The 56,508-nt window shown below is 68.3% G+C and carries 53 protein-coding genes (2 of these 53 running past the window's edge); 13 read left to right on the forward strand and 40 right to left on the reverse strand.

The window, feature by feature from the left end:
* From paaG to paaA, 7 genes are all read right to left on the reverse strand, one after another.
* Positions 1–657 carry the 5' portion of a 2-(1,2-epoxy-1,2-dihydrophenyl)acetyl-CoA isomerase PaaG gene (gene paaG / locus A6745_RS08920; RefSeq protein WP_066125999.1) on the reverse strand. 132 nt of this gene lie to the left of the window's left edge, so only the first 657 of its 789 coding nucleotides appear in the window; the start codon lies at positions 655–657; the stop codon falls past the left edge of the window.
* Between the two features lie 59 nt (positions 658–716).
* Positions 717–2,381 carry a phenylacetic acid degradation protein PaaN gene (paaN, locus tag A6745_RS08925; RefSeq protein ID WP_066126002.1) on the reverse strand — a complete coding sequence of 555 codons (1,665 nt, stop codon included), beginning with the start codon at positions 2,379–2,381 and terminating at the stop codon, positions 717–719.
* A gap of 60 nt (positions 2,382–2,441) precedes the next feature.
* Positions 2,442–3,530 (reverse strand): 1,2-phenylacetyl-CoA epoxidase subunit PaaE, encoded by a 1,089-nt coding sequence (paaE, locus tag A6745_RS08930; RefSeq protein ID WP_066126005.1) that lies wholly within the window; start codon positions 3,528–3,530, stop codon positions 2,442–2,444.
* A gap of 86 nt (positions 3,531–3,616) precedes the next feature.
* Positions 3,617–4,087 carry a 1,2-phenylacetyl-CoA epoxidase subunit PaaD gene (paaD, locus tag A6745_RS08935; RefSeq protein WP_066126445.1) on the reverse strand — a complete coding sequence of 157 codons (471 nt, stop codon included), beginning with the start codon at positions 4,085–4,087 and terminating at the stop codon, positions 3,617–3,619.
* Between the two features lie 38 nt (positions 4,088–4,125).
* The gene (paaC, locus tag A6745_RS08940; RefSeq protein WP_066126007.1) at positions 4,126–4,890 is read right to left on the reverse strand and encodes a 1,2-phenylacetyl-CoA epoxidase subunit PaaC; all 765 of its coding nucleotides are present in this window, start codon (positions 4,888–4,890) and stop codon (positions 4,126–4,128) included.
* 12 nt (positions 4,891–4,902) lie between these two features.
* Complete coding sequence (gene paaB, locus A6745_RS08945) at positions 4,903–5,187, reverse strand: 1,2-phenylacetyl-CoA epoxidase subunit PaaB (protein ID WP_066126010.1); 285 nt, start codon at positions 5,185–5,187, stop codon at positions 4,903–4,905.
* 87 nt (positions 5,188–5,274) lie between these two features.
* Positions 5,275–6,264 carry a 1,2-phenylacetyl-CoA epoxidase subunit PaaA gene (gene paaA / locus A6745_RS08950; protein WP_066126012.1) on the reverse strand — a complete coding sequence of 330 codons (990 nt, stop codon included), beginning with the start codon at positions 6,262–6,264 and terminating at the stop codon, positions 5,275–5,277.
* Positions 6,265–6,466: 202 nt separating this feature from the next.
* Here paaA and paaX point away from each other — a divergent pair, with 202 nt between their 5' ends.
* Complete coding sequence (paaX, locus tag A6745_RS08955; RefSeq protein WP_066126014.1) at positions 6,467–7,432, forward strand: phenylacetic acid degradation operon negative regulatory protein PaaX; 966 nt, start codon at positions 6,467–6,469, stop codon at positions 7,430–7,432.
* A gap of 336 nt (positions 7,433–7,768) precedes the next feature.
* On the forward strand, positions 7,769–8,188 hold the full coding sequence (locus A6745_RS08960) for a GreA/GreB family elongation factor (RefSeq protein ID WP_066126016.1): 420 nt from the start codon (positions 7,769–7,771) through the stop codon (positions 8,186–8,188).
* 72 nt (positions 8,189–8,260) lie between these two features.
* On the opposite strand, the gene A6745_RS08965 is transcribed toward A6745_RS08960, so the two are convergent.
* Together A6745_RS08965 and orn are read right to left on the reverse strand one after the other, a co-directional pair.
* A complete protein-coding gene (locus tag A6745_RS08965; protein WP_156513332.1) occupies positions 8,261–8,986 on the reverse strand; it encodes an NAD(P)H-hydrate epimerase in 726 nt (241 codons plus the stop codon).
* 20 nt (positions 8,987–9,006) lie between these two features.
* Positions 9,007–9,552: an oligoribonuclease gene (gene orn, locus A6745_RS08970; RefSeq protein ID WP_066126017.1), complete on the reverse strand. Its 546-nt coding sequence runs from the start codon at positions 9,550–9,552 to the stop codon at positions 9,007–9,009.
* 40 nt (positions 9,553–9,592) lie between these two features.
* Here orn and A6745_RS08975 point away from each other — a divergent pair, with 40 nt between their 5' ends.
* The gene (locus tag A6745_RS08975; protein WP_156513333.1) at positions 9,593–10,858 is read left to right on the forward strand and encodes a M48 family metallopeptidase; all 1,266 of its coding nucleotides are present in this window, start codon (positions 9,593–9,595) and stop codon (positions 10,856–10,858) included.
* A gap of 50 nt (positions 10,859–10,908) precedes the next feature.
* The gene (gene rsgA / locus A6745_RS08980) at positions 10,909–11,838 is read left to right on the forward strand and encodes a ribosome small subunit-dependent GTPase A (RefSeq protein WP_066126450.1); all 930 of its coding nucleotides are present in this window, start codon (positions 10,909–10,911) and stop codon (positions 11,836–11,838) included.
* Positions 11,839–11,848: 10 nt separating this feature from the next.
* Here the strand turns inward: rsgA and A6745_RS08985 are convergent, their stop codons facing one another.
* Both A6745_RS08985 and rplS read right to left on the reverse strand, forming a co-directional pair.
* Positions 11,849–12,571, reverse strand: a complete 723-nt coding sequence (locus A6745_RS08985) for a CoA pyrophosphatase (RefSeq protein ID WP_066126018.1) — start codon at positions 12,569–12,571, stop codon at positions 11,849–11,851.
* 191 nt (positions 12,572–12,762) lie between these two features.
* Positions 12,763–13,143, reverse strand: a complete 381-nt coding sequence (gene rplS, locus A6745_RS08990; RefSeq protein ID WP_066126020.1) for a 50S ribosomal protein L19 — start codon at positions 13,141–13,143, stop codon at positions 12,763–12,765.
* 590 nt (positions 13,144–13,733) lie between these two features.
* Here rplS and A6745_RS08995 point away from each other — a divergent pair.
* The gene (locus tag A6745_RS08995) at positions 13,734–14,504 is read left to right on the forward strand and encodes a fumarylacetoacetate hydrolase family protein (protein WP_066126021.1); all 771 of its coding nucleotides are present in this window, start codon (positions 13,734–13,736) and stop codon (positions 14,502–14,504) included.
* Positions 14,505–14,537: 33 nt separating this feature from the next.
* Here the strand turns inward: A6745_RS08995 and A6745_RS09000 are convergent, their stop codons facing one another.
* The 12 genes from A6745_RS09000 to A6745_RS09055 form a co-directional block, all read right to left on the reverse strand.
* Positions 14,538–15,005 carry a hypothetical protein gene (locus A6745_RS09000; RefSeq protein ID WP_066126024.1) on the reverse strand — a complete coding sequence of 156 codons (468 nt, stop codon included), beginning with the start codon at positions 15,003–15,005 and terminating at the stop codon, positions 14,538–14,540.
* A 102-nt stretch (positions 15,006–15,107) separates the two neighbouring features.
* The gene (locus tag A6745_RS09005; RefSeq protein ID WP_066126026.1) at positions 15,108–16,334 is read right to left on the reverse strand and encodes a PA0069 family radical SAM protein; all 1,227 of its coding nucleotides are present in this window, start codon (positions 16,332–16,334) and stop codon (positions 15,108–15,110) included.
* A gap of 190 nt (positions 16,335–16,524) precedes the next feature.
* Positions 16,525–17,823 (reverse strand): sulfate adenylyltransferase subunit 1, encoded by a 1,299-nt coding sequence (locus A6745_RS09010; RefSeq protein WP_066126028.1) that lies wholly within the window; start codon positions 17,821–17,823, stop codon positions 16,525–16,527.
* A gap of 27 nt (positions 17,824–17,850) precedes the next feature.
* Complete coding sequence (gene cysD / locus A6745_RS09015) at positions 17,851–18,759, reverse strand: sulfate adenylyltransferase subunit CysD (RefSeq protein WP_066126030.1); 909 nt, start codon at positions 18,757–18,759, stop codon at positions 17,851–17,853.
* Between the two features lie 58 nt (positions 18,760–18,817).
* On the reverse strand, positions 18,818–19,582 hold the full coding sequence (locus A6745_RS09020; protein ID WP_066126035.1) for a phosphoadenylyl-sulfate reductase: 765 nt from the start codon (positions 19,580–19,582) through the stop codon (positions 18,818–18,820).
* Positions 19,583–19,712: 130 nt separating this feature from the next.
* A complete protein-coding gene (locus tag A6745_RS09025) occupies positions 19,713–20,789 on the reverse strand; it encodes a sulfate/molybdate ABC transporter ATP-binding protein (protein WP_066126037.1) in 1,077 nt (358 codons plus the stop codon).
* Positions 20,786–21,697: a sulfate ABC transporter permease subunit CysW gene (gene cysW / locus A6745_RS09030; RefSeq protein WP_066126040.1), complete on the reverse strand. Its 912-nt coding sequence runs from the start codon at positions 21,695–21,697 to the stop codon at positions 20,786–20,788. The genes A6745_RS09025 and cysW overlap by 4 nt, the downstream gene beginning before the upstream one ends.
* A 34-nt stretch (positions 21,698–21,731) precedes the next feature.
* Entirely contained in the window at positions 21,732–22,613 is an 882-nt protein-coding gene (gene cysT / locus A6745_RS09035) for a sulfate ABC transporter permease subunit CysT (protein ID WP_066126042.1), read from the reverse strand.
* 28 nt (positions 22,614–22,641) lie between these two features.
* Entirely contained in the window at positions 22,642–23,673 is a 1,032-nt protein-coding gene (locus A6745_RS09040) for a sulfate ABC transporter substrate-binding protein (RefSeq protein WP_066126045.1), read from the reverse strand.
* Between the two features lie 253 nt (positions 23,674–23,926).
* A complete protein-coding gene (locus A6745_RS09045) occupies positions 23,927–24,718 on the reverse strand; it encodes a DUF429 domain-containing protein (protein ID WP_066126048.1) in 792 nt (263 codons plus the stop codon).
* Positions 24,719–24,824: 106 nt separating this feature from the next.
* Complete coding sequence (locus tag A6745_RS09050; RefSeq protein ID WP_066126051.1) at positions 24,825–25,466, reverse strand: peroxiredoxin; 642 nt, start codon at positions 25,464–25,466, stop codon at positions 24,825–24,827.
* Positions 25,467–25,562: 96 nt separating this feature from the next.
* Positions 25,563–27,395: an acyl-CoA dehydrogenase gene (locus tag A6745_RS09055; RefSeq protein ID WP_231885954.1), complete on the reverse strand. Its 1,833-nt coding sequence runs from the start codon at positions 27,393–27,395 to the stop codon at positions 25,563–25,565.
* A gap of 180 nt (positions 27,396–27,575) precedes the next feature.
* Here A6745_RS09055 and A6745_RS09060 point away from each other — a divergent pair, with 180 nt between their 5' ends.
* From A6745_RS09060 to A6745_RS09070, 3 genes are all read left to right on the forward strand, one after another.
* Positions 27,576–28,175 (forward strand): sigma-70 family RNA polymerase sigma factor, encoded by a 600-nt coding sequence (locus A6745_RS09060; RefSeq protein ID WP_197488128.1) that lies wholly within the window; start codon positions 27,576–27,578, stop codon positions 28,173–28,175.
* Positions 28,172–29,248 carry a FecR family protein gene (locus tag A6745_RS09065; RefSeq protein ID WP_066126057.1) on the forward strand — a complete coding sequence of 359 codons (1,077 nt, stop codon included), beginning with the start codon at positions 28,172–28,174 and terminating at the stop codon, positions 29,246–29,248. Before A6745_RS09060 ends, A6745_RS09065 begins: the two co-directional genes overlap by 4 nt.
* A 205-nt stretch (positions 29,249–29,453) precedes the next feature.
* Positions 29,454–31,853 (forward strand): TonB-dependent siderophore receptor, encoded by a 2,400-nt coding sequence (locus A6745_RS09070; RefSeq protein WP_066126059.1) that lies wholly within the window; start codon positions 29,454–29,456, stop codon positions 31,851–31,853.
* 129 nt (positions 31,854–31,982) lie between these two features.
* Here A6745_RS09070 and A6745_RS09075 read toward each other — a convergent pair whose 3' ends face one another.
* The 3 genes from A6745_RS09075 to A6745_RS09085 form a co-directional block, all read right to left on the reverse strand.
* Entirely contained in the window at positions 31,983–32,912 is a 930-nt protein-coding gene (locus tag A6745_RS09075) for an electron transfer flavoprotein subunit alpha/FixB family protein (RefSeq protein WP_066126061.1), read from the reverse strand.
* A gap of 2 nt (positions 32,913–32,914) precedes the next feature.
* A complete protein-coding gene (locus A6745_RS09080) occupies positions 32,915–33,664 on the reverse strand; it encodes an electron transfer flavoprotein subunit beta/FixA family protein (RefSeq protein WP_066126066.1) in 750 nt (249 codons plus the stop codon).
* Positions 33,665–33,729: 65 nt separating this feature from the next.
* Positions 33,730–34,644 carry a histone deacetylase family protein gene (locus A6745_RS09085; protein WP_066126457.1) on the reverse strand — a complete coding sequence of 305 codons (915 nt, stop codon included), beginning with the start codon at positions 34,642–34,644 and terminating at the stop codon, positions 33,730–33,732.
* Positions 34,645–35,065: 421 nt separating this feature from the next.
* On the opposite strand from A6745_RS09085, the gene mltB reads away from it, so the two are divergent.
* Positions 35,066–36,214: a lytic murein transglycosylase B gene (gene mltB / locus A6745_RS09090; RefSeq protein ID WP_066126069.1), complete on the forward strand. Its 1,149-nt coding sequence runs from the start codon at positions 35,066–35,068 to the stop codon at positions 36,212–36,214.
* Between the two features lie 9 nt (positions 36,215–36,223).
* Here mltB and cysM read toward each other — a convergent pair whose 3' ends face one another.
* The 5 genes from cysM to A6745_RS09110 form a co-directional block, all read right to left on the reverse strand.
* On the reverse strand, positions 36,224–37,144 hold the full coding sequence (cysM, locus tag A6745_RS09095; protein WP_066126461.1) for a cysteine synthase CysM: 921 nt from the start codon (positions 37,142–37,144) through the stop codon (positions 36,224–36,226).
* Positions 37,145–37,325: 181 nt separating this feature from the next.
* The gene (locus A6745_RS28965) at positions 37,326–37,490 is read right to left on the reverse strand and encodes a hypothetical protein (protein WP_197488129.1); all 165 of its coding nucleotides are present in this window, start codon (positions 37,488–37,490) and stop codon (positions 37,326–37,328) included.
* A 124-nt stretch (positions 37,491–37,614) separates the two neighbouring features.
* Positions 37,615–38,061 (reverse strand): ComEA family DNA-binding protein, encoded by a 447-nt coding sequence (locus tag A6745_RS09100; RefSeq protein ID WP_082852981.1) that lies wholly within the window; start codon positions 38,059–38,061, stop codon positions 37,615–37,617.
* Positions 38,062–38,174: 113 nt separating this feature from the next.
* Positions 38,175–39,686, reverse strand: coding sequence for a M81 family metallopeptidase (locus A6745_RS09105; RefSeq protein ID WP_066126075.1), 1,512 nt, complete (start codon positions 39,684–39,686; stop codon positions 38,175–38,177).
* 7 nt (positions 39,687–39,693) lie between these two features.
* Positions 39,694–41,010, reverse strand: coding sequence for an MFS transporter (locus A6745_RS09110; protein ID WP_407922723.1), 1,317 nt, complete (start codon positions 41,008–41,010; stop codon positions 39,694–39,696).
* Positions 41,011–41,147: 137 nt separating this feature from the next.
* On the opposite strand from A6745_RS09110, the gene A6745_RS09115 reads away from it, so the two are divergent.
* Entirely contained in the window at positions 41,148–42,065 is a 918-nt protein-coding gene (locus A6745_RS09115) for a LysR family transcriptional regulator (RefSeq protein ID WP_066126078.1), read from the forward strand.
* Positions 42,066–42,113: 48 nt separating this feature from the next.
* Here the strand turns inward: A6745_RS09115 and A6745_RS09120 are convergent, their stop codons facing one another.
* The 3 genes from A6745_RS09120 to A6745_RS09130 form a co-directional block, all read right to left on the reverse strand.
* A complete protein-coding gene (locus A6745_RS09120) occupies positions 42,114–43,637 on the reverse strand; it encodes an amidase (RefSeq protein WP_066126082.1) in 1,524 nt (507 codons plus the stop codon).
* A 62-nt stretch (positions 43,638–43,699) separates the two neighbouring features.
* Complete coding sequence (locus A6745_RS09125) at positions 43,700–44,680, reverse strand: Bug family tripartite tricarboxylate transporter substrate binding protein (RefSeq protein ID WP_066126084.1); 981 nt, start codon at positions 44,678–44,680, stop codon at positions 43,700–43,702.
* 42 nt (positions 44,681–44,722) lie between these two features.
* A complete protein-coding gene (locus A6745_RS09130; RefSeq protein ID WP_082852982.1) occupies positions 44,723–46,132 on the reverse strand; it encodes a D-serine ammonia-lyase in 1,410 nt (469 codons plus the stop codon).
* Between the two features lie 192 nt (positions 46,133–46,324).
* On the opposite strand from A6745_RS09130, the gene A6745_RS09135 reads away from it, so the two are divergent.
* The 3 genes from A6745_RS09135 to A6745_RS09145 all read left to right on the forward strand — a co-directional run bounded on the left by A6745_RS09135 (position 46,325) and on the right by A6745_RS09145 (position 50,488).
* A complete protein-coding gene (locus A6745_RS09135; protein ID WP_066126088.1) occupies positions 46,325–47,230 on the forward strand; it encodes a LysR family transcriptional regulator in 906 nt (301 codons plus the stop codon).
* 228 nt (positions 47,231–47,458) lie between these two features.
* Positions 47,459–49,768: a catecholate siderophore receptor Fiu gene (locus A6745_RS09140; RefSeq protein WP_082852983.1), complete on the forward strand. Its 2,310-nt coding sequence runs from the start codon at positions 47,459–47,461 to the stop codon at positions 49,766–49,768.
* 45 nt (positions 49,769–49,813) lie between these two features.
* The gene (locus A6745_RS09145) at positions 49,814–50,488 is read left to right on the forward strand and encodes a Fe2+-dependent dioxygenase (protein ID WP_066126090.1); all 675 of its coding nucleotides are present in this window, start codon (positions 49,814–49,816) and stop codon (positions 50,486–50,488) included.
* A gap of 19 nt (positions 50,489–50,507) precedes the next feature.
* Here the strand turns inward: A6745_RS09145 and A6745_RS09150 are convergent, their stop codons facing one another.
* The 6 genes from A6745_RS09150 to A6745_RS09175 all read right to left on the reverse strand — a co-directional run.
* Positions 50,508–51,500 (reverse strand): ABC transporter ATP-binding protein, encoded by a 993-nt coding sequence (locus A6745_RS09150; RefSeq protein WP_066126093.1) that lies wholly within the window; start codon positions 51,498–51,500, stop codon positions 50,508–50,510.
* On the reverse strand, positions 51,497–52,471 hold the full coding sequence (locus A6745_RS09155; protein ID WP_066126094.1) for an ABC transporter ATP-binding protein: 975 nt from the start codon (positions 52,469–52,471) through the stop codon (positions 51,497–51,499). Before A6745_RS09155 ends, A6745_RS09150 begins: the two co-directional genes overlap by 4 nt.
* Positions 52,472–52,478: 7 nt before the next feature.
* Positions 52,479–53,393 carry an ABC transporter permease gene (locus A6745_RS09160; protein ID WP_066126097.1) on the reverse strand — a complete coding sequence of 305 codons (915 nt, stop codon included), beginning with the start codon at positions 53,391–53,393 and terminating at the stop codon, positions 52,479–52,481.
* Complete coding sequence (locus tag A6745_RS09165) at positions 53,393–54,382, reverse strand: ABC transporter permease (protein ID WP_066126101.1); 990 nt, start codon at positions 54,380–54,382, stop codon at positions 53,393–53,395. Before A6745_RS09165 ends, A6745_RS09160 begins: the two co-directional genes overlap by 1 nt.
* Before the next feature lie 66 nt (positions 54,383–54,448).
* Positions 54,449–56,020, reverse strand: coding sequence for an ABC transporter substrate-binding protein (locus A6745_RS09170; RefSeq protein ID WP_066126105.1), 1,572 nt, complete (start codon positions 56,018–56,020; stop codon positions 54,449–54,451).
* A gap of 250 nt (positions 56,021–56,270) precedes the next feature.
* A protein-coding gene (locus A6745_RS09175) for an NMCC_0638 family (lipo)protein (protein ID WP_066126107.1) crosses the window boundary here: on the reverse strand, positions 56,271–56,508 show its 3' portion. The gene runs 392 nt beyond the window's last position; 238 of the gene's 630 nt are visible here — the last part of the coding sequence; its start codon lies beyond the right edge, outside the window — the gene reads right to left on this strand; it ends in the stop codon at positions 56,271–56,273.

Consider the following 56,508-nt stretch of genomic DNA (forward strand, 5'->3'; position numbering starts at 1 on the left):
GCTTTGCTGCATGGCGCGCTTGGTGAAGGCCAGGCCCTTGGTGGGCGCCTGGGCAAAGTGCGCGGCCAGCCGGTCCAGCGTGGCGTCGAATTCATCGTCGGCCACGCACTGCCAGATCAGGCCCCACTGCTCGGCCTGCCGCCCGCTGAGCTTGTCGCCCAGCAGGGCCAGGCCCAGCGCGCGCGCGCGGCCCACCAGCCGCGGCAGCGCGTAGGTGCCTCCCGTGTCCGGAATCAGGCCCAGCTTGCAGAACGACTGGATGAAACTGGCCGACTCTTTCGCGATGACCAGATCGCCCGCGAACGCCAGGTTGGCGCCGGCGCCGGCCGCCACCCCGTTCACGCCCACCACCACCGGCATGGGCAGCGCCTGCAGGCGCTTGACCAGCGGCGCGTAGTACTTCTCGACCGTCTCGCCCAGGTCGGGCGGCGAGCCGTCGGCCGCCGGCCGGCGCTCGCTCAGGTCCTGTCCCGCGCAGAAGCCGCGGCCCGCGCCGGTCAGCACCAGCACGCGCGCGCCTTCGGTCTCGACGCGCGCCAGCGCGTCGGCCACTTCGCCGTGCATGCGCGCGGTGAAGCTGTTGAGCTTGTCGGGACGATTCAGCGTCAGGCGGGCGATGCCGCCTTCCAGGGAGAACAGGATGTCTTCGTAGGCCATGCGACGATGTCTCTGGTTATTCGTTATCGGGCGGATCGCGTGCGGGTACGTCGGCGTGCCTACACGTGCCAGCGCGTCTGCACGACGCGGAAGCGGTTGGAGACGAAGGCCGCGTCGGACAGCGCGGCATTGGCGGCCGGGTTGGCGCCGGTGCCGTGGAAGTCGCTGAAGGCCGCGGTCTGGTTCACGAACACCGCGCCGGTCAGGTTCAGCGACAGCGACACGCCCGCCACTTCGGCGGCGTCCTGCACCCGCGCGGCGACGGCGTCGTCGCGGGTGTAGGCGGCCAGGGTCAGCGCGCCGTGCTCGCGCACCGACTCGCGCGCCAGCTCGATGCTGTGCTCCGTGGAATCCGTGGCGACCACGAAGGCGATCGGGCCGAACCACTCCTGGCGCAGCGCGTCGTTGCCGGCGTCGGCGCGCAGCACCAGCGGCGTGCGCACGCGTGCCCCCTCGAACTGCGGGTGGGCCAGTTCGCGGCTGTCCGCCACCACGGGCAGGCCCAGCGCGCGCGCGCGGTCGATGCGCGCGGCGGTGGCCTCGCTCTGGATGGCGCCGGTGAACTCAACGGCCTTGGCCGGATCGGCCAGCAGCTTGTCCAGCGCCGTGCCCAGCGCGGCGGCCACGCCGTCGAAGCTGACATGGCCGTCGTCCGTCTCGATGCCGTCACGCGGCACGTAGATGTTCTGCGGCGCCGTGCACATCTGGCCCGAGTACAGCGACAGCGAGAACGCCAGGTTGCGCACCACGCCCTTCAGGTCGGGCGCCGAGTCGATGATGACCTGGTTCACGCCGGCCTTCTCGGTGTAGACCAGGGCCTGGCGGGCGTTGGCTTCCAGCCAGTCGCCGTTGGCGGTGCTGCCCGTGAAATCGACGATCTTCACTTCGGGACGCAGCGCCAGGTCTTGCGCGGTGTCGTCGCCGGCCTCGTGCGCCGCCAGTTGCACCACGTCGGGATCGAAGCCCGCCTCGGCCAGCACGTCGCGCGCCACCCTGACCGTGATGGCCAGCGGCAGGATCGCGCCGGGATGCGGCTTGACGATGACGGTGTTGCCGGTCGCCAGGCTGGCGAACAGGCCCGGATAGCCGTTCCAGGTGGGGAACGTGGAGCAGCCGATGACCAGCGCCACGCCGCGCGGCACGACGGTGAAGCGCTTCTCCATGCGGATGGGCTCGTTCTTGCCCTGCGGCTTCTCCCAGATGACGCTGCCGGGCACGCGGGCCATTTCCTGCCAGGCGTAGGTCACGGCCTCCAGGCCGCGGTCCTGTGCGTGCGGACCGCCGGCCTGGAACGCCATCATGAAGGCCTGTCCCGTGGTGTGCTGCACCGCGTTGGCGATCTCGAAGCTCAGCTTGTTCAGGCGCTGCAGGATCTCCAGCGACACACCCACCCACGCGCGCGGGCCGGCGCGGCGCCACGACTCCAGCGCGCGGCCGGCGGCCTGGATCAGCGCATCGGGCCGCACGCGGGGATAGGTGATGTCCAGCGCGAAGCCGAAGGGCGACACCTCGCCGCCGACGGCGCCGTCGGCCAGCGGCAGGTCGATCGGGAAAGGCTTGCCGCGCAGCGCCTCGAAGGCGGCCTGGCCATCGGCCGCGGCGGTTTCGCCATAGTTGCGCGGGCTGGGCGATTCGGGGTGCGGGCTCCAGTAGCCGCGCTCGGCGGCGGCGCGTTGCGCCTGCTCCAGCACGGCCTGGTGGCGTTCGAAGAAATCCTGCGACACGGGCAATCTCCAGTGGTTGGCGCGGCGCCCTGCACGGCCCGCGCGAGTATTGGGTTGGGGTCAGGTTTCCTGGTCGAAATCGATGACCAGGCGGTCGCTGACGGGGAAACTCTGGCAACTGAGCACGAAGCCGCGCGCCACCTCATAGTCTTCCAGCGCGAAGTTGGCGTCCATGTCCACCTCGCCCTCGATGACCTTGCAGCGGCAGGTGGAACACACGCCGCCCTTGCACGAATACGGCAGTTCGACACCCTGGGCCAGCGCCGAATCGAGCACGCTGTCCTGGTTCTTGTCGATGAAGAAGGTGCGCCGGTGGCCGTCCTGCACCACGGTGACCTCGCACTGGCCCTTGCCGGGCGCGGCCAGGGCCTCGCGGCCGGTGCGCAGCGCGCGCGGCCCCTTGGGCGCGCCGAACAGTTCGAACTTGATGCGGTCCTTCGCGATGCCCTGCGCCTGCAGGTGCTCGACCACGCTTTCGATCATGGTCTGGGGGCCGCACACGAAGGCATGGTCGATCTGCGCCGGCGGCATCCACACGCGCAGCAGCTGGTCGACCTTGTCGCCGTCCAGGCGGCCGTTGAACAGGTCGATGTCCTGCGCCTCGCGGCTCATGATGTAGACCAGCGAGAAGCGCTCCATGTAGCGGTTCTTCAGGTCCTCGATCTCTTCGCGGAACAGCACCGACGACGAGGCGCGGTTGCCGAAGAACAGCGTGAAGCGGCTGCCGGGCTCGGTCGACAGCGCCGTCTTCACCAGGGACAGCACGGGCGTGATGCCGCTGCCCACGGCGAAGGCCACGTAGCGGCGCGCCTGCGAGGGGTCGAATTCGATGGTGAAGTTGCCGGCGGGCGGCATCACTTCCAGCGTCTGGCCGGCCTGCAACTGGTGATTGGCCCAGCTGGAGAACAGGCCCTCGTCGACCTTCTTGATGGCCACGCGCAGCACGCCGTCGCCGGGCGCCGAACAGATGGAATACGAGCGGCGCACTTCCTCGCCGGACAGGTGCGTGCGCAGCGTCAGGTATTGGCCGGGACGGAAGGCGAAGTCGTCGGACAGTTCTTGCGGCAGGTCGAAAGTGACCACCACGGCGTCGCGCGTGTTGCGCGCCACGGAGGCCACTTTCAAGGTATGGAATGCGGTCGAGTTCATTGTTGTGCCCTCTTGGCGGCTGGCGCCCCCTTCACGAGGAAGGAATCAGACGGGACGCGATCCGGCGTGCTCATCGTCGCAGCCGCCTAGTGCGTCTTGAAGTAATCGAACGGTTCGCGGCAGGCGCTGCAGCGGTACAGCGCCTTGCACGACGTCGAGCCGAAATTGCTGACCAGCCGGGTGTTGGACGAGCCGCAGTGCGGGCACGCGATGGCGGGCTGGCTGACGCGCCGGCTGATGCCGGAGATGTCCACGGCCCGCTGCGCGGGCGCGGCGATGCCATATTGCGCCAGCGCCTGGCGGCCTCGCTCGCTCATCCAGTCGGTGGTCCAGGCGGGCGCCAGGCGGGTCTCGATGCGCACGCTGGCCACACCATGGCCGGCCAGCGTGCGCTCGATGTCCTGCGAGATTTCGCGCATGGCCGGACAGCCCGAGTACGTGGGCGTGATCGTGACCACGCACGTATCGCCGTCCCAGCCGACCTGACGCACCACGCCCAGGTCCACCACCGACAGCACCGGGATCTCGGGATCGGGCACGGCCTCGAGCCAATGCATGACCTCGGCCTCGGCGGCGTGCGTGGCGGCGTTCGTGTTCACCACGTCGCTCCGGGGTAGGCGCGATGCAGATGCTGCATCTCGGCCAATACATAACCCAGCTCTTCGGTATGGCGCCCCTGCCGGCCGCCGCGCTGCGCGGCGTGGAACGACTGCGCGTCGTCGGGAACCGTCAGCGTGGCCTCTTCGAGCACCTCGCGCACGTGCGCCAGCCAGGGCTCGCGCAGCGAGGCCAGCGCACAGCCGATGCCGCGCGCGGCCATGTCGCGATCGATGTCGTCGTCGGTGAACAGCTCGCCGGTGAAGCGCCAGGCCTCGTCGACGGCGGCCTGCATGCGGGCGTGGCTCTCGTCCGTGCCGTCGCCCAGGCGCACCACCAGGTCGGCCGAACGGCGCACGTGGTAGGTGACTTCCTTGATGGACTTGGCGGCGATGGCGGCCACGCGCTCGTCCTTCGACTGCTGCAGGTTCCGCAGCAGGAAGTAGTGCCAGACGTCGTAGAAATACTGGCGCGCCATGGTGTCGGCGTAGTTGCCGTTGGGGCGTTCGGCCAGCAGCGGATTGCGGAATTCGGGCGCGTCGCGCAGATAGGCCAGCGCGTCCTCGTCGCGGCCCGCGCCTTCGACCTCGCCCGCCAGCGTCAGCCACAGGCGCGCCTGGCCCAGCAGGTCCAGCGCGGTATTGGTCAGCGCCAGGTCTTCTTCCAGGATGGGACCGTGGCCGGTCCAGGCCACCAGCCGCTGCGACAGCACCAGGTTGCCGTCACCCAGGCGCAGCAGATATTCGAACAGGGATTTGTCCATGTGCCGCCCGCCTTACATGTGCTTGATTTCGTCGGGCATCGGGAAAAACGTGGGATGCCGGTAGACCTTGTTGTTGGCGGGCTCGAACAGCGGCTCTTTATCCGACGGGCTGCTGGCCACGATGTCGGCGGCGCGCACCACCCAGATGCTCAGCCCCTCGTTGCGGCGCGTGTAGACGTCGCGCGCATTGTTGATGGCCATCTCGGCGTCGGGCGCGTGCAGGCTGCCCACGTGCTTGTGCGCCAGCCCGTGCTGGCTGCGGATGAAGACTTCCCACAGGGGCCATTCTTTGCTCATGATGCGTTCCTGGGGCGCGCGGCGCCCACGAATAAGGAGGTCGGAGGCCGGCGGGTGCCCGCCGGCCGTGTCGGAAAGACCCGCGGGTCAGGCTGCCTTGCGGCGGGCCTGCTTGTCGGCGTGGGCGACCAGCGCGTCGCGCACCCAGGCGCCGTCCTCGTGCGCCTTGACGCGCGCGGCCAGGCGCTCGCGGTTGCACGGGCCGTTGCCCTTCAGCACGGCGTGGAACTCGCTCCAGTCGATCTCGCCGAAGTCGTAGTGGCCGCGCTCGGCGTTCCACTTCAGGTCGGGATCGGGCACGGTCAGGCCCAGGTATTCGGCCTGCGGCACGCTCTGGTCGACCATCTTCTGGCGCAGTTCATCGTTGGAGAACAGCTTGATCTTCCATTGCATGGACTGCGCGCTGTTGGGCGAATCGCCATCCGGAGGACCGAACATCATCAGCGCGGGCCACCACCAGCGGTTCAGTGCTTCCTGGCACATGGCCTTCTGCTCGGGCGTGCCGTTGCGGCACATCTCGATCAGCAGGTCATAGCCCTGGCGCTGGTGGAAGGACTCTTCCTTACAGACGCGCACCATGGCCCGCGCATACGGGCCATACGAACAGCGGCACAGCGGGATCTGGTTGATGATGGCCGAGCCGTCGACCAGCCAGCCGATCATGCCGATGTCGGCCCAGGTCAGCGTGGGGTAGTTGAAGATGCTGGAGTACTTGGCGCGGCCCGAGTGCAGGTCGTCGACCAGTTGGTCGCGCGACACGCCCAGCGTTTCGGCGGCGCTGTAGAGGTAAAGGCCGTGGCCGGCCTCGTCCTGCACCTTGGCCAGCAGGATGGCCTTGCGCTTGAGCGACGGCGCGCGGGTGAGCCAGTTGCCTTCGGGCAGCATGCCGACGATCTCGGAATGGGCGTGCTGCGAGATCTGGCGGATGAGGGTCTTGCGGTAGGCCTCGGGCATCCAGTCCTTGGCCTCGATGCGCACGCCGTCGTCGATGCGGCGCTGGAAGGCCTGCTCGGGACCGGTCAGTTCCTCGACGCCGCGGACTTTCTTGACGCCGGTTTCGACCAATTGCGCGTACATGGCTTGTCTCCTGGGAGGGGCGGCTGTGCGGGGTGCAAGGAACACCCGGGGCGGATCGCCGCTCGATGAATCCATTATTTAATACAGAAAAACGATTGTCAAACGAAATTCCGTATCACGTTTGATTTATGTATCATGTCATGGACCGTGCGCCGCCCGCCCGGCGTCCCGTCCCCATCACCCGCCGGCTGCCGGTCGTCTCATGGCTACTGCCCCCCTCCCGCTGGACCGCTTCATCGCCCGCCTGCTCAAGCAGGACCCGCCGCGCGCCAAGTCGCTGTGCGTCAGCCTGCTGGGCGACGCGCTGGGTCCGCACGGCGGCGCCATCTGGCTGGGCGACCTGATCGAACTGCTGGCGCCGGTCGGCATCAACGAGCGCCTGTTGCGCACCAGCGTATTCCGCCTGGTGGCGCAGGACTGGCTGCGCTCCGAGCGCCATGGCCGGCGCAGCCTGTACCTGATGACCGAACGCGGCCTGCGCGACACCGCACGCGCCTCGCAACGCATCTATGAAGGGCCCGCGCGGGAATGGAACGGCGAATGGACGCTGGTGGCCCTGCCCCGGGTCGGCAACAACGGCCTGGCCGAGCGCGCCGAACTGCGCCGCGAATTGCTGTGGGAGGGCTTCGGCATGGTCGCGCCGGGGCTGTTCGCCCATCCGCAGACGGAAGCCAGCGCGGCGCATGCCATCCTGGACAGGCTGGGCATTCCCGACAAGGCGCTGGTGCTGTCGGCCCGCGACCTGGCCGGCGCGGGCGGCCTGCCCATCGCCAGCCTCGCCACTCAATGCTGGAACCTGGACGACGTGGCCGAGCAATACCGCCAGTTCAGCCGCAACTTCGGGCCGTTGGAAAAACTGCTGGACGAGGCCCCGGCCGCGCCCGGGCAGGCCTTCGCGGCACGCGTGCTGCTGCTGCACGGCTGGCGGCGCATCGTGCTGCACGACCCGCAGTTGCCCGGCCCCATGCTGCCGGACAACTGGCCGGGACATCCCGCGCGCGAACTGTGCGCACGGCTGTACTGGAAGCTGTTCGATGCCTCGGAGGCGCACCTGGATGCGCTGGCCGGTCGAGAGAACGAAGGGTATCGGGCGCTGCGCCCGGCGGCCCTGGCCCGGTTTGGCGGACGGCCGGCGCTCGCGGCGCCGCCAACCGGCCAGGCGGCCTGACGCGCCGCCGTCCACGGCCTGCCGTCCGGGCCTGTTGCGGCATCCCGCCGTGCCGGTTGGCGCGGCGCCCGGACATGCCTACAATCGGGCAATGACACCCCATTCGGTCCGACGCCACGCCACCCAGCCCGGCTGCCGCCCTGCGCGGCGCACCGGCCTGCGCGCGCGCCCGCACCGGCCGGGCGCCACCGGACCCGCCGCGGCTCTCGCCGCATATGGCTAGGCCCGGCGACCGCCTCTTTTCACTTTTCCTTCCGCGCATTCCCCTGGTCGTCGGGCCACCCCGCGCAATCGCCGTGGCTTGCCCCCGCGCAAACCCGGCTTCCGGAGTGATTCATGCATAACGCCGATCAGGAACGCACCCTTACCGAACTCGACCACGCCCGCCTCACCGGCCTGCTGGCCCGCATGGTGGCCGATGGCCTGCCGCCCGGCGTGGAGGACATTGCCCAGGAACTGCTGGATGACGTCATCACGGTTCCCGCGCAAGAGATCGACGCCGACGTCGTGACCATGCGTTCACGCGTCAGGCTGGTGACGGCCGACGGCCAGGACATGGCCGTCGTACTGTCCTACCCCTCGGAAAGCAACGCCGCCGAAGGCCAGATTTCGGTGATGTCCCCGCTGGGCCTGAGCCTGCTGGGGCAGAGAGCCGGCCAATCCGTGCAGTGGCAGGGACCCGACAAAGTCCTGCACGAGGCCATTCTGGCCTGCATCGACTACCAGCCCGAGGCGGCGGGCGATTTCGGAACCTGAGCATGCACCGGATGGAAGATGCGCAATCGCCGGGGCGCGGGCGTCAGCCGGACATGCCCAAGGAACTTCCCGTCACGCCAGCCCGAGGCTATCCAGGTGGCGCTCGCCGCACGTCTTCAGTCCATCCGGGCTGCGCAGCCCTGGCGCGCTGGCAATGAAGGACAAGGTCCACGCGGCCTTGATCGCCCGGCCCAGTTCACGTCCGGACGCCGCATCCAGCCCGCTGGGCACGTCCAGGGCCAACACCGGAATGTTCCAGCCGTTGATCGTGTCGACGCGCGCCTGCCAGGTCTCGTCCAGGGGACGGTTCAGGCCGATGCCGAACAGGCCGTCCAGCGCCAGGGCGGGAATATCGGCAGGCAGGTCGGGCAGCGTCGTGCCGCCGGCCTGGCGCCAGCCGTCGTAGGCCAGGCGCGCATCGGCGGGCAGGCGGTCGGGGTCGGCATACAGCACGGCCTGCACGGGATGGCCCCAGGCGCGCAGCCACGTCGCCGCCACCAGGGCGTCACCGCCGTTGTTGCCCGGTCCGGCCAGGGCCAGGACGGGCAACGGGAAGGGGGGAGGCGCCACGTCCGGGACGGACGGCGCGCCATCCGGACAGGCCCAGTGCCGCGTTTCCGGACGCGGCGCGGCGCCCGGCGGGAGAACCCGTCCACTTGCCAGGGGCGCCTGACCCATCCGCGCCAGCCGGGCCGCTGCGAAACGGGCGGCCGCGAGGCCCGCGCGCGGCATCAGGGCAATGCCCCGGGCCAGCGCCTCGCGCTCGATGCGCCGGATTTCCTCGACGGGCAGTTCCATGCGGATACCCTTGCCTGGCCTTACACCTTGAGCATGTGCTCGCGGTAGTACTTCAGTTCGTCGATGGATTCGTAGATGTCGGCCAGCGCCTCGTGCCGGCTCTTTTTCTCGAAACCCTTGTACACGGCCGGCGCCCAGCGGCGCGCCAGCTCCTTCAGGGTGCTGACGTCCAGGTTGCGGTAGTGGAAGAAGCGTTCCAGGTCCGGCATGTACTCGAACATGAAGCGGCGGTCCTGGCTGATGGTGTTGCCGCACAGCGGCGACTTGCCCGCCGGCACGTGCTGCGACAGGAAGGCGATCAGTTCGGTCTCGGCCTGCGCCTCGGTCAGGGTGGATGCCTTGACCTTGTCGATCAGGCCGCTCTTGCCGTGGGTGGACTTGTTCCAGTTGTCCATGGCGTCCAGCAGGCTGTCGGGCTGGTGGATCACCAGCACCGGACCTTCGGCCACGATGGTAAGGTCGGGTTCCGTCACCACGACGGCCACCTCGATGATGCGTTCCTTCTCGGGATCGAGCCCGGTCATTTCCATGTCGAGCCAGACCAGGCGATTTTCGTTCGCAGCCATATAATTTGCCTTTAGAAAACGCGCCATTTTCTCACACGCCGTGCCCAGCCCCCTGCCCCTGTTTACCCAGCTGTTCGTCTTCCTGCTTCTGGCCGACCTGTTCGTGCGCCTGTGGCTGGCCACGCGCCAGACCCGCCACGTGGCCGGCCATCGAGACGAAGTGCCCGCCGTGTTCGCGCAGCGCATCGGGCTGTTCAGCCACCAGCGCGCCGCCGACTACACCGTGGCGCGAGTGCGGCTGGGCATGATCGAGCGGGTCTACGACGCCGCCATCCTGGTCTGCCTGACCCTGCTGGGCGGGCTGCAATGGATAGACATGGGCATCGGACGCCTGACCGGCAACGACATGCTGCGCCAGTTGCTGCTGCTGTTCTCGGTGTTCGGCCTGATGGGCCTGCTGGGACTGCCGTTCACGCTGTATCGGCAGTTCAAGCTCGAGGGGCGTTTCGGCTTCAACCGCATGACGCCCCGGTTGTTCGTCAGCGACGCCCTGAAAGGCATCGCCGTGGCGCTGGTGCTGGGCGTGCCGCTGGCCGCCGCCATCCTCTGGCTGATGGCCGAGGCCGGCACTTACTGGTGGGTCTGGGCCTGGGGCCTGTGGACGGCGTTCAACCTGCTGCTGCTGTTCATCTACCCCACCTTCATCGCGCCGCTGTTCAACAAGTTCACCCCGCTGTCCGACCCCGAGCTGGCCGACCGCATCCACCGCCTGGCGCAGCGCTGCGGGTTCTCGCTCAACGGGCTGTTCGTCATGGACGGCTCGCGCCGCTCGGCGCACGGCAACGCGTATTTCACGGGATTCGGCCGCGCGCGCCGCATCGTGTTCTTCGACACGCTGCTGTCGCGCCTGAACGCCGACGAGATCGAGGCCGTGCTGGCGCACGAACTGGGCCACTTCGTGCGGCGCCACATCGTCAAGCGCATCGCGATGAGCTTCGCCGGCGCCCTGCTCTTTTTCGCCCTGCTGGGCTGGCTGTCCCAACAGCCCTGGTTCTACGTCGGCCTGGGCGTGGTGCCGCGCCTGGACGGCCCCAACCACGCCATGGCGCTGCTGCTGTTCTTCCTGGCCGTGCCCGTGTTCACCTTCATGCTCACCCCCATCGCCAGCTGGTTCTCGCGCCGCGACGAGTTCGAGGCCGACCGCTATGCCGCCGAGCAAAGCTCGTCGAATCAACTGGTCTCGGCCCTGGTCAAACTGTACGATGACAACGCCGCCACCCTGACGCCCGATCCCGTGCATTCCGCCTTCTACGACAGCCACCCGCCCGCCGCCGTGCGCATCCGCCACCTGATGTCGGCGGCCTGACCTTGCAAGGCAAAACCAAGAACAGCAAGGGCGCGTCCGTGGGCGCGAGCATGCCGACACAAGGCGCCATGGCCGCCTCGGCAACCCAACCCGCGGGCAGGGTCATCGCCGCGCACGGCCGTCACTACATGGTGGAACTGGCCGACGGCAGCGTGCGGCAATGCTTCCCCCGTGGCAAGAAAACCGGCCCCGCGGTGGGCGACCGGGTGCGCGTCACGCTGCAGGGCCGCGACGAAGGCGCCATCGACGCCGTGCTGCCGCGCGCCAACCTGCTGTACCGCTCGGACGAGATGCGGTCCAAGCAGTTCGCCGCCAACGTCGACCAACTGCTGGTGGTCATCGCGGTCGAACCCACCTTCTCGGACGACCTGACCGGCCGCGCGCTGGCGGGTGCCTGGAGCGTGGGCATCAGCCCCATCATCGTGCTGAACAAGATCGACCTGACCGACGGCCTGCCGGCCGCGCAGGCCCGGCTGGCGCCGCTACGCGCGCTGGGCGTGCCCATCGTCGAACTGAGCGCGCACGACACGGAAAGTGCGCGCCAGAAGCTGGCGCCCCTGCTGGCCGGCCGCACCAGCCTGCTGCTGGGACAAAGCGGCATGGGCAAGTCCACGCTGCTGAACACGCTGGCCCCGGATGCCCAGGCCGCCACGCGCGAATACTCGGCGGCGCTGGACATGGGCCGCCATACCACCACCAGCACACGCCTCTACCACCTGCCGGCGCCCGGCGGCGACCTGATCGACTCTCCGGGATTCCAGGCCTTCGGCCTGCAGCACCTGACGCGCGAGGACATCGTGCGCGGGTTCCCCGAATTCCTGCCGCACATCGAGAACTGCCGCTTCTACAACTGCAGCCATCGCCACGAGCCGGGCTGCGGCGTGGTGGCGGCGTTGGACCGCGGCGAGATAGACGCGGGACGTTACGCGTTGTACCGCCGCGTGCTGGAAGAGAACGAAGCGGGCCAGCAGCGGTATTGAGCGGACCGGCTCAGCGCAGCGCCGCCCGCAAGGCGTGATACAGATTGCGCAGCATGCCCGCCGTGGCGCCCCAGATGAAATACCCCTCCCAGGGCATCGCATAGTACTGGCGCGTGCGCCCATCCGGCGTCGTGGCCCGGTACAGGCGATGGTTGGCCGGATCCATCAGGAAGGCGAGCGGCACTTCGAAGATCTCGGCGACCTCGAACGCATCGGCCACCAGCGTGAAACCTGGACGCACCAGGGACGCCACGGGCGTCACCGAAAACCCGGTGGACGTCACGTACGCGGGCATGGTGCCCAGGACGTCGACGTATTCCTGGCCCAGGCCGGTCTCTTCCTGCGCCTCGCGCAGCGCGGCCGCCACGGGCGAGGCGTCGTCATCCTCGATACGCCCGCCCGGGAAACTGATCTGTCCGGCATGGTCGTGCAGGTGCGCGGCACGTTGCGTCAGCAGCACGCGCACGCCATCGGCGCGCAACACCATCGGAATCAGCACGGCCGCCAGCACGGGGTTGCCCTCGCGGCCGGGGTAGCGCGCCTCGCTGGCCACGACCTCGTCCAACGCCCACGGCACCTGCGCCTGCCAGCCGCTGCGCAGTGTGTGGGCCGTCAGCAGTTCGCCCGGGATCGCCCGCAACCCCTCGTCGGCCACCCGCCACGGCTGGGCGGCGGGGTCGAAACCAGGGCGGACCAGCGGACGGCGAGGATGGGGTGAAGGAGAATCCGACATATCGGAGGCAGCGGGATCAGAAGCCTGCCGCGCGGGACGATGCCCGGGCAAAGGCGAAAAAGGAAAAGGCACCCCGCGAGGTGCCTCTTGAGCCCGCGCGAGGCGGGATTTGCATGGCGCACTGCACGGGGTGTCGCGTAACGGGCCGGCACGCCAGGCGTGCCGCATCCCGATACGATACCCCAGGCAATTTATGCCGCCTTGGGGGCCTTGATGACCAGCTTTTCCTTGATGCGAGCCGACTTGCCCGAGCGGTTGCGCAGGTAGTACAGCTTGGCACGGCGCACGTCGCCACGGCGCTTCACTTCGATCGAAGCGATTTGCGGCGAGTACAGCTGGAACGTACGCTCGACGGCTTCGCCGGACGAGATCTTGCGCACGATGAAGGACGAATTCAGGCCGCGGTTGCGCTTGGCGATGACCACGCCTTCGTAGGCCTGGACGCGCTTGCGCGTGCCTTCGACCACGTTGACGTTGACCACCACGGTGTCGCCGGGGTTGAAGTCGGGGAAGGCTTTGCCGCCGGTCAGGCGCTGGATTTCTTCCTGTTCCAGGATAGCGATGAGGTTCACGTGAACTCCTAGATCATCATGTCTTTGCGCGCAAGCTTTGCCGTCGATGTATTGCCTGGGTGTTACCGGGCTGGGGTTACCGGGGTAAGGCCAGGATGGCGGCGCGAGACGGACGTTGCTGCCCGCCGGGTGCCCTTTTCCTGGCGCCAGGACTTCTGAGGCGCAAGCAGAGGATGAGATTTGGCAAACCAAGCATTCTACATCAAAAATAGCCGATGATTCAGACAAGGACGCGGATGAGGCCTGCGCGCCACGCCCGGCGCGCCGCGGCGCGGGGTCTCGATTCGCCGAACCGGCCAATCGGGCCGATACGGGCCATCCGGAGGAACATCTGGCCCGAGTGCCCGGGCCTGGCCAGCGGGGCAGGACGGACATCGGCCCGGCCATCGCCGGCCCGCCGGTGGCGGCGGGTTTCCTGACCGGCCGTTTCGGCAATCGGCCCTCGCCTTTCCTGCCCGGCACGGTATTTCGGGCAATCGGCGCGATACTGTTGTTCCGCATGCCTGCCGAACGGCGCTTCGTGCCCGCCCCGGCAGCGGCGGACGCAACGCCCCCCTCTCGCGTACATCGATCACCTGGAGAACCTTACCTTGGATACGGCGCAACACGAATTTGCCCTGGCCCTGGCATCTGCCTATCGAACGGGCGATGCCCTGGATGCCCAGGTATGGCAGGACAGCGTCAGGGACACGCCGGCCGCCTACGCGGTGCAGGACGCCGTGGCGGTGGAGATGGGCTGGTGGCTGGCGGGCGAGCTGCCCCGCCATTGGAAATCCGGCGGCGCCTCGCGATCGGCCACGCTGACGCATGCGGGACTGAGGCCCGATACCGTGCGCGCGGATGGCGCGTCCTATGCGGACCTGCCCCTGCACCAGCCGGGCATCGAGGCCGAAGTGGCGCTGCGGCTGGGCCGCGACGTCACGCCCGAAGAGGCCGCCACCTTGGACGAGGCCTCGGTGGACGGCCTGATCGATGCAATGACCGTGTCCATCGAGCTGGTCGACTCACGGCTGATGCAGGCCAGCCAGGCACCCGCCCTGCTGCGCCTGGCAGACAGCCAATCGCATGCCGGACTCGTACTGGGCGACTGGACGCCCTACCGGCGGCTGGCCTGGCACCAACAGGAGTGCGAAGTCCGCATCGACGGCGGCGCGGCGCAGATCCATGCCGGCACGCACTCGCTGGAAGACCCGGCGTGGCTGCTGCCGACTTGGCTGCGCCATCTGACTCGCCACGGCGCAACCGTGCGCTCGGGTACGGTGGTCACCACCGGCTCGTGGAACGGCGTGCATGCGGTACACGGCGGAATGGCCGTGCAAGTGGCATTTCCCGGCATCGGCGAGGTCAGCTTGCGCGTATGAAGGGGATGGAGCCGTGTGCCTGCGGGCCGCGGATCAGAATCCCGACGCCGCGCCCAGCCACAACACGCCCGGAATCAGCGCGCCCCACACCGCCACCAGCAGCACGTCGATGACCATGCGGCGAACCCCGAGCGCCTGGACGGTGGAGAGGTGACGCACGTCGCCGAGATCGGCGTCGGACGCCGCGCGCTTGGCATCGCGCTTGGCATCGCGCTTGGCGGACGCCTGCGCTTGCACTTGCGTAGCAGCGTCTTGCGCAGCAGCGTCATCACGCGGCGTCGGCGCGGCGGGCTGGACGGGCGGGAACGGCCACTTGCGCGTGGATGGGGTGGCCTGCAACGGTACGGCGCCGAACAACCCCGCCGCCTGGATGGCCTGGGCTTGCGCCTGGACACGTGCCCGCGTACGCATGCCCGACCGGCCCCAACCCGTGAACAGCCGGCGCACGGACGCACCGTTGATAGGTGCAAGAACGGCGGAAGACAGTGTGGCGATGGTCATGGTGAAGCTCCTGGCTAGGCGTGTTGTCGTGTTGTCGGATATCAGGACAGCGTGGCGTGGGGAAAACGGGAAATGCAAAAAAGTCGGGTGGGGCGACGGGCCTCAATCGAACAGCGATAACTGGCCCGCGCCCTGCGCCTGCACGGCCAGCGTGGCCGCCGCCATGCGGCGCACGCCCTCATGGAAACGCACCGGCACGGCCGCGATGCCGCCGCCTGCCTTGCGGGACGGCTTCACGGCGGGCGGCTCGGGCGCCACGAACTGGCTGCAATCGAGCTGGGGACGCACGCCATTCAGGCCGAACTTGCGCACTGCCAGCGTGTAGCGCTGGCGCAGCAGGTCTGCCCAGACACCGGTGCCACGCATGCGGGTGCCGAAATTGGGATCGTTGCGGCGGCCTTCGCGCATGTCTTCGATGCGGTGCAGCACGCGCTCGGCGCGATCAGGGAAATGGGCGTGCAGCCATTGCTCGAACACCTCTTTCACTTCCCAGGGCAGGCGCACCACGGTGTAGCCGCTGAAGCGGGCGCCGGCCTCCGATGCCTGTTCCAGGATGGCTTCGAGGAATTCGTCGTTGATGAAGGGAATGAGCGGCGAGGCCAGCACGCCCACCGGCACGCCGGCCTGCGACAGCGTGCGCACGGCCTGCAGGCGGCGCCACGGCGCGGAAGCGCGGGGTTCGAGCGTGCGGGCCATCTCGGCGTCCAGCGTGGTGACGCTGACGAAGGCCATGACCAGGTTGCGCTCGGCCAGGGCGCGCAGCAGGTCGAGGTCGCGTTCGATCAGGGCGTTCTTGGTGACCAGCGTGACGGGATGACCCGTGTCGAGCATCAGTTGCAGGATGTTGCGCGTGAGGCGCCAGTTGCGCTCGATAGGCTGGTAGATGTCGGTGGCCGACCCCAGGTTGATGGGAGCGACGCGATAGCCCGGCTTGGACAGCTCGCCGCGCAGGACGTCGACCGCGTTGGCCTTGGCGACGAGCTTGGTTTCGAAGTCGAGCCCAGGCGAGTAGCCCAGGTAGGCATGGGTGGGGCGGGCAAAGCAATAGACGCATCCGTGCTCGCAGCCCCGGTAGGGGTTGATGGCGACTTCGAACGGAACGTCGGGGGAGTCGTTGCGCGACAGGATCGAACGGGCCTGCTCGGCCCGGACCTCGGTGCGCAAGGCAGCCGCGTCGGGGAACATGTCGACCGCGTCGTCTGATACAACGCGGTCGGTTTCCTGGAAGCGGTGCCGAACATTAGTAACCGCACCCCGACCGCGCAAGGCGGCGGGGGCGGCTGCCGGGGACCCAGAACCGGCGGAAAAAAGGTGATCGGTGCTTGCCATGAAAGTACTGTACAAAAACACAGTACTTTTGGCAAGCCCCGCAATGCTGTCAGGCGTCGCTTGAATGTACTCCAAGACGGGCGACACGGTACGGAAATGATTTCCGGCCGCCCGCAGCCCTTGGGCCAGCTAAGCGCAACCGGCCGGAAAGCCGCGCCAGCAAAGGGTTTGGAGGAAAAACAACAGTCTTTTACCGCAGCATTCCCGCCGCCGCGGTCTGGTGCGTGGCCTCGTCGATCAGGATGAAGGCGCCGTTGGCCGGCAGCGCGTCGTAGCGGTCCACCGCCAGCATTTCGCGCGTGACCAGCACCACCCTGCCGATATCGTTCATCGACAGCGAACCGTCCGCCTGCGCGACCTCCTGCAGTTCCCGCACGTCGCGCCGCGCGCGCACCTCGCGGATCTTGGCCGAGGTCAGGCGCGTGCCGTGCTTGAGCAGATAACGGCGCGCGGGATTCAGCGGCTGCGCATCGAGCCAGCACAGCTCGGCCTCGAACTCGCGGCCGGTCTGGGCCAACGCATCGGGATGCGCCAGCGTGTCGCCGCGCGACACGTCCACGTCGCGGTCCAGCACCACGGTGATCGAATCGCCCGCCACCGCTTCGTCCACGTCATCGGCGCCGCGCAACAGGCGTGCGACGCACGCCCGCTGCCCCGAGGGCTGCACCGCCACCGCATCGCCCACGCGCAGCGCGCCGCTGGCCAAGCGTCCGGCATAACCGCGGAAATCGTCGGCGCGGTCGCCGCCATCGCGCAGCACCCATTGCACCGGCAGGCGCAGCGGCTGGCCGCGCCCATCGTCGGCCACGGCCAGGTTCTCCAGCAGCGCCAGCAGCGGCGGGCCCTCGTGCCACGGCGTGTGCGGCGAGGCCGTCACCACGTTGTCGCCGTTCAACGCCGACAACGGCAGGATGTGGAACCCGTCGATCGCCAGCCGGCGCGCCAGGTCGGCGTAGGCCTCGCGGATGCGCTCGAACACCGCGCGGTCCCACTGCACCAGGTCCATCTTGTTGACGGCCACGACGATGTGCCGGATGCCCAGCAGCCTGGCGATCATGCTGTGCCGCCTGGTCTGCGGCAGCAACTGGCCGTCGGCGGCGCGCGTGGCGTCGATCAGGACGATGGCCGCGTCGGCGGTCGATGCGCCCGTCACCATGTTGCGGGTGTACTGCTCGTGGCCCGGCGCGTCGGCGATGATGAACTTGCGCAGCGGCGTGGAGAAGTAGCGGTACGCCACGTCGATGGTGATGCCCTGCTCGCGCTCGGCCTCCAGGCCATCGGTCAGCAGCGCGAAATCGATGCCGTCGCCCGCCACGCGCTTGTACTTGGCGCGCGAGATGGCATCCAGTTGGTCGGCGAACACGCCCTTGCTGTCGTACAGCAGGCGGCCGATCAGCGTGGACTTGCCGTCGTCGACCGAGCCGGCGGTGATCAGGCGCAGCACGCCGTGGCCGGCGCCGCCCAGGAAAGCATCGTTGATGGTGTTCATACAGTCTCTCGTTCGGATGGGCGGGGATCAGAAATAGCCTTCGCGCTTGCGGCGCTCCATGGACGCCTCGGATGTCTGGTCGTCCATGCGCGTGGCGCCGCGCTCGGTGATGTCGGTGACCGCGGTCTCGGCGATGATGGCGGCCGGGTCGGCGGCATCGGAGGCCACCGGGCAGGTGCAGGAAATGTCGCCCACCGTGCGAAACCGCACCGGCAGGCGCTCGACCACCTCGCCCTCGGCGGGCGGGGTCAGCGGCGTGACCGGCACCAGCAGGCCCCGGCGGCGCACCACGTCGCGCGCGTGGCTGTAATAGAGGGAAGGCAGCGCCAGATTCTCGCGCTGGATGTATTGCCACACGTCCAGCTCGGTCCAGTTCGAGATCGGAAACACCCGCATGTTCTCGCCCGGATGCACGCGCGTGTTGAACAGGCTCCACAGCTCGGGCCGTTGCGCCTTCGGATCCCACTGGCCGAACGAATCGCGAAAGGAAAAAATGCGCTCTTTCGCGCGGGCTTTCTCCTCGTCGCGGCGCGCGCCGCCGATGCAGGCGTCGAAGCCGAACTCCTCGATGGCTTCCAGCAGCGTCACCGCCTGCGCCGCGTTGCGCGAATCGGCGGCGTGGCGCAGCACCACGCTGCCGCGCCGGATCGAATCCTCGACGCTGCGAACGATCAGGGTTTCGCCCAGCTCAGCCGCGCGCGCATCGCGGAACGCGATCACCTCGCCGAAGTTGTGGCCGGTATCGATGTGCATCAGCGGGAACGGAAAGCGGCCGGGACGGAACGCCTTCTCGGCCAGGCGCAACAGCACCACCGAATCCTTGCCGCCGGAGAACAGCAGCACGGGCTTGGCGCATTCGGCGGCCACTTCGCGCAGGATATGGATCGCCTCCGACTCCAGCCAATCCAGATGGCTGCGATGGGTCACGACGGACATGGTTGTTTCCTCGGTTCGAAGCGAATGCTTGTGTGTTTGATAAGCCCGGGGCGCGCGTTCAGCGCGATACCACCGGAATCACGCGGTTGCCCGCATGCAGGCCGCACTCTTTCGAGTCGGCGTTCTCCCACCACCAGCGCCCTGCCCGCACGTCCTCGCCGGGACGGATGGCGCGCGTGCAGGGATCGCAGCCGATGGACGGATAGCCCAGGTCGTGCAACGGGTTGTAGGGAATGTCCAGCGTGCGGATCAGGTGCCAGATCTCCGCCTCGCTCCAGGCGGCCAGCGGGTTGTACTTGCGCAGCCCGAAGACGGCGTCGTCCTCGGACTCGGGCAATTCGCCGCGCGTGGCGGCCTGGCCGCGGCGCTGGCCGGTCAGCCAGGCGCTTCGGCCGGACAGCGCGCGGCGCAGCGGTTCGACCTTGCGGATCTGGCAACAGGCCTTGCGCAGCGCGACGCTTTCATAGAACGCAAACGCGCCGTGCCCGGCCACGTGCGCGGACACGGCGTCGGCATCGGGCGTCCATACCGCCACGGCGCGGCCATAGCGCGCCTCGATGCGCGGCAGCATGGCCAGCGTTTCGGCATGCAGCCGGCCCGTGTCCAGCGTGAAGACCGCAATCGGCAGGCCGCCCTGGAAAATGGCGTGCGCCAGCACCATGTCCTCGGCCGCCAGCGACGAGGCCAGCGCCGCGTCGGGATGGCGCAGGGCGATGTCTTCCAGGGTGTCCCGCAACGCGGCCCAGCGCGCCGCCACGTCGGCGGCCAGGGTGCCTGGACACTCGCCGATGGCGGCCGAATACAGGTCGGACCTATCCCTCATGTTGCCTCCTCGGCGCCTCGCGCCATCTTCCGTCCAGATATCGCTGCGCCGCCGCGGCGGCCCGGCAGGCTTGGGCCGCGCGCGCCGCCGCCCAAACGGGGACGATCGCCTTTGCGGCGGCTCGCCGGGATCATTTATCCGCTCCCGCCACCCAGGGATAGACCGCCGCCCGGCGCGGCTGCGCCAGCAGGATCTCGCCCTCTTGCAGGTTCATTGCGCGGAACAGGTTCTCGGGCAGCTCGGCCTCGATGACGCTGTCCTGGCCGACGCGGCGCAACTCCAGGCAGGCGCTGGGACCGGCCAGATAGACGTGGGCCAGCTGCACGCGGATGCCCGTGCCGGAGCCGTCGTCGCGCGCCAGGCCAATGTCGTGCGGACGCACATAGGCGATGGCCGGCACGCGCTCGTCCTGTGCCAGCGCGGGCGCGGCCAGCGCGACGCCGTCGGCCTGCCACACGCCGCGCGCGGCATGGCCGTGCAGCGTGTTGACGTCGCCCAGGAAGCCATGCACGAAGGGGGTGGCGGGACGCTCCCACACCTCGCGCGGCGAACCCACCTGTTCGATGTGGCCGCCGTTCATCAGCACCACGCGGTCGGCCACCTCCAGCGCCTCTTCCTGGTCGTGCGTGACGAACACGCTGGCCACGTGCAGCTCGTCGTGCAGGCGCCGCAGCCAGCGGCGCAGCTCCTTGCGCACCTTGGCATCCAGGGCGCCGAACGGTTCATCCAGCAACAGCACGCGCGGCTCGACGGCCAGCGCGCGGGCCAGCGCGATGCGCTGGCGCTGGCCGCCCGACAACTGCGCCGGATAGCGGTCGGCCAGCCAGTCCAGCTGTACCAGACTCAGCAGCTCGTGCACCTTGGCGCGGAGCTTCGCCTCGGGCGGACGCTGCGCGCGCGGCCGCACGCGCAGGCCGAACGCGACGTTCTCGAACACCGTCATGTGCCGGAACAGCGCGTAGTGCTGGAACACGAAACCGACCTGGCGCTGCCGCACGTCCACGCCGGTGGCGTCCTCGCCCGAGAACAGCACGCTGCCCGAGTCGGGCGCTTCCAGGCCGGCAATGATGCGCAGCAGCGTCGTCTTGCCGCAGCCCGACGGGCCCAGCAGCGCCACCAGCTCGCCGGTATCGATGCGCAGCGACACGTCGTCCAGCGCGCGGAAGGCGCCGAACTGCTTGGACAGGTTCCTGACTTCGATGCTCATGGTGCCGCTTCCTCCAGGCGTGCGGGCAGCGCGGCGGCGGGCTGGCCGCGCGGTTGCGGGGCGGGCTCGGCGCGCACGGGGCGCGCGCCCTGCCACTGGACCAGGTTCCTGGCCACCAGCGTGACCAGCGCCAGCAGGGCCAGCAGCGAGGCCACCGCGAACGCCGCCGCGAACTGGTACTCGTTGTAGAGAATTTCCACGTGCAGGGTCATGGTGTTGGTCAGGCCACGGATCTTGCCGGACACCACCGACACCGCGCCGAACTCGCCCATCGCGCGCGCATTGCACAGGATGGCGCCGTACAGCAGGCCCCACTTGATGTTGGGCAGCGTCACCCGCCAGAAGATCTGCCAGCCGCTGGCGCCCAGCGTCAAGGCGGCCTGCTCCTGCTCGCTGCCCTGTGCCTGCATCAGCGGAATCAGCTCGCGCGCCACGAAGGGAAACGTGACGAACAGCGTGGCCAGGATCACCGCCGGCAAGGCATAGACGATCTTCAGGTCGTGATCCTGCAGCCACGGGCCGAACCAGCCCTGCGAGCCGAACAGCAGCACGAACACCAGGCCGGCCACCACGGGCGATACCGAGAACGGCAGGTCGATCAGCGTGATCAGCACCTGCTTGCCGCGAAACTGGAACTTGGTGACGGCCCAGGCCACGGCCACGCCGAACACCAGATTGACCGGCAAGGCGATGGCGGCCACCAGCAGCGTCAGCTTGATGGCTTCCCAGGCATCGGGCTCGGTGACGGCGGCCAGGTAGAGTTCCCAGCCCTTGCGGAAGGCCTCGGTGAAGACGGATGCCAGCGGAATCAGCAGGAACAGCGCCAGGAAACCCAGCGCCAGCGCGATCAGCAGGCCACGCACCCAGGGCGGCTCGGATAGATGCGGGGGACGCGGGGCGGCGCTCATCGCGGCCTCCCGATGACAGGTGAGTGGGAACGCGTCATGCCAGCCTCCCGCCACGGCGCTGCCGCCAGCCTTGCAGCAGGTTGATCAGCAGCAGCAGGACGAACGAGATGACCAGCATCACCGTGGCGAGGGCCGCCGCGCCCGTGTAGTCGAACTGTTCGAGCTTGACGATGATGAGCAGCGGCGTGATCTCGGACACCATCGGCATGTTGCCGGCGATGAACACCACCGAGCCGTACTCGCCCACCGCGCGCGCGAAGGCCAGCGCGAAACCCGTCAGCAGCGCCGGCAGCAGGGCCGGCAGCAGCACGCGCCGCACCGTCTGCCAGCGGCCAGCGCCCAGGCTGGCCGCGGCCTCCTCGATCTCGCGCTCGACGTCCTCCAGCACCGGCTGCACCGTGCGCACCACGAAGGGCAGGCCGATGAAGACCAGCGCGATGACGATGCCCAGCGGCGTGAAGGCCACCTTCAGGCCCAGGCCCTCCATCAAGGGCTTGCCCAGCCAGCCGTTGGGCGCGTACAGCGCGGTCAGCGCGATGCCGGCCACGGCCGTCGGCAAGGCGAACGGCAGGTCGACCAGCGCGTCGATGATCTTCTTGCCCGGGAAGCGGTAGCGCACCAGCACCCAGGCCACGATGGCGCCGAACACCAGATTGACGGACGCGGCCAGCAGCGAGGCGCCGAAGGTCAGTCGATAGGAGGCCACCACGCGCGGCGAGGCCACCGTCTCCCAGAAACCGCCCCAGCCCAGGCCGGCGCTCTTGATCGGCAGCGCGGCCAGCGGGATCAGCACCAGCAGGCACAGATACACCACCGAGTAGCCCATGGAAATACCGAAACCCGGCAATACGCCGGACCGGTTGCGTCGCGGGCGGGCGAGGGCTTGCGCCCCCGCCGCCGGATTGGCTGCCGCCATGGCTGCGTCTCCATCCTGTTCCCGGCGGTCAGCGCCGCGGCTGGTAGACCTGGTCGAAGGTGCCGCCGTCGCTGAAGTGCTTCTTCTGCGCGGCCTGCCAGCCTCCGAAGATCGGGTCGTCGATGGTGACCCGCTTCAACTTGGGAAAGCGGTCGGCGTACTTGGCCGCCACGGTCCTGTCGGTGGGACGGTAGAAGTTGCGGGCGATGATCTCCTGCGCTTGGGGCGTGTACAGGAAGTCCAGATAGGCCTGCGCGGCTGCGCGGGTGCCTTTCCTGTCGACGACCTTGTCCACCACGGCGACAGGCGGCTCGGCCAGGATCGACAGCGGCGGCGCCACGATGTCGAACTTGTCCGGACCGAGTTCCTCGCGCGCCAGGAAGGCCTCGTTCTCCCAGGCCAGCAGCACGTCGCCCACGCCGCGCTCGACGAAAGTGGTGGTGGCGCCGCGCGCGCCGCTGTCGAGCACCGGCACATGCCTGAGCAGGGCGCCGACGAATTCCTTGGCCTTCTCTTCGCTGCCGCCGTTCCGGTCCAGCGCGTAGGCCCAGGCGGCCAGGTAGTTCCAGCGTGCGCCGCCCGAGGTCTTCGGGTTCGGGGTGATGACCTGCACGCCCTCCTTCAGCAGATCGCCCCAGTCGTGGATCTGCTTGGGATTGCCCTTGCGCACCAGGAACACGATGGTCGAGGTGTACGGCGAGCTGTTGTTGGGCAGGCGCTTCTGCCAGTCGGCGGGCAACAGGCCCTTGGCCGAGACGGCGTCGATGTCGTAGGCCAGCGCCAGCGTGACCACGTCCGCCTCCAGGCCGTCGATGACCGAACGCGCCTGGCTGCCCGACCCGCCATGCGACTGGCGGATGGTGAGCGCGACACCCGTCTTTTCCTTGTATTGCCTGATGAAGGCGTCGTCGACGGCGCGATAGAGTTCGCGCGTCGGGTCGTAGGACACGTTCAGCAGGGCCTGCGTCTTCTGCTGAGCCTGCGCCACCGGCGCGCCGGCCATCGAGACGGCGGCCAGGGACAGCGCCGCGGCAAGGAATCCAAGCTTGTTCAGTCGCATACGTCCGTCCGTCTTTTCGCGTTGTGGGTAACCGCGGGAAAGTCTGACGGGACGCGCCTTTGAACGGAACGAATGATTTATTCGTTGCTCATCGCCATTGGGAATATGCCGTTGGCCTGATTATGGAAGGAGGCCACGGCGTATATACGGCGAAGAAATAAGGAAATGAGATTCCTGGCAATCAGGCATTATGAAAAAAGGCATCGAAAAAAGAAGCCTGTGACCTCATGCCGTGGCGCTTGTGGCACCCATTTCAATAATGGATCGCCATCTCGATTCCGTGCTCGTCCCGCGCCAGGGTGTCGCGCAAGGCAATGGCGCTTTGGTCGTGGATGCGCTGCGCGCTCCACAACGCCGCGAACGCGTCGAGCAAGTCGTCACGCGACGCCTGCCTGGAGGTCCTGACCGTTCGGTCGTCCAGGACATGATCCACGTCACCACCGAAAGCCTGTTGAAGCAGCGCCAGACGCACTGCCCGGCCTGGCGGCGCATGCTTGCTCAAGGCAAGGCCGCCGGCCTCCTGCGCTTGATATTGATTGCGCAACGCCATGAAAGACAGCTCGGGGTGTACCTCGAAGATCCGGATCCTGGCATGCGCCACGTCGCGCACGAACGCGTCAACCTCCTTGATCTTCTTGATCAGATGGAATGCCTGCTGCGAAATAGCACGCCCGTTCTCAGGTGCCTGCGCATTGGCCGTCGCCGCACGATTTCGCGCACATGCGTCCGCATAGTCGGACGCCGTCAGCGCCTGCCGATTGGGAGCACTGAAGACCGACACACCCCGCGCGCCCAGCGTCGCGCGCGCTTGCTTGTCGCATCCCCGAGGCTTTTCATCGGAGGACAGCCCGACGGGGATATCCACCGCGATGATCACCGGCATCCACTCGTTCATGATGCCCTCGAACCTGGGGAACAACTTCGCCTGGATGCGCCCCGACGACAGGTCGCGGGATACGGCAAACCATCCGCCCTTGCAGCCGTCCACGCCCACAACGATGGGGCCGGACGAGGAATCGGGCTTGGAGCGGGCACGGGAGACCATGGAAAGGCTCGGCGGGAACAAGAGGAAACCGCATGCTGCCCGTACCCGCCGAAAACGACAATGCCGGCACGCGGCCGGCATTGCCGACAACCGCAAACGCCGTGCCTTACTTGTTCGGCTGCGGCGTGATGCGCAGGTACGGGCGCACGGCCTTGTAGCCCCTGGGAAACTTCTCCTTGATGACCGCTTCGTCCTTCAGCGAAGGAACGATGATGACGTCATCGCCGTCTTCCCAGTTCACCGGCGTCGCCACGCTGTGGCTGTCGGTGAGCTGCAGCGAGTCGATCACGCGCAGGATCTCGTTGAAGTTGCGGCCCGTGCTGGCGGGATAGGTGATGATCAGGCGCACCTTCCTGGCCGGATCGATGATGAACACCGAACGCACCGTCGCGGTGGCGCTGGCGTTCGGGTGGATCATGTCGTACAGCTCGGACACCTTGCGGTCTTCGTCGGCCAGGATGGGGAAGTTGACCGTGGTCGACTGCGTGTCGTTGATGTCGCCGATCCATTGCTTGTGCGACTCGGCGCCGTCGACGGACAGGGCCAGCACCTTCACGTTGCGGCGGGCGAACTCATCGGCCAGCTTCGCGGTGTAGCCCAGTTCGGTGGTGCACACCGGCGTGAAGTCGGCGGGATGCGAGAAGAGCACGCCCCAGCTGCTGCCCAGGTAGTCGTAGAAGCGGATGGTGCCGGTGGAGGATTGCTGTTCGAAATCAGGGGCGGTGTCGCCCAGGCGGAGTTGCGCCATGTTGGTCTCCTGCGATGGGGTTGGGGAGTGCAAACGCGGTCAGCGGAATTCTTTCATCAAACCAGGGCCGGGGGGAAATAGGCAACGCATATAACCTTATGCAATATCGGCCTGCAATCCGCACCGCTCGGCCACCTCGCCGCTGCGCACCGCCGAGGACAGCGCGAATGCGCGCGGCAGGATATGCGCACCGTAGAACAGGGCGGTGGCAAGCTTGTGACGGTAGAACGGGTCGGCGTCGGCCTGCTCCGCCAGCCTGCGCCGGCACACCAGGGCGGCGCGCGCCATCTGCCAGCCGCCGTGCACCACGCCCGCCAGCATCAGGTAGGGCACGCTGCCCGCGAACACCGCGCGCACGTTCGAGGCGGCATGCTCCAGCACGAAGGCCACGGCATCCTGGTAGGCCTGGATGGCCTGGTCCAGGTTGTCGCGCAAGAGGCGCAGGCCCGCGCGGTCGGCCTCGTCGGCGCGGCCCACTTCGGCCTCGACGGCCTTCAGCGTGTCGCGCATCGCCGCGACGATGGCATGCGCGGTGGCGCCGCCATCGCGCAGCGTCTTGCGGCCCACCAGGTCGTTGGCCTGGATGGCCGTGGTGCCTTCGTAGATCGGCAGGATGCGCGCATCGCGGTAATGCTGCGCCGCGCCGGTTTCTTCTATGAAGCCCATGCCGCCGTGCACCTGGATGCCCAGCGACGCGATCTCGACCGACGACTCGGTGGAAAAGCCCTTCACGATGGGCACCAGGTATTCGTAGAACGCGCGGTTGCGCGCGCGCACTTCGGCGTCGGGGTGATGCGTGCCCTTGTCGTGCGCGGCCGCCGCCACGTAGGACACGGCGCGAGCCGCTTCGGTCAGCGCGCGCATCGTCAGCAGCATGCGCTGCACGTCCGGGTGATGCGCGATCGTCACCGGGCCCGGCGAACCTTCCACCGCGCGGCCCTGCACCCGTTCGCGCGCATAGGCCAGCGCCTGCTGCGTGGCGCGCTCGGACACCGCGATGCCCTGCTGCCCCACCGCATAGCGGGCCGCATTCATCATGATGAACATGTACTCCAGCCCGCGATTCTGCTCGCCGACCAGATAGCCGATGGCGCCCTCGCCCACTTCGCCCTTGCCCGAGCCGTACAGCAGCACCGCCGTGGGGCTGCCGTGGATGCCCAGCTTGTGCTCGAGCGTGGCGCACCAGACGTCGTTGCGCTTGCCCAGCGAGCCGTCGTCGTTGACCAGGAACTTGGGCACGATGAACAGCGAGATGCCCTTGACCCCGGGCGGAGCATCCGGCGTGCGCGCCAGCACCAGGTGGATGATGTTCTCGGCCAGGTCGTGCTCGCCGTAGGTGATGAAGATCTTCTGGCCGCTGATGCGGTAGCTGCCGTCGCCCTGGGGCACGGCGCGCGAGGACACCAGCGCCAGGTCCGAACCCGCCTGGGGCTCGGTCAGGTTCATCGTGCCGGTCCACTTGCCGCCGATCAGGTTGGGCACGTACTGGCGGCGCTGCGCGTCGGTGCCCACGGTCAGCAGCGCCTCGATCACGCCATCTGTCAGCAAGGGACACAGCGAGAACGCCAGGCTGGCGGCCTGCAGGTTCTCGCTGGCTGGCGCGGCCACCAGGTGCGGCAGCCCCTGGCCTCCCCACGCCTGGGGATGCAGCAGCCCTTGCCAGCCCCCTTCGGCGTACTGGCGGAACGCCTGCGCATAGCCCGGGGTGGTGGTGACGGCGCCGTCGGTGCAGACAGGCGGCTGGCGGTCGCCCTTGTCGTTCAGCGGCGCCACGACCTCGGCGACGAAACGGGCGTTCTCTTCCAGGACGGCGTCGACCAGGTCCGCGCCGAATTCCTCGAAACCAGGCAGCTTCAACACCTCGGCCAGCCCGGCCAGTTCATTCAGGACGAAACGGATGTCACGCACAGGGGGATTAAACGGGGTCACGCTTGTCTCCATTTGCCGTTGCGCGGTCGGAGGTTCGTGCGGCGGCCGATGCCGCCCGGCGAACCCGCCCGCCGCGCCATTGTTCAGGGGATGACTCCAGCCCCCAATGCTACCCGCAAATTCCACTGTATTCGCGGCACGGCGCCGGCGTCTTGCCAGGCAGGATCGGCATCCTCTAAAATGAAAATAGTTCCCATCCTCAGTACTGCCCGGGCGTACGCCACGGACACCAGAAAGATCTCCGTGGCCTCCAACCCGCTTTCCCATCCCCAGCAGGTCGAAGCGCTGTATGCCGACCATCACGGCTGGCTGCAGCGCTGGCTGCGCCACAAGCTGGGCGACGCCCATCACGCCGCCGACCTGGCGCAGGATACCTTCGTGCGCATCATGGCCTCGCGCGACGCGCTGCTGGGCATCCGCGAACCCCGCGCCTATCTGACCTCCACCGCCAAATGGCTGCTGGTGGACCGCGCCCGCCGCCACGCCATCGAGCAGGCCTACCTGGCTGAACTGGCCCTGGTGGCCGAGACACTGCCCTGCCACCCCTCGCCGGACGAGATCCTGATGGCGGTGCAGGCGCTGGAGCAGATCGGCGCGGCGCTGGATGCGGTGGCCCCCCGCATGCGCGAGGCCTTCCTGCGGCACTATCTGGACGGCCAGACGCACGCGGAAGTCGCCGCCGGCCTGGGCGTGTCCAAGCGCATGGTGCAGAAATACCTGGTGCAGGTGCTGCTGCAATGCCGCGCCCTGTGCCCGGCCCTGGGCGAGCACGCCGCATGACGGGCGCGCTGGGTTCCCGCGCGCTGTCGCCCGCCGACCGGCTGGCCGAGCAGGCCGCGCACTGGATCGTGCTGCTGACCGACGACGATGCGGCCGAGCGCGAACGCGCTCGCCGCGAGTTCGAGGACTGGAAACGGTCCGACCCCCGCCATGCCGCCGCCGCCGCGGACATGGAAGCCCTGGTAGGCCGGATGATGGATCTGCGCGGCTCCGCCTCGGGCAATACCCGCCCCGCCCGCGCCGCGCTGGACGCGGCGCTGGCCCATACCGGCCGGCGGCGCCGTCGCACCCGGCGGCTGGGCGCGGCCCTGGCCGTGGCGCTGGCGCTGGGCACTGTCGGCTGGGCCGTGCTGACCTCCGCCCCCTTCGCCAGCCTGACGGCGGACATGCGCACGTCCGGCGACCAATGGCAGGCGCACACCCTGCCCGACGGCAGCCGCATCACCCTGAACGGCAACAGCGCCGTCAACCTGCATTACGACGGCCAGCGGCGCGAGATCGAGCTGCTGCGTGGCGACATCCTGGTGGAAGTGGCCAAGGATGCCCAGCGGCCTTTCTACGTCGACACCACGCACGGCCGCATCCGCGCGCTGGGCACCCGCTTCGTGGTCGAACGCGAGGCCGACGCGACGCGCCTGAGCATGATCGAGTCCAGCACGGCGGTGCAGAGCGCCGCCCAGCGGGACGCCGCCCGGCGGGATGCCGCCCAGCGGGATGCCCACGAAGAAAGCACGCGGGTCGACGCGGGCCAGCAGGTCAGCATCAGCGCCACCTCCGTCGGCCCGGTGCGCCCCGTGGACGCCGGCGCCCTGGAACAGGCCTGGAACAAACACCAGTTGGTGGTCGACGACCAGCCCCTGGACCGGGTGCTGGACGAGCTGTCACGGCACAGCCGCGCCTTCATCCGCTATGACCGCCAGCAGATCGCGCACATCCGCATCAGCGCCGTGCTGCCGCGCGACGACAACGCGCGTGCGCTGGCCCTGCTGCAGGCCAGCTTCCCGGCGCTGCGCGTGCGCACCTACACGCCGTATCTGGTGATGGTCGACGTGCCGGCGGCGCAAGGGCGCTGACACGTGCGGCCAGGCCGTCCGACGGCATGCCCGTGGCACGGAGCCCCGGCGCCATCACCCGGTACCGCACGGAGCCTTCCTCGACTCGCACGGCGAGTCCCGGGTGGCCGCCCGACCTGAAACAATTTTCTTGCAGCCGCCGGTTCCACTTTTCATTTCTCGTTCGTCAAGGCGTGGGAAACCCACACTCTCGAGGAAACGTTCCATGCCCTGCCTGCCGTCCCATCGACGCCGCCTGTCGCCGACCGTCCTGGCGCTGCGCGCCGCCTTCGCCACCGCCGCGCTCGCCCTGGGCCCCGCCGCCATCACCAGCGTCCAGGCTCAGGCCCTCGCCGTGCAGTACGACATCCCGGCAGGCCCCCTGGCGCCGGCCCTGAACCGCTACGCGCAGCAATCCGGCGTGTCCATCGTCATGGACGCCAGCCAGTTGCGCGGCCTGAACACCGCCGGCCTGAAGGGCAGCTACGCGGTGCAGGAAGGCTTCGACCGCCTGCTCAGCGGCACGGGTTATGCCGCCAGCCGCACCGGATCGGGCTACGTGCTGCGCCCCGCGCCGGCCGCCAGCCAGCAGGCCGTGCCGACGCTGGCGACCGTGACCACCGTGGGCAGCGGGGATCCGGAGCAGGCCGAGGGCTACGTGGCCCAGCGCGGCAGCACCGGCACCAAGACAGACACCGCCCTGATCGAAACGCCGCAGTCGGTCACCGTCACCACACGCCAGGAACTGACGGACCGCAAGGTGCAATCCCTGACCGAAGCCATCGCCTACACGCCCGGCGTGCGCACCGAGCAAAGCGGCTTCGACCCGCGCTTCGACGCCTTCAGCCTGCGCGGCTTCGACGTCACCTACAACGGCATCTACCGCGACGGCCTGCGGCTGCCCGGCGCCAGCATGTCGGTCTTCAAGATCGAACCCTATGGGGTGGAAGACGTCACGGTGCTGCGCGGCCCCAGCTCGGCGCTGTACGGCCTGGGCTCGCCCGGCGGCGTGGTCAACGTCACCTCGAAGCGTCCGGTGGACGAACCCTTCGGCGAAGTCGAGCTGCAGACCGGCAACTACCAGCGCAAGCAGGGCCAGTTCGACATCGGCGGCCGCGCCGACGAAAGCGGCCAGTGGCTGTACCGCCTGACAGGCGTCGTGCGCGACGCCGGCTCGCCCAACGTGCTGGGTGGCGGCACCGACCGCATGACCTCCATCGCCCCCGCGCTGACCTGGCGGCCGGATGCGCGCACCCACGTCACGCTGCTGGCCGAATACCAGAAGTCCAAGACGCCCGCGGCGTTGCCCGCCTATGCCTGGACCGGCTCGAAGCAGAACGCCCTGGGCAGCATCGGCGACTACAACGGCCAGACCCAGGAACAGTACCGGATCGGCTACGAGGCCGAACGCCAGTTGAACGACACGTTCACCGTTCGGCAGAACCTGCGCTACGGCGCCGCCAACACGCACGTGCGCTACAACGACCTGGGCGAGACCGACGACGCCACGCAGACCATCAGCCGCTCCACGGGCTACGTGCACGACCGGCTGCGCTCCTTCGTGGTGGACAACCAGTTGCAGGCCGATTTCGCCGCCGCCGGCATGCGCCACAAGCTGCTGGCGGGCGTCGACTATTCGCAGCTGAAGCTGGACGGCGGCATCGGTTTCGGCGAAGCCTCGCCCGTCGACGCGAACACGCTGGAACCGCTGGGTTCCACCAGCGATCCCGCCTCGACGTACTCGCGCTACAACCGCCTGCAGCGCCAGACCGGCGTGTACCTGCAGGAGCAGGCCAAGTTCGACCGCTGGATCGCCACGCTGACCGGCCGCCACGACTGGGTCACCACCCAGACCGACGACCTGCTGGCCGCCTCCACGCAAAAGGCGCAGGACCGCAAGTTCACCGGCCGCGCGGGCCTGACCTACGTGTTCGACAACGGCCTGGCGCCCTACGCCAGCTATGCCACCTCGTTCTCGCCCAACCTGGGCGCGGGGCTGGACGGCAGCGCCTTCACGCCGACCACCTCCAAGCAGGTCGAGGTGGGCGTGAAGTATTCGCCGGCCGGCCAGAACGGCTACGTGGCCGCCTCGCTGTTCCAGCTGACGCAGGAGAACGGCCTGGTCACCGATCCGGAGGATCCGCTGTTCCAGGTGCAGACGGGCAAGGTCCGGTCGCGCGGCATCGAACTGGAAGGAGCGTACGAACTGCTGCGCGGCCTGAAGCTGCGCGGCGCCTATACGTACCTGGCGGCCGTGACGCGCTCGGGTGACGAAGGCACCGTCGGCCGCACGCTGTCGGGCACGCCGCGCCACACCTTCTCGGTATGGGGCGACTACGCGTTCCAGCACGACACGGCGCTGGCCGGCCTGGGCCTGGGGCTGGGCGTGCGCTACACCGGCAGCAGCTGGGGCGATGCCACCAACACCTTCGGCAACGACCCGCACACACTGGTCGACGCCAAGATCAGCTATGACCTGGAGCGCCTGGGCTCGCAGTTCAAGGGCTGGAGCACGCAGGTCAACGTCCGCAACCTGTTCGACCGCCAGTACACGACCTGCGACGCGGGCTACTGCTACCTGGGTTCGCGCCGCACCGTCATCGCCAGCGTGAAGTACCGCTGGTAGGGCGACCGGCGCGCAAAGGCCAGGCCCCGCCTCGGGGCCCATGACGTAAAGCGAAACGCCCGTCCTGTTTCCAGGACGGGCGTTTCGTTCAGGGCGGGCCGCCCGGCAGGGCCGGCCTTGCCTGCCGGCCTACAGCGCCGAGGTCAGTTCCGGCACCACCGTGAACAGATCGCCCACCAGGCCGTAGTCGGCCACGCCGAAGATCGGCGCTTCCGGGTCCTTGTTGACGGCCACGATGACCTTGGAGTCCTTCATGCCGGCCAGATGCTGGATCGCGCCGGAGATGCCGATGGCCACGTACAGTTGCGGCGCGACGATCTTGCCGGTCTGGCCGACCTGCCAGTCGTTGGGGGCATAGCCCGCGTCGACGGCGGCGCGCGAGGCGCCCAGGGCGGCGCCCAGCTTGTCGGCCAGCGGATCGAGGATCTTGAAGTTCTCGGCGCTGCCCAGGCCACGGCCACCCGACACGACGACGCGTGCGCCAGCCAGCTCGGGGCGGTCGCTCTTGGCGACTTCGCGGCCCACGAACGAGGACTTGCCCGAATCGGCCACGGCGTCGGCGGTCTCGACGGCGGCGGAACCGCCTTCGGCGGCCACGGCATCGAACGCGGTGGTGCGCACGGTGATGACCTTGACCGGGTCGGCCGACTGCACGGTGGCAATGGCGTTGCCGGCGTAGATCGGGCGCTGGAAGGTGTCGGCGGATTCGACCGAGATGATGTCGGAGATCTGCGCCACGTCGAGCTTGGCGGCCACGCGCGGCGCCACGTTCTTGCCCGCGGCGGTGGCCGGGAACAGGATGTGGCTGTACGAGCTGGCCACGGCCAGCACTTGCGCGGCGAGGTTCTCGGCCAGGCCATCGGCCAGTTGCGCGCCATCGGCCAGCAGCACCTTGGACACGCCAGCGATCTTGGCGGCGGCGTCGGCCACGGCGCGCGCGTTGGCGCCGGCCACCAGCACGTGCACGTCGCCGCCGATCCTGGCGGCGGCGGCCACGGTGTTCAGCGTGGCGGCCTTGAGCTGGGCGTTATCGTGTTCGGCAATTACCAGGGTCGTCATGTTCACACCACCTTCGCTTCGTTCTTGAGCTTGTCCACCAGCGCGGCCACGTCGGCCACCTTGATGCCGGCCTTGCGGCCAGGAGGCTCGGAGACCTTCAGGGTCTTCAGGCGCGGAGCCGGGTCGACGCCCAGGTCCTGGGCCGTGACAGTGTCCAGCGGCTTTTTCTTGGCCTTCATGATGTTGGGCAGCGTGACGTAACGCGGCTCGTTCAGGCGCAGGTCGGTGGTGACGATGGCGGGCAGCGTCAGGGCGATGGTTTCGAGACCGCCGTCCACCTCGCGGGTGACGGTGACTTTGCCGTCGGCCAGTTCGACCTTGCTGGCGAAGGTGGCCTGCGGCCAGTCCAGCAGCGCGGCCAGCATCTGGCCGGTCTGGTTGGCGTCGTCGTCGATGGCCTGCTTGCCCAGGATGACCAGTTGAGGCTGTTCCTTGTCGACCACGGCCTTCAGCAGCTTGGCCACGGCCAGCGGCTGGAGTTCAGCGTCGGTCTGCACCAGGATGCCGCGATCGGCGCCGATGGCCATCGCGGTGCGCAGGGTTTCCTGGGCCTGCGCCACGCCGCACGACACGGCGATCACTTCCGCGGCGGCGCCCTTCTCCTTCAGGCGCGTGGCTTCTTCAACGGCGATTTCGTCGAACGGGTTCATCGACATCTTCACGTTGGCGATGTCCACGCCCGTTTGGTCCGACTTCACACGCACCTTGACGTTGTAGTCAACGACGCGCTTGACAGGAACAAGCACCTTCATCCAACAGCCTCCAAGATATGTAATTGCCCAGCGGAGCCAGGCTTGCAGTGCACAATTAATTGATTCTACAACTTTGCCAACGCGCGTATATGGGCAACCACACTTCGGCCAAGGGCGGACAGGTTGTAGCCGCCCTCCAGCGTACTGACGATGCGCCCTTGCGCGTGGCGGTCGGCCACTTCCACCAGCCGTTCGGTGACCCAGGTGTAATCCGCCTCGACCAGGCCCATCTGCGCCATGTCGTCCTCGCGGTGGGCGTCGAAGCCAGCCGAGATCAGGATCAGCTCGGGCCGGTGGGCCTCCAGCCGCGGCAGCCACTGGTCGGTGACGACGTTGCGCACCGCGGTGCCCGTGCTGTAGGCGGCCAGCGGGACGTTCAGCATGTTGGACGCGGGATCGGCGGTGCCGCTGTTCGGAAAGAACGGATGCTGGAAGAAGCTGCACATCAGCACGCGCTCGTCGCCCGCGAAGGCCGCCTCGGTGCCGTTGCCGTGATGCACGTCGAAATCGACGATGGCCAGCCGCTGGATGCCGTGCACGGCCATGGCGTGCGCCGCGGCGATGGCCACGTTGTTCAGGAAGCAGAAGCCCATGGCCTGCGTGGGGCAGGCATGATGCCCGGGCGGGCGCACCGCGCAGAAGGCCGTGGACGCCTCGCCCGCCAGCACCGCGTCGACGGCGGCCACCGCGGCGCCCGCGGCGTGCAGCGCGGCCTCCAGCGTGTGCGGGTTCATCAGCGTGTCGGGATCGATGGGCGCATAGCCCTCGGTGGGCAGCTTCTCGCGCAGCATCTCGAGGTAGGACTCGGGATGCACGCGCAGCACGTCGGCGCGCGCGGCCTCGGGCGCCTGGCGCTCGTTCAGGTAGGGCATCACGCCGCTGGCCAGCAACTGGTCGGAGATCGCGTCCAGGCGCTCGGGGCATTCGGGATGCCAGCTCCCCATCTCATGCAGGCGGCATGAGGGGTGGGTAAGATACAGTGTCTCGTACGTCACGTAAGGGGTTTCCTTGCAGGCCGGACACGCATGTCGTCCAGTCTGGAACCGGGTGCTCTTGCTTTGCTGTTCAGTGAAGGGCCGCGGCACGGGGCCGTCCTGGCCCATGCCGGCCGCGCGGGAATGCGCGGCGCCCTCGGCGGCCCCGTCACGGTCCGTCCGGCCCAAGTATAGCCACCCGACGCGCCGACGGCGTCCGCCTTGCCGAACCTCACGCTGCCATCCCTGAATGAGCCGCCCTGGGTAAAGGGCCCCCTCAAGCATTTGGAAACGATGGCGCGCACGACTGATCCGCGCGGGACTCGACGAACCGGCCTGAATCGCGCACCATTCCCACGCGCCGCATGCAAGGCGCATCGGGCGGCAGGTCCGGCATCCCGCCCCGCCACCCCTCAACAGGAAGATCATGTTCATTTGTAGGCGAGTACTGCAGTTCGGCATGCTGGCGGCCCTGGCGGGTTGCGCGGCATCCAAGCCCCCCGCTACGTCGGCGTCCGCCGCGCCCCTGCCCGCCGTGCAGCCGGCCACGCCGCAGGCCGGCGGCGCCACGCGCATCGGCCCCACGGAGCCGCCGCCCGAGCCCTCGTCCGTGGCCACGCCCTCGGGCCAGTTGCGCCCCGAGGTCGAGGCCTACGCCCGCGAGCTGGCCGCCCGCAACGGCCTGCCGCTGGCGCGCGTCACGGCCAGCCTGAATGGCTCGGCCTACAACGCCACGGTGGCCCGCCTGATCGCCCCCGCTCCGCCGGGCAAGAAGATCTGGCGCAGCTGGAACACCTATCGCGGCCGCTTCGTCGAGCCCAAGCGCATCCGCTGGGGCGTCGAGTTCTACCAGGAAAACCAGGACCTGCTGAACCGCGCGGCGCAGCAATACGGCGTGCCCGCGCCCATCATCGCCGCCATCATCGGCGTCGAAACCCTCTACGGCCGCAACATGGGCAATTTCCGGGTGATGGACGCACTGACCACCCTGGCCTTCGACTACCCGCAGCCCGCCAAGCCCGAGCGCATCCAGCTGTTCCGCGACCAGTTGGGCGACTTCATCGTGCTGGTGCTGGAGGGCAAGCTCGAACTGGAGACGCGCGGCTCGTTCGCGGGCGCCATCGGCATGCCGCAGTTCATGCCGGGCAGCATCCGCAACTACGCCGTGGACGGCGATGGCGACGGCCACATCGACCTGGCCAACAGCCGCGCCGACGCCATCCTGTCGGTGGGCAGCTTCCTGGCCAAGCACGGCTGGCAGCGCGGCGCGCCGGTGTTCGCCCCCGTGGTGCTGCCGGCCGACCCGTCCGGGCTGGCCACGGGCGGGCTCGAACCCACGCAGGACTGGGCCAGGCTGCAGGCGGCTGGCGCCAGGCTCGGCCCGGGCGCGGCTCCCGCCAGTTGGCAGTCCATGCCGCTGGGCGTGGTCGACCTGGTCGAAGAGGCGCGCGGCACGGTGCAGTACCGCACGGGCACGCCGAATTTCTTCGCGCTCACGCAGTACAACCGCAGCTACTTCTACGCCACGGCGGTGTCCGACCTGGCGGACGCCATCGCCAGCCAGGTGCGGTACTGACGGCTGCGCTCAGGCCGGCGCGTCGAACACGCCGGTGGACAGATAGCGGTCGCCGCGGTCACAGACGATGAACACGATGGTGGCGTTCTCGACCCGCTGCGCCACGCGCAGCGCCGCCACCAGCGCGCCGGCCGAGGAAATGCCGCCGAAGATGCCCTCTTCGGCCGCCAGGCGGCGCGCCATGGTCTCGGCCTCGCTCTGCTCGATGGACTCGTAGGCGTCCACGCGGCTGCGGTCGAAGATCTTGGGCAGATAGGCCTCGGGCCACTTGCGGATACCGGGAATCTGCGAGCCTTCGGCCGGCTGGGCGCCCACCACCTGGATGGCCGGGTTCTGCGACTTCAGGTAGGCGGACACGCCCATGATGGTGCCCGTGGTGCCCATGGCGCTGACGAAATGGGTGACCTGTCCGCCGGTCTGGGTCCACAGCTCGGGGCCGGTGCCGTCGATGTGGGCCTGGGGATTGTCGGGGTTGGCGAACTGGTCCAGCACCTTGCCCTTGCCTTCGGACTGCATCTCGGTGGCCAGGTCGCGGGCGTATTCCATGCCGCCCTTGTCGGCGGGCGTCAGGATCAGTTGCGCGCCGTAGGCGGTCATGGCGGCGCGGCGTTCGACCGACAGGTTGTCCGGCATGATGAGGATCATGCGGTAGCCGCGCATGGCGGCCGTCATGGCCAGCGCGATGCCGGTGTTGCCGCTGGTGGCCTCGATGAGCGTGTCGCCCGGGCGGATCTCGCCGCGCTGCTCGGCGCGCAGGATCATCGACAGCGCGGGACGGTCCTTCACCGAACCGGCGGGGTTGTTGCCCTCCAGCTTGGCCAGGATGACGTTGCCACGCGGCTGCCCGGCATCGCCGGGAATGCGTTGCAGACGAACCAGCGGCGTATTGCCGACGGTTTGCTCGATAGTGGGGTAGGTGATCGGGTCCATGCGGGGCATGATAACTCCGCGCCGCGCCATCGGACGAGATGGCCGCGCTGGCGCCAGGGACACGGCGCTGGACGGCGAACACGCGGCAAATACACGGCAAATACACGGCGTCCCGTTGCCGCCCGCCGGCCAGCGAGCGGCGATGACAACGATTCGGCCGCCTCCGCCATTGCAGACGGCGTCAGACGAACAGCTTTGCAAATGCGATGAAAGCCGTTGCCACCGCAGCCCCAGCCACCACCGGATACCACGCACGCTCTCGATTCATCTTGCAGGTTTCCGCGTGCAGTTTCATGCTCTCGGCAATCAGCTTTGCGATGTCCGCTTCAAGTTTGGCGATGTCCAAGGTCTTTTGCCATCTGGCTCCCTCTCGGGCTCAGGACCCGCTTTTACGCCGGTCCTGAGCCGAATTTCTGCGCGCAGGCGCAAATTAAGACCAACTCCCGCAATTCGGCCGGGGCCGGCCCGTGCTACTTGCCCGCCCCCGGCCGCCGTTGCGCGCCCGCATTGCCCGGCGCCGACGCCATCGACGGCCGGGCGGCCGAGCCGACGTCCGGCCCCACCGCCAGCCCCGCCGCCTGCAGGGCTTGCACCCGCTTCGGGCCGATGCCGCGCACGCGGTCCGACAGGTCTTCCAGGGATTCGAAGCGTCCGCCGCGCGTGCGTTCCCGCACGATGGTCTGGGCCATGCGCGGCCCCACCCCGCGCAACGTTTCGAGCTGCTCGGCGTTGGCGGTATTCACGTCCAGCGCACTGGCGGGCCACGCCGCCAGGCCCAGCGAGCCCGCCACGGCCAGCCGGCCCACCGTGCGGACGAGCAGGCGGCGCGTGGGCCGGCCGGCAGCGGGAATCCGCGCGACGAAGCGGCACGCTTGGGTATGGGGTCGCGCGAGGGGTTCTTGGGTAAAGGGGTTCATGCGGTTCTCCTGATGCACGCGGGCGGAAGGAAGCATCCGCCCCGCCTGCATCATGTCCCCTCCCCGCCTGTCCGGGGACGGGCAGTGCATGAATATGCCCCTTCGGTTTCTACCTATGCGACATCCCGATCGAGCGGTGCGAAAGGTTCGCCCATCGGCCGCACGCGCATCCCGGACGCCAGGCGCGTCCAGGGCAGATCGGCGCTGTCGGCACGCATCGGCCCAGGCGCCTTGGCGACCAGCACCGCATGCGCCATGGGCTGGAAATCGGCGCGGAAATGCACCGAACTCTTCACCACCAGAATCTTCATGCGCTCCGGCTGGACATTGCCCGTGCGGAAGAGATTGCGGTCCAGCATCTGCGACTTGCCGGCGCTCACCACCACGCGCACCCCCCCATGGCGCAGGCAGGCGACCGGCCCGACGTCGGCCTGCACGCCGTGCATCATGGGACCGTCGAAACGGCATTTGCCATCTCCCAGGTGCTCGACGACGAATTCGGCCGTCAGCGGTCCGTCTCCCGGCACCCCCGATCGTCCGCCCAACGGCACGGTCAGGCGCTGGCCCACGCCCGCGCGGACGGCCGCCTGCACGGCGTCGGGATCCCAGAGCAGGCCCAACGCCGCATCCTGGGCATCGGCCTCTATCAAGGCCCGCAGCATGCCCGTCGTGTTCGAGTCTGCGCCCGCGCCGGGATTGTCCTGCGTATCGGCGATGACCACCGGCCGGTCCGCATCGCGCGCCAGCGCCTGCGCCTGGCGAACCGCCTCGGCCGGCTCCAGGAACGGCACCATCCAATGCGGTTCGGCCTGGTTGACCAGCGCGGCCAGTTCCTGCGTCACCGCCTCGACCGCCCCGGGATCATCGCCATGCGCCCACACGACCGGCCCGCATCCCGGAAAATCAGCGGCCGGAAACCCCGGCGTGAAGGACACGCAGGCAACGCCCGGCCGTCTCTCCAGCGCCTCCAGCCGGGTATAGACGGATCGCGCGGGCTCGACCATCGTGCACATGCCGTTGATGGGAATCAGGAACGGCAGGCGCACGGAGCGCGAGTCCAGGCGGCCGCCGGCAGCCCGCACCCGCTGCAGCAAGCGCAGGGCGCGTTCGCCCGCGTCGGCCATATCCACATGCGGATACGTGCGATACGCGACCAGTCCACTGGCTTCCTCCAGCATTCGCGGCGTAACGTTGGCGTGCAGGTCCAGACTGGCCACGATCGGCATCCGCGGCCCGACGCACGCGCGCAACCGGGCCAGCAGTTCGCCCTCGCCATCGTCGTGCGCTTCCGTCACCATCGCGCCGTGCAGGTCCAGATAGATGGCGTCGTACGCGAGACGGCGGGCCGCGTCGAGAATCTCGCCGCAGATGCGCTCGAAGGCATCCTGCTCGACGTGCGCGCAGGGACTGGCGGCTGCCCAGATGACGGGCTCGACGGTGTGCCCGGCCGCCTGCGCGGCCCGGATGAAGCCGCCCGCCGGGATGTTGATGCCGGCGAACGCCAGCATGTCGGCGCCGCGCGTCATCGCGGGGAACCCCTCGCCACGCACGAAGTTGGCGTAGGCTGCCCGGCTGGGCGCGAATGTATTGGTTTCGTGCTGGAAACCGGCCACGAGAATCTTCATCGGAACATCATCCTTGTTGCACGCGGGCGTGACGGGTGAACAGAATGGGCAGCACGCCCACGACCAGCAGGCCCGAGATCACGTAAAGCCCGCCATTGAGCGACTGCGTCGCGGTCTTCATCCAGCCGATCAGCGTCGGGCTGGCAAAGCCGCCCAGCAGGCCGATACTGTTGATCAAGGCGATGCCTCCCGCCGCGGCGGGCCCCTTCAGGTGCTGCGACGGCACGGCCCAGAACACGGTGTACGCCGCCCACATCAGTGCGGTCGCCAGCACCAGCAACGCCATGGACAGAACGAAGTACTGCGGCGTGGCCAGGGCCGCGGCCAGCGACATGCCGGCGACGATGGCCGGCGCGGCCACGTGCCAGCGCCGTTCGCGCAGGCGGTCCGAGCGGCGCGACAGCAGGAACATCGCGGCGATGGCGGCGACGTAGGGCACCGCCGACCAGATCCCGATCTGCATGGTGTCGCGTATGCCCGCCGCCTGCAGCAGGGTGGGCAGCCAGAAGCTCACGGCATAGATGCCGCTGATCAGGCAGAAGTACGGAATGGCCAGCGCGTAGATGCCAGTGTCGCGCAACACGTCACGAAACGCATGCGTGCCGTGCGCGTCCCGCTGCTGGCGCAGATCGTCCGCCAGCAGTTCCCGTTCGCGGGCCGACAGCCAGCCCGCCTGTTCGGGCCGGTCCGCCAGGCCGAGGAACGCCGCCACGCCCAGCAGCACGCACGGCAGCCCTTCCAGCAGGAACATCCACTGCCAGCCATCCAGGCCATGCGCGCCGCTGAGACGCGTCATGATCCACGCGGACAGGGGGCCGCCCAGCATGCCGCCCAGCGGCCCCGCGCACATCACGACCGCCATGACCCCCGCCATGCGCCGGCTGGAATACCAGTACGTCAGATAGAAGATCATGCCGGGCGCGAAGCCCGCCTCGAACACACCCAGCAGGAAGCGCAACGCGTAGAAACTGTATTCGTCCCGCACGAACAGCATGCAGGCCGAGGTCAGGCCCCAGAGCACCATGATGCGGCAGAGGGTCCGGCGCGCGCCCACGCGCACCAGCAGCAGGTTGCTCGGAATCTCGAACAGGACGTAGCCCAGGAAGAAGATGCCGGCCCCCAGGCCATAGGCGGCATCGGACAACCCCACGTCGGCCTGCATCTGCAACTTGGCGAAGCCGATGTTGACGCGGTCCAGGTAGGCGAACGAATAGCAGAGCAGCAGCAATGGCAGCAGGCGCCAGCTGATCTTGCGATACAGGCCGGACAGGTCGGCGGCGGTGCGCGCGCCCTGCGTCCCGGACATCGAAATGCCGAGTGTCATCTGAGTTTCCCTTGTGTCGTAGTAATTGCTTGTGGCAAGGCAATGCTCGCAGACCCCTGCGTTGTGGACAACGGCGCGATCTGAACTTATCGTTCGCTTTCAAGCAACGCTCACACCAAGGCACCGGGACGCGCCCCATGCAGGAACTGAATCAAGCGAGGCTGCGCTACATGCACGAAGTCATCGTGTGCGGATCGGTGCGCGGCGCGGCCGAGAAACTGGACATGTCGGCATCGGTGATCAGCCGCCAGATCCAGTTGCTCGAACAGGAGGTCGGCCTGCCCTTGTTCGAGCGCCGCGCGCGCGGGCTGGTGCCCACCGAGGCCGCCGAGATGCTGGAGGAGTTTCTGCGCGGTTATCGCGCGCAGCACGAACACCTGCAGGATCGGCTGCAGGCGCTGCGCGGCATGCGCCGGGGACACGTCGACATCAGCCTGAGCGAAGGCATGATCGAGCCCCTCATGACGCACGTGCTGGGTCCCTATTGCCTCGAATTTCCAAACATCCGCATCGGCATCAATACGGCGTCGGTCGACGAAGTCGTCGAAATGGTGCGTACCGACCGCGCGCACATCGGGCTGGCCTTCAATCCGCCCTCGCATCCCGACGTCCGCATCCGGGCGCGCCGCCATATTCCCGTCGGCGTGCTGGTCCGGGCGGGGCATCCGCTGGCGCGGCGCCGCAAGGGTGTCCCGCCCGCGGAGCTGCTGCGCTATCCGCTGGCGCTGATGACGGCCCCTTACGGGTTACGCCGTATCGTGGACATGCTGGAGTTCAGCGAGAAGATCCACCTGTCGCCCGCGTTGACCACCAACTCGCTCGGCGTGCTGCGCCAATATGCGCTGAGCGGCGCTGGCGTCGTGCTGATGGCGAACCTGGGCGGCGGCCCCGAGCTGGCCAATGGCGATCTGGTGCTCGTACCCATCGACCATCCGCTGATGCGGCAGGCGGAAATGCAACTGATGGCCCGCCTGGGGCGCCCGCTGTCCACGGCCGCCGCGGAGTTGCTGCGGCGGATCGAATCGCGCCTGCCGTTGTTCGCCAAGCCGCAATGACCCGCCCGGCCGCCGCGCGCCGCCCGCGCATCGGCCGGACCGAGCCGATCAGACGGCCGACACCGACTGGCCGCCGCCCGCGCCGTCCAGGATAGGCGGCGTGGTGACGATGGACGTCAACGCGGGTTCGGCATGGGTCAACACGGACAGGTCGGGCCGCGGGCGCGCCAGCACTTCCGAGGCCGCGAACGCCTGCTCCATTGCCTGGGCCGCCGCCAGCAGATCATGGTCGCCACGGAACCGGCCGACCACTTGAAGCCCGAACGGCATTCCCTCGTGGTCGCGTCCGCAGGGCAGCGAGATCGCCGGATGCGTGGTCAGCGTGATGACGTACGTCAGGGCCAGCCAGCGGTAGTAATTCTCCTGCCTGAGCCCGCCGACCGTGTCGGCATACAACTGCGTCCAGGGGAATGGCGACACCGGCGTCGTGGGGGACAGCACCAGGTCGTAATCCGCATAGACGGACTGGAACTGCTTGATCAACCGGGTCTGCGCGGCCTGCGCCCAGGCGCTGTCCTTCAGGCTCATCGCCGCGCCCATCTCGTAATTGGCGCGGGTATTGGGCCCGAGGCTGGCGGGATCCTTCTCGTACGCATCGCGCATGCCCGCCACGAAGGATTCCGCGCGCAGCACGTCGAAGCACGCGTGGGCGTCGGCCATGTCGAACGGCACCGCGTCGCAGGTGCGGAACAGGTGACGCATGGCATCGATCTTGGCGCGGAATGTGGCACGGATGCCATCATCCACGTCGCATACGCCGAAGTCCTCGGTATAGGCCACGCGCAACCGGCCGAGATCGGCCCGGCCCGGCTGCAGGAAAGACAGCGGATCGAGCGGATAGCTCAGGGGATCGCCCGCATCCATCCCCGCGCTGGCGGCCAATTGCAGGCAGGCGTCGGCCACCGTGCGCCCCATGGGGCCCACCACCGAGATCGGCGTCCAGCCCAGCAGCTTGCGCACACTGGGCACCACGCCCGGCGACGGCCGGAATCCGACCACGCCGCACTTCGCGGCCGGGATGCGCAGCGAGCCGCCGGTATCCGAGCCGGTGCACACGGGCAGCATGTCGCTGGCCAAGGCGGCGGCCGACCCGCCGGACGATCCGCCCGCATTCAGGTTGGGATTGAACGGATTGCCCGTGGCGCCCCACACCGTGTTGCGCGAATTCGCGCCCGCGCCCATTTCCGGCACGTTCGTCTTGGCCGTGACGATGGCGCCGGCCTGCCGCAGGCGGGCGACCAGCGTCACGTCCTGCGTGGGCACATTGCCTCGGTGGATCGCCGAACCGTAAGTGGTCAGCAGGCCGGCGGTGGGCTCCAGGTCTTTCACGCCCATCGGCAGGCCGTGCAGCAGCCCCAGCGCATCGCCGCGCATGACGGCCTGCTCGGCCGCCCGCGCCTCGGCGCGCGCGCGCTCGTACGCCGTGGCGGTCACGGCATTGATGTAGGGATTGATCGCCGCGATGCGCTCGATGCAGGCTTCGAGCAGTTCCACGGGCGATACCTGGCGCGTGCCGATCAGGCGCCGCAGTTCGATGGCGTCCAGGCCGACCAGGGATGAGTTCGACGGCATTCGGAGTCTCCTTTCCGTTATCGCGCCATGCCGCGGCAGACGGCATGGCGCGGGACGATGAATCAGTCCAGCTTGATGTTGGCGCGCTGCGCGATCTCACGCATCAGCGGCAATTCCTTGGCAATCAGGGCCGAGCCGGCCGCGGCATCCTGGAAGCCGACCTCGAAGCCCTGCGCCTGAAGGCTGTCGCGCGTCGCGGGATCCGCCACCACCGCGGCCAGGGCCTTTTCCAGGCGGGTCTTCACGTCGGCCGGAATACCGCGCGGCGCGGCCACCATCAGCCAGGTGTCCATGGCGATCTGCGGATAGCCTTGTTCGGCAAAGGTCGGCACATCGGGCAGGAAACTGGAGCGCCGCGGGCTGGAGACCGCCACGGGCTTGATCTTGCCGTTCTTGATCATCGGCAAGGCGGCCGCCACGGTATCCACCGAGAACGGGATCTGCCCGCCGATCAGGTCCGTCATCGCCGGCGCGCTGCCCTTGTAGGGCACATGCGTGAGCTTGAGGCCGGCCGCCGACGAGAAGGCCTCGCCCACGAAGTTCGCGGTGCTGCCGCTGCCGAACGAGCCGTAGGGCGTGGACTCGTGCGACGGCGACTTCACGTACTTCAGGAATGACGCCACGTCGGTCACCGGCACCTGGGCATTGGCGATCAGGATCAGGCCGGTGCGCGCCACGATGCCCAGCGGCTGGAAGCTCTTGATGGGATCGTAGGCCAGGTCGCTGCGCACGACCGGGTTGATCGTGAAGGTCGTGCCGGAGCTGACCAGCAGCGTGTAGCCGTCCGGGGCGGACCGCGCGACATAGGACGCGCCGATCACGGTGCCCGCGCCCGCGCGGTTCTCGACCACCACGCTCTGGCCCAATTGCTTGCTCAGCCCCTGGGCCAGCACGCGGCCCACGACATCGGTCGCGCCGCCGGGCGGGAAAGGCACGACCAGCGTGACGGGACGCACGGGATACGAATCGGCCGCGAAGACGGGAGCGTGGGCCACACAAGCGGCGGCCAATCCAGCCGCGGCGAAGAGAGTTCGAAGGTTCATGGCAGGAAGTGCGAAAGGTACTGGTGGATGAAAGAGGCCCGCTCAGGGCGCTCGGAGGGCGGCCGCGCTTGACTTGCCGCGGCTCAGGAATGCGTCGAATTCATCAGGCGGCACCAGGCTTCCCCCGGTCGTCCACGCCAGGTGGGTGGACTGCGGCATGTGCGCCAGCAGGCCCCGTTCGCGCAGGTACGCCTGCCCCGCCGGCGTGCCGCACAGCATCTGCGGACCGCTGAAGCCCGCGGCGGCCGACGGCTCGATGCGCAGGCCTTCGCTGGCGTACAAGCGGTGCAGGTCGGCGAACAGCCGTTCATCGGTGACGGTATAGACCCCGGCCAGCCGCGTGGCCATTTCCGCCAACGCGAGTTCGGAGGCGCTGGGCACCGCCAGGCCATCGGCCTCGGTACGATTCCGCAGGCCGATGTCATAGACCGACGGCAACGCCGGCAGTCCGGGCAACAAGCCGTCCTGCGCCATCATCCCCACGAAGAAGCACGGCGACTGCACCGGCTCGGCGAAGAAGCAATGCACGTGCTCGCCCAGCCGCTGCTTCAGGCCGTAGGCGATGCCACCCGGCGCGCCGCCCACGCCGCAGGGCAGATAGACGAACAGGGGATGCGCGGCGTCCACCCGCACGCCGGCCTGGCGCAATTGCGCGCACAGGGGGTCCGCGGCCGCGGCGTAACCGGCGAACAGCGACGCGGACCGCTCATCGTCGACGAAATGCGTCAACGGATCGGCCTGGGCCGCCGCGCGTCCGGCCGCCACCGCCTGCGCATAGTCGCCGGCGTGCTCGATGACCTTGACGCCGTGCGCACGCAGCCGTGCCTTCTTCCAGGCCTTGGCATCGGCGGACATGTGCACCTCGGCCTGGAATCCGAGCAGGGCGGCGGCGATGCCGATGGACATGCCCAGGTTGCCCGTAGACCCCACCGCCACGCGGTGACGTGCGGAGCAGGCGCGCACGGCGGGGGTGTTCAGGACACGGTAGTCGTCGCCAGGCCGCAGCCGTTGCTCGCGCAAGGCCAGCGTCTCGGCGAACTCCAGCACCTCGTGGATACCGCCGCGCGCCTTGATGGAGCCGGCCACGGCCAGGCCATGATCGGCCTTGATGTACAGCGTCCCCATCCGCGTGGGCAGGTGCAATGCCGCCTGCATCTGCGCGGCGCGCAGCAGCGGCGATTCGATGATGCCGCCGCTGGCGGCCGTTTCGGGTGCGAGCTCGGCCAGCAAGGGGGCAAAGCGCTGGAAGCGCGCCTGCGCCTGCTCCACCCATGCCGCGCGAAACCCGGTCTGCGCGGACCCGGGATCGCCTCGGTGCCGCGCCGGCCGAATCCAGAGGCAGGGTTGCGCGCTGCGCAATGCTTCGAGCGTCCGGACAGCCTGCTCCGCAACGTCGGTCGGAACGCCGGCATCGGCCGAGCCTTCAGGATAAGCAGCAAAAGTAGCGGTCATGAGCAGGGTGGTGGTCCGAAGAAGTGGCTGAGCGCGGCGGCAGCCTTCCGGTAATCCTAGGCATGCGCGCGTGGCGCAACAACCTCAACGACTACAATCCATCGTTGCCGAATCGGCAATGCTACGAGAGAAGACGCCCCGCCTATCGGGAATACCCTGACGGCTCGGCCCGGCCACGGAATACGACGCCCCATGACGCTTTCCACCCTGCAAAGCCCCGCCCTGCGCTACTTCCTGGAGGTCGTGCGCAGCGGCTCCGTGACCGAAGCCGCCGAACGCCTGGACGTCGCCCCCTCGGCGGTCAGCCGCCAGATCGCCCGGCTCGAAAAAGAGATGAACACGCTGCTGTTCGAGCGCCATGCGCGCGGCATGGTGCCCAACGCGGCGGGAGAACTGCTGGCGGCCCACGCCAAGCGCACCCGGCAGGACATCGACCGCCTCAACGGCGACATCCTGGCGCTGCGGGGCGTGCGCCAGGGCCGCATCCGGCTGGTCTGCACCGAGGGCTACGCCTTCGGCTTCGTCCCCGCGCTGATCGCCTCGTTCCGCCGCGAATACACGGGAATACGCTTCGAGCTGCAGGCGGTCTCCCAGCACGACATTCCCCTGCGCATCCGCGACGGCGAAGCCGACATCGGGCTGACCCTGAGCCTGACCTCGCATAGCGACATCCGCGTCGAACTGCGCACGCCCGCCCCCGTCATGGCCGTCGTGGCGCCCGACCATTCCATGGCCAGGAAACGCACGCTGTCGCTGGCCCAGCTCGCCCCCTATCCGATGGCCCTGCCAGACCGGGCGTCCACGCTGCGCCAGTTGCTGGAAATCAGTTGCAGCCGTCAGCAACTGGTCTATGACCCCGTCTTCACCAGCAGCCACCTGGACGCGCTGATCACCTTCGCGGCCGCATCCGGCGGCGTCACGTTCTGCGGAGAACTGGCCATCCGCGAGCGCGTCAAGCGCGGCGACGTCGTCTGCCTGCCGCTGCGCGACCGCGAGATGAACGAGCGGCACTTCGAAGTGCAGACCCTGGCGGGCCGGCCCCTGCCCGAGGCCTGCAAGGCGTTCATCGCCCACGTGATCGCCGAAGTCCGGCGCTAGGCAGGGCCTGTTCACACGCCCAGGGGGTGCGCCGCCTCGCCCGCCCCGCGCCGGCCATCCCATGAGCAAGTGTCGTAAAAAGGAGACACTGCCGGCGGCGCAGCGCGCGCGTTCAGGTAAATGCAAATTACTTTTATTTATATTTCCGCCCTCACAAAACGACATCCAACGAAACCAAGGGCCGCTCGCACGGGTGCCTGCTCAAGAGCCTCATCCGCCCCCCACGCCATGCCATACATCAAGAGCCGTAAATCCGCTGTTTCCGACACCCCGACTTCCGGCGCCCTGGCCGGGGGCGCCGCCGTCTCGCTGCTGGCGGGCCTGCTGCTGGGCCATCCCGGCCCCGCGCAGGCGCAGGCCACCGACACCCCGGCGGTCAGCACGCTGCCCCCCGTCAAGGTCGTCGGTGACGAGGCCAATCCCTACAAGGCCGACAAGCTCGGCTCGCCGAAATTCACGCAACCCCTGGTGGACACCACCCAGACCGTGCAGGTCGTGACGGGCCAACTGATGAAAGACCAGCAGGCCACCACGCTGACCGAGGCCCTGCGCAACGTGGCGGGCGCAGGCACGTTCTACGCGGGCGAGAACGGCAGCACCGCCACGGGCGACGCCATCTACCTGCGCGGCTTCGACACCTCCAACAGCATTTACATCGACGGCATCCGCGATACCGCCTCCGTGCACCGCGACATGTTCAACACCGAACAGGTCGAGGTCATCAAGGGCCCTTCCGGCTCGGACTATGGCCGCAGCGCCCCCAGCGGCTCGATCAACCTGGTCACCAAGCAACCGCGTCTGGAAGACAGCTTCGACGCCAGCCTGGGGATCGGCAGCGCGCGCTACAAGCGCGGCACGCTGGACTGGAATCAGACGCTGTCCGACACCTCGGCATTCCGCCTGAACGTCATGGGCCTGGATGCGAACACCGCCGGCCGCGATCGCGTGGACAACCAGCGCTGGGGTGTCGCGCCGTCCCTGGCATTCGGCCTGGGCACCGAGAACCGCGTGTTCCTGGACGTCATGCACGTCAAGCAATCGAACACGCCCGATGGCGGCGTATCCACGCTGGGCCTGCCCGGGTATTCCGCGCCCAAGGCCTCGGTCGGCTTCCTCGCCAATGCCCGGCCCGTGAACCCGACGAATTTCTACGGCACGGATGCGGACCACGACGACTCGACCACCGACATGGCCACCGTCCGCCTCGAGCACGATTTCAACGCGCGCACGACGCTGCGCAACACGACGCGCTACGCGCGCACCAAGCAGGACTACCTGTTGACCTCGTTCATGGCGGCGGACCTGCAGCCTGGCTACGCCGCCAACGATCCCTCGACGTGGTTCCTGGCTCGCCTGCCGACCCTCAAGAACGTCAGCAACCGCATCCTCACCAACCAGACCAACCTGACCACCCGGTTCGATACCGGCCCGCTCAAGCACGACATCAGCGCCGGCTTCGAACTGACGCGGGAAACCCAGGACAACTACGGCAGGACCTCGCCCACCGAAGCCCTGGTCAGCCTGTACGATCCGGACAGCAGCGTCGGCGCCCCCGGCATCCACGCCAACGGCGCCGATGCCCACGGCACCACCGACACCGTGGCCGCCTACCTCTTCGACACGGTCGAGGTGAACTCATGGTGGCAGGTCAACGGCGGGATACGCTACGACCACTACCGCACGCGCTACGACAGCGCCACCGCTTGCGGCGGCACCGGCCGCAATGCCGTCGCGTGCGCGGGCGCGCCGACCGGCACGCCGATCGGCACCATCGACGCCAAGGCTTCGGGCAACCTGATCGACTGGAAGCTGGGCACCCTGTTCCGCGTGGCTCCCAACGGCAACGTCTACGTCAACTACGCGGTCTCGCAACAGCCGCCGGGCGGCTCGACCTTCCAGCTGGCCGCCGACGGCACGAACGCCAACAGCCCGGACTTCAAGCCGCAGAAGGCCAAGACCGCCGAGCTGGGCACCAAATGGGAAGTGCTGGACCGCAGGCTGCTGCTGTCCGCGGCGCTGTTCCGCACCGACGTCGAGAACGACGTGCAGACCGAATCGGACGGCACCATCGCGCAAACCGCCAAGAAGCGGGTGCAGGGCCTGGAACTGGGCGTCGGCGGCCAGATCACCGACAACTGGTCCGCCACCGCGGGCTATACCATCCAGCACGCCACCGTCGAAAACGGCCCGTCGGTGACCAGCGACGGCTCGGGCAACCTCAGCTACACCCCGCGCCACGCCTTCTCCGCCTGGACGTCGTACACCCTGCCCTACGGTTTCCGCGTGGGCGGCGGCGCGCGCTACGTGGGCACGCTGGAACGCGGCACCGACGGCGCGGTCGGCACCCCGGCGTACGCCCGCTCGTACTGGGTGTTCGACGGCATGGCCGGCTACACCGTCAACAAGAACCTGGACTTCCAGTTCAACGTGTACAACCTGTTCGACAAGCAGTACGTGGCATCCATCAACAAGAGCGGCTACCGGTATTTCCCTGGCGCGCCGCGCACGGTATTGTTGACGGCCAACATCCACTATTGACGGCATGGCGGCGCCCGCTGCCGCGCGGGCGACGCCTGACCAGCCATGATGCTACACATTCCGAACATCCTGTCCCCGGATGAAGTTCGCGCCATGCGCCAGCGCCTGGACGCCGCCGACTGGATCGATGGCCGCGCCACCGTGGGCACGCAGGGCGCCCTGGCCAAGCACAACCGCCAACTGCCGGAGAACGGCGAGACGGCCCGCGAACTGGGCGAGGCGGTATTGCGCGCGCTGCAGCGCAATCCGCGCTATTTCGCCGCCGCCCTGCCGGTGCGCACGGTCGCGCCGCTGTTCAACCGGTATGAATCATCGGAAAGCTACGGCTTCCATGTGGACGGTTCGGTGCGCCATCACGCCGCCGGGTGGCTGCGCACCGACCTGTCCGCGACGCTGTTCCTGTCCGATCCGCAAGACTACGACGGTGGAGAGCTGGTGGTGCGCGACACCTATGGCGAGCACCTGGTGAAACTGCCCGCCGGCGACCTGCTGCTGTATCCGGCCAACAGCCTGCATTGCGTCACCCCCGTCACGCGTGGCGCGCGCGTGGCCTCATTTTTCTGGGTCCAGAGCATGGTGCGCCGGCACGAGCACCGGCGCACGCTGTACGACATGGACCAGGCCATCCAGTCGCTGCGCGCGCAGTTGGGCGAAACGGAACAGACCCTGGCGCTGACGAACTGCTATCACAACCTGCTGCGGGAGTGGGCGGAGGTGTAGGCGGGCCAGTGTCCGCCCATCAGTCCAGCCGCCCCTCCTGTACCGCGTGGCAAGCCACCACGCCCGGCCCGGCGGGCATGGCCACGGGCACCTCACTGCGGCACCGGTCATTGGCATGGGGGCAGCGCGGATGGAACGTGCATCCCGTCGGCGGATTCAGGGGGTTCGGCACCTCGCCGGCCACTGCGGTGCGCGGCCTGCCCGTGCCTTCCAGGTCGGGAATCGCATCCAGCAGCATCCGCGTATAGGGATGCCGGGGATGCGCGAACAGCGCGTCGCGCGGCGCCACCTCGACGATCCGGCCCAGGTACATCACGCCGACGCGGTCGGCCACGTGATGCACCACGGCCAGGTTGTGCGAGATGAACAGATACGTCAGGCCCAGCTCGCGCTGCAGCGACTTCATCAGGTTCAGCACCTGCGCCTGCACCGACACGTCCAGGGCCGACGTCGGCTCGTCGCACACCAGGAACTCCGGCCGCATGGCCAGCGCGCGCGCGATCGAGATGCGCTGGCGCTGGCCGCCCGAGAACTGGTGCGGGTAGCGGTTCTGGTCCGCCGGATCGAGCCCCACCTGCGTCAGCAGCTCGGCCACGCGCGCCTGCCGCGCGGCCGGACTCATGTCCGTGTGCGTGACCAATGGCTCGGCAATGATGCGGCCCACGCGCCAGCGCGGGTTCAGGCTGGCATAGGGATCCTGGAAGATCATCTGCAGCCGCCGGCGCAGCGCGCGGCCCGAACGGCCCCGCATGCTCGCCACGGGCTGGCCGTCGAACTCGATGGCGCCGCGCGTCAGGCCATACAGCCCGACCAGCAGGCGGGCCACCGTCGACTTGCCGCAGCCGGATTCGCCCACCAGGGCCAGCGTCTCGCCGCGGGCGATGTCGAACGACACGCCGTCGACCGCGCGCAGCATCTGCCTGGGCTTGCGCGCCAGCACGCGTTCCAGCCAGGGTTGCGACACGTCGAACCAGCGCGCGGCATCGCGCACGGAAACCAGGGGGGCCGTCATGCCGCCACCTCCACATCATGCAGCCAACAGGCCGCGCGCGATCCGCCCACGGCCAGCAATTCGGGACGCTCCTGCGTGCAACGCGGCATGCGCCGGCCGCAACGCGGATTGAAGGCACAGCCCGGCGGGATGGCGTTCAGGCGCGGCATGCTGCCATCGATCTGCACCAGGCGCTCGGCATGGCCGCGCATGGACGGGATCGAGCCCATCAGGCCCACCGTATACGGATGGCGCGGGCGATGGATCACGTCGGCCACGGGTCCGATCTCGGCCAGCCGCCCGGCATACATCACCGCCACGCGGTCCGCCGTCTCGGCGATCACGCCCATGTCGTGGGTGATGAGCATCACCGAGGCGCCCTGCTCGCGGCACAGCTTCTTCAGCAGCTCGATGATCTGCGCCTGGATCGACACGTCCAGCGCCGTGGTGGGTTCGTCCGCCACCACCAGCCTCGGCTCGGCGGCCAGCGCCAGCGCGATCACCACGCGCTGCCGCATGCCGCCGGAGAACTGGTGCGGATAGTGATCGATGCGCTCGCGCGCGGCGGGAATGCCCGTGGCGGCCAGCAGTTCGATGGCGCGCGTGCGCGCCTGGCTCCAGCTCATCGGCAGGTGCGTGACAATGGTCTCGGCCAATTGCCGCCCCACCGTGTACAGCGGGTTCAACGAGGTCAACGGGTCCTGGAACACCGCGCCGATCTCGCGCCCGCGCACGCGGCGCATCTGGTCGTCGGGCAGGTTGTCGATGCGGCGGCCCGACAGCAGGATCTGTCCGCCGCTGATGCGGCCCGGCGGTTCCAGCAGGCCGATGATGGCCGCGCCCGTCAGCGACTTGCCCGCGCCGGACTCGCCCACCACCCCCAGCACCTCGCCCTGGGCGATGGAGAACGACACGTCGTCCAGCGCCTTGAGCACGCCATGCCGCGTGGGGAACTCGACCGAGAGGTTCTTGACTTCCAGCAATTCGCTCATGGCCGCCTCAGTTCAGTCTCGGGTTCAGCGCATCGCGCAGCCAGTCGCCCACCAGGTTGACCGAGAGCACCAGCAGCACCAGGGCCGCGCCGGGGAAGATGGTGATCCACCATTCGCCCGAGAACAGGAAGTCGTTGCCGATGCGGATCAGCGTGCCCAGCGAAGGCGAGGTCGGCGGCACGCCCACCCCCAGGAACGACAGCGTGGCCTCGGTGATGATGGCCGTGGCCAGGTGCACGGTGGCCAGCACCAGCACCGGCCCCATCACATTGGGCAGCACGTGCTGGAACATGATCGCCGGCGACGACACGCCGATCACGCGCGCGGCCTGCACGTACTCGCGGTTCTTCTCCACCAGCGTCGAGCCGCGTACCGTGCGCGCATACTGCGGCCAGCCGGCCAGCGCGATGGCGCCGATCAGCACCGGAAACGCGATCACCTCGTGCAGCTCGCGCGGCACGGCGGCGCGCGCCACGCCGTCGATCAAGAGCGCGATCAGGATGGCCGGGAACGACAGCTGCACGTCGGCCACGCGCATGATGAAGGCATCCACGCGTCCGCCCACATAGCCGGACAGCAGGCCCAGCACGATACCCAGCAGCATCGACACCACCACCGACGCCAGCCCGATCAGCAGCGACACCCGCATGCCGTACAGCAGCGCCGAATACAGGTCGCGCCCCTGGCTGTCGGTGCCCAGCAGATACTTGGCCGTGCCGTTGTCTTCCCAGACGGGCGGCAGCAAGGCATCCAGCAGCTCGATGGAGGCCAGGTCGAAGGGATTGTGCGGCGCCACCCAGCCCGCCCCGAACGAGCCCGCCAGCAGCAACAGCAGCACCACCGTGGCGACCATCGCGACCGGCGCGTGCCGCCATGACCAACAGAGATCGCTGTTCCACCAGCGTTTCAATACGGTGCCCATCAATGGCCTCCCCGGGCGCCGCCCAGCCCCGCGCGCAGGCGCGGATCGACGACGAAATACAGCAGATCCACCGCCAGGTTGATCACCACGAACACCAGCGCGATCAGGCACAGGTAGGCCGCCATGACGGGAATGTCCGCGAACTGCACCGCCTGGATGAACAAGAGGCCCATGCCCGGCCACTGGAACACGGTCTCGGTGACGATGGCGAAGGCGATGATGCCGCCCAACTGCAGCCCCGTGATGGTGATGACGGGCACCATGGTGTTCTTCAGTGCGTGCCCGAAATGAATGGCCCGGCGCTTCAAGCCCCGCGCCCGCGCAAACTTGATGTAGTCGGTGCGCAGCACCTCCAGCATCTCCGAGCGCACCAGCCGCAGGATCAGCGTCATCTGGAACAGCGACAGCGTGATGGCCGGCAGGATCAGGTGCTTCCATCCCGTGGGCGTCAACAGGCCTGTCGTCCACCAGCCCAGCGCCACGGTGTCGCCGCGGCCATAGCTGGGCAGCCAGCCCAGTTGCACCGAGAACACCAGGATCAGCAGGATGCCGATCAGGAAGGTCGGCAGCGAGACCCCAAGCAGCGACCCCGCCAGCACCAGTTGGGACAGCAGCCCATTGCGGCGCAGGGCGGTGTAGACGCCCAGCGGCAGGCCCACCACCAGCGCCAGCAGCGCGGCGGCGAACGACAGTTCGAGCGTGGCGGGCAGGCGGCTGCGGATCAGGCTGGAGACGGGTTCGCTCTGCCGCAGCGACACCCCGAAATCTCCCTGCACGGCATTGCCCACGAAACGGGCGAACTGCACCGGCGGCGGATCGTCCAGCCCCAGCTTGTGGCGCAGCTCGACGCGCTCGGCGTCCGTGGCGTCCTGGCCCAGCATGATGGTGACCGGGTCACCCACATATTGGAACAGCACGAACGCCAGCAGCGCGACCGTGAGCATGACCGCGCCGGCCTGCAACAGGCGGCGAAGAATGAATGCGAGCATGGGGATGTGAAACCGGAAGGCAACGGCGCCGCGGGGCGCCGTTGCGCAGGAAGGAGCGAGACGGGATCAGTCGACCTTGACCCAGTCGGCGACCAGGCGGTTGTCGGCACGGTGCACCACGCTGACGTTCTTGCGCATGGCCCACGGAATCACCTGGTCATGCAGCGGGATGTGGCCGAACTCCTTGGCGTGGATCTCCAGCGCCTTGTGGATGTCGGCGTCGCGCTTGGCCGTGTCGGTCTCGGTCTTCACGCGGTCGATGATGGCGTCGACTTCCTTGTTGCTGTAGTCGCCCAGGTTGTACATGCCATCCGCGCCCTCGCCCTTGGTGCGGATCAGGTTCTGCAGCGTATACATGGCGTCGAACGTGGGCACGCCCCAGCCGAACAGGAACACGCTGGTGTCGCGGCTCTGCACCTTGGGGAAATAGGTGGCGCGCGGCATGGCGTTCAGCGAGGCCTTCACGCCCACCTTGGCCCACATGCCCACCACCGCCTGGCAGATGGCCTCGTCGTTGATGTAGCGGTTGTTCGGGCAGTCCAGCGTGAAGCTGAGCGTGCCGTCGTAGCCGGCCTCTTTCAGCAGCGCGCGCGACTTCTCGATGTCGTAGGGCACGCGCTTGTGCAGCGCTTCCGTCCAGCCATGCACCTGCGGCGCGATCATCGTGCCCGTGGGCGCCGACAGCCCGCGCATCACCGCGCGCTTGATCGCCTCGACGTCGATGGCGCGGTACAGGGCCTCGCGCACGCGCACGTCGGTGAACGGGTTCTTGCCCTTCACGCTGGAATACAGCAATTCGGGACGCTTCTGGTCGAAGCCGATGTAGATGGTGCGGTACTCGTTGCCTTCGACCACCTTGGCCTCGCGGCGCAGGCGCTCCAGGTCTTGCGCGGCCGGGTCCAGCACGAAATCGATCTCGCCCGACAGCAGCGCCGCGGTGCGCGTGGCGTTCTGTTTGATCGGCGTGAAGACGACTTCGGTCACGTTGCCCTTCTTGTCCTTCTTGTTCCACCAGCCGGCGTGCTCGACGAACACCGTGCGCACGTCGATCTCGCGCGACTTCAGCATGTAGGGGCCGGTGCCGTTGGTGTTGCGTGCGGCGAAGGTCTCTTCCTTGTTGACGAAGTCCTGCGGCTTGGTGACGTTGTTCTTCTCCGACCAGGCCTTGTTCATGATGAACACGTTGGGCAACTGGCGCAGCAGCACGGGATTGGGCGCGGTGGTCTCGATCTCGACCGTATGGTCATCGACCTTGCGCGCCTCCTTGATGCCGGTGGTGTAGGCCTTGTAGTTCGACGTGGGCGCCATGGCGCGGTGCACGGAGAACACCACGTCGTCGGCCGTGAAGGCGGCGCCGTCGTGGAATTTCACATCCTTTCGCAGGGTGAAGCGGTACAGCGTGGGCGAGACCTGCTCCCAGGACGTGGCCAGGCGCGGGATTACCTTGAACGAGGCGTCGTAGTCGACCAGGGGTTCGTAGACATAGCTGTTGGCCGCGATGGTCATGCCCTCGTTCTGCGAGTGCGGATCCATCGTCAGGATGTCGCCCTGGGCGGCCCAACGGAACGTCTTGGCGTGGCCGAGCGCGGGAACCGCGACAGCGGCTGCGATTGCCAATGCAAGCAAGGTACGGCGCATGAGAACGACTCCTGACATATATCTGAATAATGGTTGCAGATATTGCCTAGGCGCCGAACCGGCGTCAATTAGGGGTTTATGCCGATAATGGGGGACGGCTGGGGTGTGGCAGAGGATGAGGATATATATCCTTATTCCAACTCATTCACGGCGTGCCGCGGTCTGCCCCGAAAATCGCGTGCCTCACGCCACCACCACCGTCATCGGATCAGAAAGTTGCTCGAGCCGCCCTGTTTGATGGTTTTCAGGTTCAAGCGAGAGCCTTCCCCCCCTTTCCCTGCACCATCGAGATCATGACCTGCGTGGCCCTGTCGTCGCTGATACCGGAAAGGTCTCGAATCAGACTGACGCCCAGCGTCCAGGTCTTGAGAGTAGGCCGGTGTTGTTCAATGGAACATATGATCTTGCGTGCGTTCTTCTGGCCAGGCACGACCGAGTCTGCCTCTGCCTTTACCGTGTAATCCTGCTTCCGCTGCAGATCGAGATAA

Source organism: Bordetella ansorpii (genome assembly GCF_900078705.1).
Classification (GTDB): domain Bacteria; phylum Pseudomonadota; class Gammaproteobacteria; order Burkholderiales; family Burkholderiaceae_B; genus Bordetella; species Bordetella ansorpii_A.

Bases quoted from the DNA above. Each gene is read 5' to 3' on its own strand.
- A6745_RS09140 (WP_082852983.1), top strand. From the start codon at position 47,459: ATGCCATACATCAAGAGCCGTAAATCCGCTGTTTCCGACACCCCGACT.
- A6745_RS09040 (WP_066126045.1), bottom strand. From the start codon at position 23,673: ATGCGACTGAACAAGCTTGGATTCCTTGCCGCGGCGCTGTCCCTGGCC.
- mltB (WP_066126069.1), top strand. From the start codon at position 35,066: ATGTTCATTTGTAGGCGAGTACTGCAGTTCGGCATGCTGGCGGCCCTG.
- A6745_RS09110 (WP_407922723.1), bottom strand. From the start codon at position 41,010: ATGACACTCGGCATTTCGATGTCCGGGACGCAGGGCGCGCGCACCGCC.
- A6745_RS09000 (WP_066126024.1), bottom strand. From the start codon at position 15,005: ATGACCATCGCCACACTGTCTTCCGCCGTTCTTGCACCTATCAACGGT.
- A6745_RS09070 (WP_066126059.1), top strand. From the start codon at position 29,454: ATGCCCTGCCTGCCGTCCCATCGACGCCGCCTGTCGCCGACCGTCCTG.
- A6745_RS09025 (WP_066126037.1), bottom strand. From the start codon at position 20,789: ATGAGCATCGAAGTCAGGAACCTGTCCAAGCAGTTCGGCGCCTTCCGC.
- A6745_RS08960 (WP_066126016.1), top strand. From the start codon at position 7,769: ATGCATAACGCCGATCAGGAACGCACCCTTACCGAACTCGACCACGCC.
- paaD (WP_066126445.1), bottom strand. From the start codon at position 4,087: ATGCATTGGCTCGAGGCCGTGCCCGATCCCGAGATCCCGGTGCTGTCG.
- A6745_RS09105 (WP_066126075.1), bottom strand. From the start codon at position 39,686: ATGAAGATTCTCGTGGCCGGTTTCCAGCACGAAACCAATACATTCGCG.
- A6745_RS09060 (WP_197488128.1), top strand. From the start codon at position 27,576: ATGAAAATAGTTCCCATCCTCAGTACTGCCCGGGCGTACGCCACGGAC.
- A6745_RS09125 (WP_066126084.1), bottom strand. From the start codon at position 44,680: ATGAACCTTCGAACTCTCTTCGCCGCGGCTGGATTGGCCGCCGCTTGT.
- A6745_RS09160 (WP_066126097.1), bottom strand. From the start codon at position 53,393: ATGGGCACCGTATTGAAACGCTGGTGGAACAGCGATCTCTGTTGGTCA.
- A6745_RS09050 (WP_066126051.1), bottom strand. From the start codon at position 25,466: ATGGCGCAACTCCGCCTGGGCGACACCGCCCCTGATTTCGAACAGCAA.
- A6745_RS09170 (WP_066126105.1), bottom strand. From the start codon at position 56,020: ATGCGCCGTACCTTGCTTGCATTGGCAATCGCAGCCGCTGTCGCGGTT.
- paaB (WP_066126010.1), bottom strand. From the start codon at position 5,187: ATGAGCAAAGAATGGCCCCTGTGGGAAGTCTTCATCCGCAGCCAGCAC.
- cysM (WP_066126461.1), bottom strand. From the start codon at position 37,144: ATGGACCCGATCACCTACCCCACTATCGAGCAAACCGTCGGCAATACG.
- A6745_RS09075 (WP_066126061.1), bottom strand. From the start codon at position 32,912: ATGACGACCCTGGTAATTGCCGAACACGATAACGCCCAGCTCAAGGCC.
- cysT (WP_066126042.1), bottom strand. From the start codon at position 22,613: ATGGCGGCAGCCAATCCGGCGGCGGGGGCGCAAGCCCTCGCCCGCCCG.
- A6745_RS09165 (WP_066126101.1), bottom strand. From the start codon at position 54,382: ATGCTCGCATTCATTCTTCGCCGCCTGTTGCAGGCCGGCGCGGTCATG.
- A6745_RS09005 (WP_066126026.1), bottom strand. From the start codon at position 16,334: ATGGCAAGCACCGATCACCTTTTTTCCGCCGGTTCTGGGTCCCCGGCA.
- A6745_RS09115 (WP_066126078.1), top strand. From the start codon at position 41,148: ATGCAGGAACTGAATCAAGCGAGGCTGCGCTACATGCACGAAGTCATC.
- A6745_RS09120 (WP_066126082.1), bottom strand. From the start codon at position 43,637: ATGCCGTCGAACTCATCCCTGGTCGGCCTGGACGCCATCGAACTGCGG.
- A6745_RS09100 (WP_082852981.1), bottom strand. From the start codon at position 38,061: ATGAACCCCTTTACCCAAGAACCCCTCGCGCGACCCCATACCCAAGCG.
- A6745_RS09080 (WP_066126066.1), bottom strand. From the start codon at position 33,664: ATGAAGGTGCTTGTTCCTGTCAAGCGCGTCGTTGACTACAACGTCAAG.
- paaA (WP_066126012.1), bottom strand. From the start codon at position 6,264: ATGTACGCGCAATTGGTCGAAACCGGCGTCAAGAAAGTCCGCGGCGTC.
- cysD (WP_066126030.1), bottom strand. From the start codon at position 18,759: ATGTCCGTCGTGACCCATCGCAGCCATCTGGATTGGCTGGAGTCGGAG.
- A6745_RS08985 (WP_066126018.1), bottom strand. From the start codon at position 12,571: ATGTCGGATTCTCCTTCACCCCATCCTCGCCGTCCGCTGGTCCGCCCT.
- paaC (WP_066126007.1), bottom strand. From the start codon at position 4,890: ATGGACAAATCCCTGTTCGAATATCTGCTGCGCCTGGGTGACGGCAAC.
- A6745_RS09045 (WP_066126048.1), bottom strand. From the start codon at position 24,718: ATGGTCTCCCGTGCCCGCTCCAAGCCCGATTCCTCGTCCGGCCCCATC.
- A6745_RS09145 (WP_066126090.1), top strand. From the start codon at position 49,814: ATGATGCTACACATTCCGAACATCCTGTCCCCGGATGAAGTTCGCGCC.
- A6745_RS09020 (WP_066126035.1), bottom strand. From the start codon at position 19,582: ATGAGGGATAGGTCCGACCTGTATTCGGCCGCCATCGGCGAGTGTCCA.
- cysW (WP_066126040.1), bottom strand. From the start codon at position 21,697: ATGAGCGCCGCCCCGCGTCCCCCGCATCTATCCGAGCCGCCCTGGGTG.
- paaX (WP_066126014.1), top strand. From the start codon at position 6,467: ATGGCTACTGCCCCCCTCCCGCTGGACCGCTTCATCGCCCGCCTGCTC.
- rsgA (WP_066126450.1), top strand. From the start codon at position 10,909: ATGCCGACACAAGGCGCCATGGCCGCCTCGGCAACCCAACCCGCGGGC.
- A6745_RS09065 (WP_066126057.1), top strand. From the start codon at position 28,172: ATGACGGGCGCGCTGGGTTCCCGCGCGCTGTCGCCCGCCGACCGGCTG.
- A6745_RS09155 (WP_066126094.1), bottom strand. From the start codon at position 52,471: ATGAGCGAATTGCTGGAAGTCAAGAACCTCTCGGTCGAGTTCCCCACG.
- paaE (WP_066126005.1), bottom strand. From the start codon at position 3,530: ATGAACTCGACCGCATTCCATACCTTGAAAGTGGCCTCCGTGGCGCGC.
- A6745_RS09130 (WP_082852982.1), bottom strand. From the start codon at position 46,132: ATGACCGCTACTTTTGCTGCTTATCCTGAAGGCTCGGCCGATGCCGGC.
- orn (WP_066126017.1), bottom strand. From the start codon at position 9,552: ATGGCTGCGAACGAAAATCGCCTGGTCTGGCTCGACATGGAAATGACC.
- A6745_RS08965 (WP_156513332.1), bottom strand. From the start codon at position 8,986: ATGGAACTGCCCGTCGAGGAAATCCGGCGCATCGAGCGCGAGGCGCTG.
- A6745_RS09150 (WP_066126093.1), bottom strand. From the start codon at position 51,500: ATGACGGCCCCCCTGGTTTCCGTGCGCGATGCCGCGCGCTGGTTCGAC.
- A6745_RS09010 (WP_066126028.1), bottom strand. From the start codon at position 17,823: ATGAACACCATCAACGATGCTTTCCTGGGCGGCGCCGGCCACGGCGTG.
- A6745_RS09135 (WP_066126088.1), top strand. From the start codon at position 46,325: ATGACGCTTTCCACCCTGCAAAGCCCCGCCCTGCGCTACTTCCTGGAG.